Genomic DNA, 57,220 nt, shown 5'->3' with positions numbered 1-57,220 from the left:
CCGTTGGGCCCCAGGACGTGCACGCCGGTCTCCCGGGCGGCCGCGACGAGGTCGCGCTGGTGTGCGCGACCGTCCTCGGTCTCCCCGAACCCGGCGGTGAGGACGACGGCGCTCCGCGTGCCGGTCGCGGCGGCCTCCCGCACGATGTCCGCGATCGTCTCCCGCGGTGACATGACGTAGGCCAGGTCGACGGGCCGGCCGAGGTCGGTCAGGGACCGCACGGCCGGGACGCCGTGCACGGCGTCACGCGTCGGACTGACGCAGAACACCTCGACGTCAGGCGAGAGCCGCCGCAGGTTGGCGAAGGCGTTGACCGACCACATCGACCGCTCGGTCGCACCCACCAGGGCCACCGACCGCGGACGGAAGAGGCTGCGCAGATCCGGGTACGGCAGCGATCGGCCGGTCGTCGGGGCCGCGTTCCCCTGCCCGACCGCGCGGGCCAGTTCGGAGGTCGGCACGTCAGTTCGACCTGGGCAGGCCCAGGACCCGCTCGGCCACGATCCGGCGCTGGACCTCGCTGGTGCCGGCGAAGATGGTCTCCGCGCGACTGGCGAGCCAGGCCTTCTGCCAGCGGTCGACCCGATAGCCGTCGCCGTCGGGACGGACGAGCCCGTCGGCGCCCTCGACGTCCATGGCGATCTCGCCCAGCCGGCGGTGGTACTCGCTCCAGACCAGCTTGGTCAGCGACGCCTCGGCGCCCAGTTCGCCGCCCGAGGCCAGCTTCGCCAGGACCCGCTGCCCGGTCGCCTTCATGACGTGCACCTGGCTGTACGCCCACGCCAGCTGCTGGCGCAGCAGGGGATCGTCGGTCCGGCCGCGCTCGCGGGCCAGCTCGACGAGCGCCGTCCACTCGCGTTCGTACTGGAGGTGCTGGACGGCGGCGACCGCGCCACGCTCGCTGCCCAGGGTGGTCATCGCGCTGCGCCAGCCGTTGTTCAGGCCGCCGATGACGTTGAACAGCGGCGCCCGCGCGCCGTCGATGAACTCCTGGCAGAACGCGTCCTCCCCGGCCATGGTGACCAGCGGGCGGACCTCGATCCCGTTGTCCTGCATGGGGACCAGGACGTAGGAGATGCCCTTGTGCTTGGGCGCGGCCGGGTCGGTGCGGCACAGCAGGAAGAGCACGTTGGCGAGGTGACCGCGCGACGTCCAGATCTTCTGCCCGGAGATCACGATCTCGTCGCCCTCGACGACTCCGCGCGTCGAGACCGCTGCCAGGTCCGACCCGGCGCCGGGCTCGGAGAAGCCCTGGCAGTAGCGGTCCTCGCCGCTGACGATGCGCGGCAGGAAGTGCGCCTTCTGCTCGACCGTGCCGTGGGCCAGGATCGCCGGTCCGGCCAGCCGCTCCCCCATGCCCCGGGTCACCCGTGGCATGTCGACCCGGGCGAACTCCTCGGCGACGACAGCCATCTCGAGCTCGTCGAGGCCTCGTCCGCCGTACTCCTCCGGCCAGTGGGGGCACACGAGCCGAGCCTCCAGGGAGGCACGCTCCCAGGCCGTGTAGTCGTCGAAGAGCGGCGAGTCGGGGTTGCGCCAGGCGTCGTTCTCGACCTCGTACTCGGTTCGCCCGGCCAGCGAAGACTGCCGGTGCTCCTCCAGCCAGGCGCGAAGCTCGGCTCGCAACGATGCAGTCCGGGTCTCTGCCGCTTCGATGGTCACGATTCCTCCGTGGTCGTGGCGCCGACTAGGGGTGGGGCGCCGGAGCGGGCTGGTCGGTCTCGCCCACGTGCTCTCCGGCGGCACAGCTGGGACCGTACCGGCTAGTTGGTATGTTGTCGACAACCTCGCTGGCCTGAGCGTCCGAACCTCTGGGGAGCACCCGTGATCGCCATCCTCGCAGCATCCGCTTCCGCCGAGAACCCGCTCTCCGGCCTGGCCGTCTCCGACCGACCCGATCCCGACCCCGCCGACGGCTGGGTCCGGCTCGACGTCCGTGCGGCCGCGCTGAACCATCACGACATCTGGACCCTGCGTGGCGACGTCGTGCCCCGGGGAGGCCTGCCCTCGGTCCTCGGCACCGACGCGGCCGGCGTCGACGAGGAGGGCAACGATTACGTCGTCCATGGCGTTCTCGGGAACCCCGACCGTGGCCACGGCGACGAGACGCTGGACCCGGCCCGGTCGGTCCTCAGCGACGCGGGCCACGGGACGTTGGCCGAGCGGATCACCGTGCCCCGGCGGAACCTCGTACCCAAGCCACCGGAACTCAGCTGGGCCGAGGCCGCCTGCCTGCCGACGGCCTGGCTGACCGCGTACCGGATGCTCTTCACCAAGGCGAAGGCCGGGCCCGGCGACACCGTTCTCGTCCAGGGGGCCGGTGGCGGTGTGGCGACCGCTGCGGTGCAGCTGGCCGTCGCCGCCGGCCTCGCCGTCCGCGTGGTCACGCGCGACGAGGACCGTGCGGTTCGCGCCCGCGAGCTGGGGGCCCACGAGGTCTTCCTCGTCGGCGAGCGCCTGCCCGACGACTGCGACGTCGTCCTGGACACCGTGGGCCAGGCGACGTGGCGCGCGTCCCTCGCTGCCGTCCGGCCGGGCGGAACGGTCGTGCTGTGCGGAGCCACGTCCGGCTTCGACGCCCCCACGAACCTCGCGCGCCTGTTCTCCCGGCAGATCACCGTGCACGGCTCGACCATGGGCACGCTGACCGAGCTGCGGGAGCTGATCCGGTTCCTCGTGACCTCCGGGGTCCGGCCGCTCATCGACTCGGTCTGCCCGCTCGGCGCGGCACCGGACCAGTTCAGCCGGCTGCTGTCCGGCCGCGCGTTCGGAAAGCTGGTCGTCGAGCCATGAGCTACGTCCAGGTGACCCGGCGCGGGGCCGCCCTGTGGGCCCGGATCGACCGACCGGAGCGGGCCAACGCCCTCGGGCCGGAGGTGCGCGACGGCCTGGCCGCGTGGCTCGACGAGGCCGCCGGTGACGCCACCGTCCGCGCCCTCGTGCTCACCGGCACCGGGCGGGCGTTCTGCGCGGGCGCCGACGTGCGCGCATCGGCGGATCTCGGTGCCGCGCGGGATCGGCTCGCCTTCCTCGGCAGCATCCGGGACCTGGTCGACCGCATCGCGGACGCCCCCGTTCCGGTCGTGGCGGCAGTGAACGGCGCAGCGTTCGCCGGGGGCCTCGAGTTGGTCCTCGCGTGCGACCTGGTGGTGGCCGCCGAGGACGCCGAGTTCGGCGACCTGCACCTCCCGCACGGCCGCATCCCGGCCTGGGGAGGATCGGCACGGCTCGTGCGCGCCGTGGGTGCCGCGCGCGCCACTCGGATGCTCCTGCTCGGCGAGCGGTTCACGGCGGCACAGATGGCGGAGTTCGGACTGGTCAGCCACGTGGTGGCCGCCCAGGCGCTCGTCCCGACCGTCGACGAGGTGACCGCGACGCTCGAGGGCCACCCCCTCCCGGCGCTGCAGGACATGACCCGCCTGCTCCGCGCAGTCCGCGACGTGCCGACCGGCGCGGGCCTGGAACTCGAGTGGGAGGCGTTCGGCCGACACTTCCTCGGCCGCGGGGACCCCGGCAGCGTCACGATCCGCCCGTGACCCCCGGGGCCGTCCGGACGCCGCGCGCACGGGAGAGCAGCGCCATCCAGCCGGTCAGGGCGAGACAGATGACGGCCACCTGGCCCAGCGCCTGGCGGGGCCCCATCAGATCGGCCAGCCGACCGAACGCCGGCGAGCCGAACGGCGTCCAGACGAAGAACGCGATCACGTAGTAGCTCATCATCCGGCTCTGCAGCCGCACCGGGGACCGGAGCTGCAGCGCGGAGATCGCCATCGTGCCGTACAGCTGCATCATCGCGCCGGCGAGGAAGAGGCTCACCGCCATCAGCCAGCCGGCCGGCACGGTGGCGAAGACCAGGGTCACCGCCGTGAAACCGAGGGCCGCCAGCACGAGCAGCCGGTTCGTCGGTGCGGCACGCAGCGACGAGGCTGCCACCGCCCCGGTCACACCGCCGAGGCCGATGGCCGCCAGCAGGACGCCGAACGCCCCGCCGGCGGCACCCCCGTCCTCCGCCACGATCAGCGGGACGACGAGCTGGACGTTCGTGATGCCGATCCCCACGGCCAGGCCACCGAGGAGGGGAACCAGGTAGGGCGGCCGGCGCACGACGGTGAGCGCTCGCTGCGGCGGGCCGTCGTCCCTCTCGTCGACGTCCTCCTCGGCATCCGGGATGCGCCGGACGCGGGCGAGCGAGAGGCTCGCCGCCAGCGCGAAGGCGGCCACCACCGCGAACGCCAGGGCCGTGCCCCCCAGGGCGATGAGACCGCCGGCCAGCGCGGGGCCCACGACGCGGGCCAGCTGGAAGACACCGCCGTTCACCGCGACCGCCGGCGCGAGCAGCGCGCGCGGCACGAGCTGCCGGGGGAAGGACAGACGCACCGGGGCGTCCAGGGCTGCCGGGATCCCGAGCAGGACGGCGAAGGCATAGGCCGGCCCCAGCGTCACCAGGTCCCGGTGGACCAGGACGGCGAGCAGGGCGCTCGCGAGCAGCACGACGCCCTGGGTCAGGAGCAGCAGCCGCCGCTTGTCGAACCTGTCCCCGAGTGCCCCACCCCCGAGGCTCAACGGGATCATCGCGGCGTACTGGAGGGCGGTGACGACGCCGACCGCGACCGGGTCGCCGCCTGAAAGCTCGACCACGAGCCAGACGTTCGCGGTCCGGTGCATCCACATGCTGGCGTTGGCGAACACCTGCGCGAGGACGTACCGCCGGTAGTTCCCGACCCCCAGAGCCTGCAGTGCCTGCGGCAGGGCCGGCATCAGGCGCCGAGCCGGCGGCCCAGGGCCGGGACGACGTCGCGCCCCAGGTGCTGCACGAGCTCGTCGACGTCCAGACCGACGGCCGGGATCACCACCCCCTCGACCCCGCGCGCGGCGAGCCGGCACAGTCCGTCCACGACGTCGGCCGGTGAGCCTGCGACGGCGAACCGGTCGGCCAGCGCCTCGATCAGGCCCAGCCGTTCCACCAGATCGGCGTTGGGGTTGCCGTGGCGCCGGCCGTGCGCGGCGTAGTCGTACTGCTCGAGCAGCTCGACGACCCGGCACCGGACGTCGTCGGGCAGGGCGGCGAGCTCCGACGGGACGCGCAGCACGTGGTTCGCGCCCGACGCGAGCAAGGGCAGCAGCTGACGGGCGGCGGCGTGCCGGTCGTCCCCGAACGCCACCCGGGCCACGACCCAGAACGCGACGCCCTCTCCCGTCGACCGCACCGCCTGGCGCGCCCGCGCGACCGCGCCGTCGTCGACCCCTCCCCCGGACACGACGGCGTCGCCGACCTCGCCGCCGAGCGCCAGGGTGCGCGGCCCGTTCGCCGTGACGACCAGCTCCACCCGGCGTCCTCCCGGCGCCGCGTCCACGGTCTCCCGGACCGTCGCCAGTCCGGCCCGCAGCTCCTGGAGGGGCGCCCGCGTCACCCGTGAACCCGCCAGCGCGCTGTCACCGGCTCCGATGCCGGCGAAGATCCGGCCCGGTGCCAGCTCGTCCAGCGACAGCAGCGCGCGGGCGGTCACCTGCGGCGTGCGGGTGACGACGTTGGTCACCATCGGGCCCAGCCGCACGCGCTCGGTGACCTGTGCGGCGACCGCGAGGGCGACGTACGTGTCGTGGTACCCGGGTGAGTCACCGATGCCGACGGCGTCGACGCCGGCTGCCTCGAGGGCCTGCACCTGCCGGCGCAGCACGCCGAGGTCGGCCGGCGCCAGCGTGACCATGACCCGCATGCCTCAGCCCCCGTCCAGCGGCCGGCCCCAACGGTCCCCGAAGGCCACCTGGGCCACCGGTCTGCGTGGCGCGCGGCGGAAGTCCGTGCCGATCGTGTAGGCGACGGGCAGCAAGGCGCACTGGGTGACGTCGTCGGGGACGCCGAGGATCTCCGCGACGCCGTCCGGCTCGCGCAGGTGCAGGGTGGTGATGATCGATCCCAGGCCGCGGGACCGCAGCGCGAGCTGGAACGACCAGACGGCCGGGAACACCGAGCCGTACAGGGAGGCCGCGTTCGCCGGCGTCGGCCGGCCCCGCCCCGCGCAGGCGAGGACCAGCCAGGGCGCGCGCCCGATGTTCTCGGCGAGATGAGCGGCGCCCGAGTACACCCGCGCCCTGCGCAGGCGCGCGGCCTCCGCCCCGGGGGTCTCCTGCCCCTCGGCGGGACCCGTGGTGTCCAGGAGCCCGGGCAGCCGCGGACCGACGTGGGTGTCGAACACCCGCCGGTATTCCTTCCCCACGGCCTGCTTGACGTCCGGGTCACCGACGAGCACGAACCGCCAGTCCTCCGAGTCCGCCCCGGTGGGTGCCTGCAGTGCGAGATCGAGGCACTCCAGGACCACCTCCCGAGGCACGGCGCGATCGAAGTCGAGCCGGCGCCGGACCGCCCGGGTCGTCGTGAGCACCGTCTCGAAGTCGGTGATCGGCAGCGCCTGCTCGCGCGCGGTGTCCGAGCCGCTCACGCACTCGCTCCCTTCGGCTCCCACCAGATCCGCCGGTCCTGGACGGCCCGCGCGATGATGCCGAGCTGGATCTCCGACGTCCCTTCCACGACCGTCAGGCTCCGGGCGTCCCGGTGGAACCGCTCGACCACGTGCCCGGCGTCGGTCCCAGCGGCGCCGAACACCTGCGCAGCGAGCGCGGAGACCCGCACGGCGCACTCGGTCGCGGCGAGCTTGGCGAGCGCGAGCTGCCCGGCATAGGCCGGACCGCTGCGACCGGTGTCCACGAGCTCGGCCGCGCGGTAGGTGAGCAGCCGGGCGGCCTCCACGTCCAAGGCCGCCCTCGCGAGCTGCCACTGCAGGCCCTGCTGGTCGATGAGGGGGCTCCCGGCAACCGTGCGCTGCTCGGCGTATCCCACCGCCTCCATCAGCGCGCCCTGGGCCAGGCCCAGGCCCCGCGCCGCCACGACCGGGCGCATCGTCGCCAGCGATCCCAGCAGCGGCCCGAGACCCGTGATCCCGGGCAGGATCGCGGTGGACGGGACACGCACCCCGTCGAGGACGACGTCGCCCAGACTCACCCCTCGAACCGACGAGCGCTGGTGCAGTCGGACCGTCACGCCGGTCGCCGCACGGTCGACCACGAAGGCACGCAGCGCGCCGGCCCGGCGCTCGGCCGGGTCCCCGACCGTCGCGACGACGACGAACCAGTCCGCGCCCCCGGCGCCGGACACCCACGCCTTGTTCCCGGTGAGCCGCCAGCCGCCGCCGTCCGGCTCGGCCGTGGTGGCCAGACCGAGGACGTCGCTGCCGGCCTGGGGCTCCGACATGCAGAAGGCGCCCCGCGTCTCTCCCCGCCCGAGCGGCACGAGCAGCTCCCGCTGCTGGTCGGCCGTCCCGCCGAGAAGAATCGGCGCGGCGGGCAGCCGGGACAGCAGGAGCATCAGCCCGGCAGCACTGGAGTGCTGCGCCATCACCTCGGTGGCGCGGGTCAGCGCCGTCACCCCGGATGGTTCCCCGGGGCCCGGACCGCCCAGTTCGGCGGGCAACGTGAGCGAGAACAGACCTTCGGCCGCGAAGTGCGCCTGCAGATCGTCGGGGTAGGTGTCGGTGCGGTCGATCTCGCCGGCCCGGGGCCGCACGAGGTCGACGGCCAGGCCGTGCAGCCGGTCGAGGAACCGGTCGGGGTCAGGAATGATCATCGCCTCCTAGATACCGACTGGATGGTATGGTCCCGCAGCCGCAGCGGTCAACGCCCCGTTCCCGACGTGGGCAGCCCGCCCTGTCGAGAGGATCGGGATGGATCTTGAGCTTGCCGGCGCGCGCGCCATCGTCACCGGTGCCAGCGAGGGCATCGGTCGCGCGGTGGCCGAGGAGCTGGCCGCGGAGGGCGTCCGGCTCGTGCTGGTGGCCCGGCGGCGCGAGCGACTGGAGGAACTACGGGAGGCCCTGCTCACGGCCGGCCGCGAGGAGCCGATCCTCGTTCCCGTGGACGTCACCGAGGAGTCCGCTCCGGAGCGGATCCGGACCGAGGCCCTCCGGGCCTTCGGCGGCATCGACGTCCTCGTCAACAACGCCGGACGGTCCGACCCCCGCGGCGCGGTGCGCGACGAAGACCTGTGGCAACGGCAGATGGAGCTGAATTTCCACGCCAAGCGCCGGTTGGCCGAGGCGCTGCTCGGCGACCTCGCGTCCAGCGGGCGAGGCCGGATCATCAACCTGATCGGCTCCTTCGAGCCGCTGGGAGTGAGCACCGCGTTTCCGGCGGTCGCCGCCACGCGCGTGTGGGCCAAGGGGCTGTCGCGCACCGTGGCCGCCGAGGGCATCACCGTCAACTGCGTCTCGCCGGGCCGGGTGGACAGCGAGCAGGTGCGGCAGAACTACCCGCCCGCCGAGCGGGCGGCCGTGATCGCCGCCAACATCCCGGCCGGGCGCTTCGGCGAGCCACCCGAGGTCGCGGCCCTCATCGCCTTCCTCGCCTCCCCGCGAGCTTCCTACATCACCGGCGAGACGATCCACGTCGACGGCGGCCTGCACCGACACGCGTGATCGCAAAAAACCGACCGGTCGGTATTGCATTCTGCTCCTCCGGGTGTCATGCTCGAGGTACTACGACACACGTAGCGCGTGCTCCAGGGATGGGTGAAATTCCCTACCGGCGGTGACAGTCCGCGACCCGGCCGAGAGATCGGTCGGTTGATCTGGTGGAACTCCAGGACCGACGGTCAGAGTCCGGATGGGAGGCAGCACGCCCTCCCGGTGGAAGCGCTCGCGCTCTCCACCGGGGGCGATGGCCTCCTTGCTCTGGCACTCGCGCCCGGAACGGACGGAGCCGTCGGTGCAGGTGGACTCAGAGGCCTTCGGGTCGGCGCTCGCGGCGCCGGTCGGGCTGGACAGCGTCGAATTCGCGCTCGCCGAGATCGCGGCGGGCCGCCCCGTCGTGGTCGTGGACGACGCGGACCGGGAGAACGAGGGCGACCTGATCATGGCCGCGGACGCGGTGACGCCCGAGTGGATGGCGTTCATCGTGCGGCACACCTCGGGTCTCGTGTGCCTGCCCATGACCGGGCCGGCGCTGGATCGCCTCGGGATCCCGGCGATGGTGCACCAGAACGAGGACCGCATGCAGACGGCGTTCGCGGTCAGTGTCGACGCCCGCGACGGCGTCACGACCGGCATCTCGGCTCGGGACCGCGCGCGCACCGCTCGACTGCTCGCCGACCCGCAGACGCAGCCCGGTGACCTCACCCGGCCGGGCCATCTCCTCCCCCTGCGCGCCCGCGACGGCGGGGTGCTCGTCCGGGGCGGCCACACGGAGGCGGCCGTGGATCTCGCCCGTCTCGCCGGCCGGGAGCCGGCCGGGGTGATCGCCGAACTGGTGGCGGACGACGGCAGCATGCGTCGGGCGCCGAGCTGCCGCGACTTCGCCGACGAGCACCACCTGGCGATGATCTCGATCGCGGACCTGCAGGAGTACCGGCGCCACCAGGAACTGCTCGTCCGCCGGGTGGTCGAGACCCGGATGCCCACGCGGCACGGTCTGCTCACCGCCGTGGGCTACGCCGACCAGGCCGACGGCGAGGGACACGTCGCGCTCGTGGCCGGCCTCGGCCCGGACGGACGGCTCACCGACGGAGAGGACGTCCTGGTGCGCGTCCACTCCGAGTGCCTGACCGGTGAGGTGCTCGGCTCGAGCCGCTGCGACTGCGGTCCGCAACTGGACAGCTCGATCGAGCAGATCGCGGCGGCCGGCCGGGGTGTGGTCGTCTACCTGCGGGGCCACGAGGGCCGCGGCATCGGCCTGCTGTCCAAGCTGCAGGCCTACGCGCTGCAGGACGCCGGGCTCGACACCGTCGACGCGAACACCGCGCTCGGCCTTCCCGTCGACGCGCGGGAGTACGGGTCCGCCGCGGACATCCTCACCGAACTCGGCGTCCGGAGCGTCCGGCTGCTCACGAACAACCCGGACAAGGTGGCCGCGCTGGACGAACGGGGCATCAAGGTCACCGCGCGCGTCCCGCTCGTCGTGGGCACGCACCCCGAGAACATCCGGTACCTCGGCACCAAGCGCGACCGGCTGGGGCACCACCTGGTCGACGCCGTCCCGGGCCGGCTGACAGCCGTCGATCCGGTGCGGCCGGCAAGCACGACCGCGGTCGGTCAGCCGGCGCTGACGTGGGGCAGGGCAGTGACGCGGTGAGCACGGCCCGGTAGCGGCGGGCACGATCCGCGTACGGCTCCCGCCATCGCCGACACGACCGCACGGGTGTGCTGCCCCAGCGGGAGGGACCGTGCCCGCTCGAGGTCGTCCGCGGTGTCGACGTCCTGCCGGATCCCGGCGCACTCCGGCATGCACACCTCCAGGGCTCCGGCCCCGATGTGACGAGCCCGCGAGAGGGCGCCGTACCGCGGCCGGAACGGCGCCTGGCGACCGGCCGCGTACAGCGTCGTTCCGCTGCCCTGGGCGTCGGGCACGAACCAGGTCCCCGCCGGGTCCGGGTGGTCCAGCGCGAGCGTCAACTCGTCCGGGTGCAGCGCCGGGACGTCGGCGGTCAGCGCCGCGACCGCGCAGCCGGGCCGGGCGGACCGGCAGGCGGCAGCGCCCCGGCCGAGGGCGTCGTTCAGCGAGTCACCGGGCCGATCGGCGACGAAGCGCAGCCGCGGGACGCCGAGCAGCCGGTGCCAGCCGGGATCGGCGGTCACGACGACGATCTCCTCGACCTGATCGCAGGCCAGGACGGCGTCCCGGACGTCACGGGCCATGGCGAGGACGAGGGCGCGCCGCAGCGGCACCGGCACACGCAGCCGGGACTTCCCCCGGTGCAGTGGCTTGAGGGGGACGACGACGGACCAGCCGCCTGACGACGTCACGACGGCGTGATCGAGAGGGTGAGCCGGCGGCGGCCCTCGTCGGAGCGGGCGGTGGCGAGTCGTTCGGCTGACGGGGTGCCGTAGTCGGTGGTCCGCTGCCGGGCCGGGCGGCCGATGGCGGCGGCCATGGCCTCCAGTTCGGCGATGGTCTTCAGCGACCCGTTCTCGCTGCCGGCCATCCGGCTGATCGTCTCCTCCATCAGCGTGCCGCCCAGGTCGTTCGCCCCGCCCTGGAGCACCGCCTTGGTGCCGGCGTCGGCCAGCTTGACCCAGGAGGTCTGGATGTTGTCGATGCGGCCGTGCAGCAGCAGCCGGGCGACGGCGTGCACCGCCCGGTTCTCCCGCACCGTCGGGCCCGGCCGGGCGACCCCGGCCAGGTAGATCGGGGAGTTGTGGTGCACGAACGGCAGCAGCACGAACTCGGTGAACCCGCCGGTCTCGTCCTGCACCGCGGCCAGGGTGCGCAGGTGCGCCACCCAGTGCGCGGGGGCGTCGACGTGCCCGTACATCATCGTCGACGTCGTCGGGATCCCCACCTGATGCGCGGTGCGGATGATCTCCAGCCAGGTCGCGGTCGGCAGCTTGCCCTTGGTCAGCACCCAGCGGACGTCGTCGTCGAGGATCTCCGCCGCGGTGCCCGGGATCGAGTCCAGCCCCGCTTCCTTGGCGGCGGTGAGGAAGTCGCGGAACGACAGGCCGGTGCGGGCGGCGCCGTTGACGATCTCCATCGGGGAGAAGGCGTGCAGGTGGATGCCGGGCCGGCGGGCCTTCACCTCCCGCGCCAGGTCGAAGTAGGCGGTGCCCGACAGGTCGGGGTGGATGCCGCCCTGCATGCAGATCTCGGTCGCCCCCGCCGCCCACGCCTCGTCGACCCGGTCACCGACCTGGGTCATGGACAGGGTGTAGGCGTCGGCGTCGGTGCGCCGCTGGGCGAACGCGCAGAACCGGCAGCCGGTGTAGCAGACGTTGGTGAAGTTGATGTTCCGGTTCACCACGTAGGTGACGTCCTCGCCGTTGACGTCGGCCCGGACGGCATCGGCAAGGGCGCAGAGCGCCTCGAGGTCGGGGCCGTCCGCGCCCAGCAGCGCCAGGTACTCGGCGTCGGACAGCCCGGCCGGGTCGGCCTCGGCGTGCCGCAGGGCGGCCAGCACCTCCCGGTCACCGGCCGCGATCGCCGTGGTGTGCCCGTCCCGGGCGGAGACCGTCCGGTCGCGCAGCTCGGACCAGTCGCCGTACACGGCGTCGAAATCGCTGCGCCGGTCCGCCGTCCGCCCGACCGTGTCCACCTCCACGTGCAGGTCCACCCGGCCCGTCCCGGCGGCAGCCGTCCACGCCTCGTCCGGCTCCTGCCACGGCCGCCCGACCGGGTGCCGGCCCTCGACGGCGAGACCGTCCGGGCCGGCGAGGGCGTCGACGTGCGGGCGCACCCGCGGGTCCAGCCACGGCTCCGGTGCCAGCACGTACGGCGGCTGGGCCGCGAGGCGCTCGCGGACGGTGAAGCCGGCCTCGGCGGTCAGCGCCGCGAGCTTGTCGATATTGGGCCAGGGCCGCTCCGGGTTCACGTGGTCCGGCGTCAGGGGCGACACCCCGCCCCAGTCGTCGACCCCGGCGCGCAGCAGCAGCCCCAGCTCGGTGGAGTCCGACAGGTTCGGCGGTGCCTGCACCCGCGCCTTGGGTCCGAGCAGCAGCCGGGTCACCGCGACCGCGGCCACGTACTCCTGCAGCTCCAGGTCGTCGTGCGCGGCCATCGCCGTCCGCGGCTTGGCCCGGAAGTTCTGCACGATCACCTCCTGCACGTGCCCGTGCCGCTGCGCCGACGCCCGGATCGCACCGATCGCGTCGACCCGCTCGGCGTAGTCCTCCCCGATCCCGAGCAGCACGCCGGTGGTGAACGGCACGGCGGAGCGGCCGGCGTCCTCCAGCACCCGCAGCCGCACCGCCGGCTCCTTGTCCGGGGAGCCGAAGTGCGGGCCGCCCGGGGTCGACCACAACCGGGTCGCCGTCGTCTCCAGCATCATCCCCATCGACGCCGACACCGGCTTGAGCCGCTGGATCTCCTCCCAGCTGAGCACGCCCGGGTTGAGGTGCGGCAGCAGCCCGGTCTCCTCCAGCACCCGGATCGCCATCGCGCGCAGATAGCCCAGCGTCGAGTCGAAGCCGTGCGCCTCCAGCCACTGCGCGGCCACCGGCCAGCGGTCCTCCGGCCGGTCACCGAGGGTGAACAGGGCCTCCTTGCAGCCCATCGCGGCCCCGGCCCGCGCGACGTCGAGGACCTCGTCGGGGGAGAGGAACGGCGCCCTGCCCTGCGCCCGGAGCTGACCCGGCGTCGTGACGAACGTGCAGTAGTGGCAGCGGTCGCGGCACAGGTGCGTGAGCGGGATGAACACCTTGCGGCTGTAGGTCACCACCCCCGCCCGCCCGGCCGACGCCAGCCCGGCGTCGCGCACCCGGCCGGCCGCCGCCAGCAACCGGTCCAACGGCTCACCCTCGCCCAGCCCGCGGGCGTGCAGCAGGGTCTCGGCTTCCGTGGCGTCCAGCGTCACACCGCGCTCGGCGCGGGTGACCGCGCGGTGCAGCGTGGACACGGACGGGGCGGGCAACGGAGTCGTCATGTGTCTTGTCAGACGTCGGTGACCCGGATGCCGGCGTGCACCTTGTACCGGCGATTGATCGAGACCAGGTTGATCGTCAGCGCCTCGACCTGACGCGCGTTGCGGAGCCGTCCCGCGTAGATGCCGCGCATGCCCGGCAGCCGCCCGGCCAGGGCCTGCACGGTGTCGGTCGCCGAGCGGTCGTCACCGACCACGAGGACATCGCCGTCGATGGTGCGCGTGGACAGATCCTCGAGCAGCACCGCGGACAGATGGTGGAACGCCCCGACCACGTGCGCGTCGGGCAGCAGGGCGGCGGCCTGCTGGGCCACCGAACCCTCGGGCACGTCGAGGACGTACGCGCCCTGCTGGTCGAAGCCCATCGGGACGACGCAGTCCACGACGACCTTGCCGGCGAGCGGCGGAGCGAGGTCGGCCAGCGTGGCCGCGTGCCCGGGGAACGGGACCGCGACGATCACGAGGTCCGCGGCACCGGCGACGTCCACGTTGCCGCCGCCGCGCACCCAGACGTCTCCCCCGCCGTCGGCGATGCCGGCCGCGCGCTGGGCGATCTCGGTGGCCACCTGCGCGGCGCGGTCGGCCTCGCGCGAGCCGAGCAGCACCCGCTGGCCGGCCGCGGCCAGCCGAACGGCGAGGCCCCGGCCCTGCGGGCCGGTACCACCCAGCACCCCGACGGTGAGGCGGCTGACGTCGAGGGCCGGGGCGCTGGGGGCAGCGGCCGTGGTCGGTGAGGTTGCGGTCACGGGGATCTCCTCCGGAGAACTGAGAGAGTTCTGGTGGTCAGGTCAGGCGAGCAGGGGGGCCCAGCGCAATTCCGGCCGGTCGTCCTCCGGGGCCGGCCCGCGGCGCTCCACCCGGCCGAGCCGTTCCAGCCGCACCAGGTGGGCCATGGTCTCCGCCACGGCGGCCCGGACCATGGGCGGTCCGAACCGCTCCAGCGGCCGCGACCACCCGATCCGCTGGGTGACCTCCCAGCAGGAGAGGCCGGGCGCCGTCCGTACGACGGACTCGACCTCCTCCAGGCGGTCGCCGTGGTGGGCGGTCAGCGAACCGGTCCGCTCGCGCAGGCCGGTGAACCGGTTCTCGTGGCCCGGCAGGACGAGGTCGACGTCCAGTGCGGCCACCTTGTCCAGGGACGCGAGGAAGTCGCCCAGGGCGTCGGTCTCCTCCGCGGGGTGCACGCCCACGCCCGGCGTGATGCGCGGGAGCACGTGGTCGCCGGAGAACAGCAGGCGGTTGCCGACGTCGTGCAGGCACAGGTGGCCCTGGGTGTGACCGGGGGTCCACACCGCGCGCACCGACCAGCCGGGCAGGTCGAGGAGTTCGCCGTCGGCCACACCGGTGACGGGCGTGACCCAGGATGCCTCGGACGAGGGCGCGCTCTGGGCGAGCATGGATTCCACTTCCGGCGCGGGGACGCCCCAGCGCGGATACGTCTCCTGCAACGCATCGCGGAAGTGGAGCGGGGCGCTGGTCCCGCCGCGCAGCCGCGCGGCCTCGACGTCGCTGACCACGACCTCGGCGCCCGAGCGGCCCGCCAGCCGGTACGCGAGGCCGAGGTGGTCGGGGTGCGCGTGGGTCACCACGACGGTCCGGACGTCCTCCAGCGCGTGTCCGGTCCGCCGCAGCGCCCCGGCCATGCTCCGCCAGGACTCCTCGCTGTCCCAGCCGGCATCGACCAGCGCGATCCCGCCGCCGGACAACTCGAGGACGTACACGTTGACGGCCTTCAGGGACGGGATCGGGATCTCGACGGGCAGCGACCACAGCCCCGGGAGGACCTCGACCGGTTCGCTGTCCACAGCGGCCCGGGCCGCCGAGGCGAGATCAGCCGCGTCGGCCTGCCCGAGCCGGAGGGCGTCCCCGCTCACCGCGGCCCGCTCGCGACCACCGCGTCGCCGTCCACGAGCGCCAACAGCTCGGCCCGCTGCACCTTGCCGGCCTCGCTGCGGGGCAGGACGTCCAGGAAGGCCACCTTCCTGATCGCCTTGAAGTGCGCCAGCCGGTCGCGGCACCAGGCGATGAGCTCGGCCGGTTCGACGTTCTCTCGGGCCACGACGAACGCCATGGGGACCTCGCCCAGACGCTCGTCGGGAACGCCCACGACCGCGACGTCGGCCACGGCGCGGTGCTGCCGCAGGACGCCCTCGAGCTCGGCGGGCCAGACCTGGAAGCCCCCGGTCTTGATCAGCTCACGGGTCCGCCCGACGAGGAAGAGCACTCGGTCGTCGTCCAGGTAGCCGACGTCGCCGGAGCGCACCCAGCCGTCGACGATCAGCGAGGCCTCGGCGTCGGCGGCGTCGACGTAACCCTTCGTGCGGGTCGAGTGGACCCAGATCTCGCCCGTCTCCCCCACCGGCAGGGCGACCCGCTGTTCGTCGCGGATCTCGAGGTCGACGCCGTCGTAGACACGGCCCACCGACCCGGGCTTCCACCGGCCCTCGCGGACGTCGCGTGCGCTCCAGCCCGCGACGTGCCCCAGCTCGGCCGAGCCGTAGTTCGACATGACGATGACGCCGAAGCGGTTCTCGAAGGCGGACTTCAGCTCGGGATCGAGCCGCTGCCCCGCGACCAGGACCTTGCCGACCGAGGTCAGGTCGACGTCGTCGGCGGCGTAGGTGAGGTCGTACACCATGGTGGGCAGCAGGAAGAGGTTGTCCACCCGGTGCTCGGGCACCAGGCGGGCGATGCGCTCCACCGAGAACCGCTCGACCAGCAGCACGGCCCGCCCGACGTGCCAGGCGAACAACAGCGACTGGATGCCGCCTCCGTGGAACAGCGGGAGCAGCACGAGGTTGGGCGCGACGGACTCGTCGGTGATCGGGTACAGGCCGTCGACCCGTTCTCCGGCCCCCTTCTGCGCGCCCGCCAGCGTGGCCATCGACGCGTACGTCCCGGAATGGGTGACGGCGACGGCCTTCGGTGCACCGGTGGACCCGCCGGTGAACAGCACGAGTCCTTCCTCGTCCTCGGCGGGCTCGGGTGCCGGTACCGACGGCGCGTCCGCGCCCGGCCGGACGGCGGCCTCTCCGGCGGCCCGGAGCTCGGCCACGGTGAGAACGGGGATGTCCACTCCCAGCGTGTCCGGCGCTGCTGCCACGACGAGCGCCGGGCTGGTCTTGGCGATGCAGGCCCGCACCTCGTCGACGTTGTAGAGCCCGCTCATGGGAACGGGCACGAGGCCCGCCTTCCAGCACCCCGTCAGCGCGAGGACCAGCTCCGGCCCGTTGGCCAGGTGGACGCCGATCCGTGCTCCCCGGGGCAGCGCGTGGCGGGAGAGCAGTCCGGCCACCGCGGAGGCGGCCCGGTCGAGCTGCCCGTAGGTCCAGGTCCGCCCGTCCTCGTGGATCAGCGCCGTGCGGTCGCCGTTCCGGCGGGCCCGCGCCTCCAGGTCCTGCACGAGGTTGCGTGGCACCGCGCGCCTCCATCACTCAAGGGGTAGTACCGACCGGTCGGAATATAGGCTTCCGGCTGCCGTCCTGTCCACCATCGCCGGCGCTCAAGGCACCCATTCGGCCAGCACGTCGAGGGCCTCGACGCGGCCGCCGGACACCCACAGCGGGTTCACCTCGAGCGCCCGAAGCCGGGGGCCCAGCGCTCGGGCTGCACGCTCCACGGCGAGGACGGCCGCCGTCACAGCTGCCATGTCCGCCGGGGCCGCACCGCGGAAGCCGGCCAGCAGCCGCGAGACACGCAGCTCCGCGACGGCGTCGGCGACGTCCTGCTCCGCGAGGGGCGCGATCCTGACCGCGACGTCCCCCAGCAGCTCGGTGAGGACGCCGCCGGACCCGACCGTGACGACGGGTCCCCAGGTGGGGTCGTTGACCACGCTGACGAGGAGTTCCGCGCCGGGCGGGCGCATCGGGGCGACCAGGGCACCCTCGACCACCGCCGTCGGGACGGCGGCCCGCACCGCGCTCACCACCCGGTCGAACGCGGCACCCACCTGGTCGGCGTCGCGCAGGTCGAGGGCGACACCGCCCACGTCGGACTTGTGCGCGACCTGCTCGCTGGCGATCTTCAGCACGACCGGATAGCCCAGTTCGTCGGCGGCGCGCACGGCCTCGGTCGCAGACGTGACCAGCCGGACGGGCGGCATCGGGACACCGGACTCCCGCAGCACCCCCTCGATCGCCGCACCGTCGCCGGCGCCGGGATCCACCGCGACCGCCGGCACGGACGGCCTGCTGCGCAGCGCACGCTCCCGCAGCTGCGACCACCGTGCCGCCCGTTCGATCGCCTTGGTGCCCGCGGCGATCCCCGGCATGACGGTCAGTCCGTTGTCCGCGACCAGCTCGAGGGCGAACGGGCTCAGGGAGTAGGTCCCGCCGGTCTGGAGAACCACGGGCACGGAGCTCCGGCCGACGGCGTCCGCGAGCCGCCGGAACCGCTGCCGGACGGCGTCGGCGTCGGGGCCAGGACGTGCGGGAAGCACCACGGACTGCAGCACGAGCGCGTCGTAGTCCGCACGTCCGTGCGCCGACACCAGCTCCGTCGCGACGAAGGGCAGGTCGGCGTCCTTGACGACGAGCCCGGTGACGTCCAGCGGGTTCTGGACGTCGGCGGAGGCCGGCATCCGCTCGGCCAGCGCGGCGCGCAGCCGATCCGGGAACGCCGGCAGCTCGAGACCGAGCCCGTCGGCGGCGTCGGCGATCAGCTCGCAGGCGCCCCCCGAGGCGGCGACCACGGCGATCCGTCCCCCGGGAAGACCACGCGGATGCGCCCGGAGGAGCGACGCCGTGGCGACGAGGTCCTCCAGGGTGTCCACCATGACGACCCCCACGTCCTCGAGGGCCGCACGGGTCGTGGCGTGGTCGCCGACCAGGGCACCGGTGTGCGAGAGGGCGGCCGCCCGGCCCAGCGACGAGCTGCCGACATGCAGGGCCACGATGGGTTTGCCGGCCGCCGCCGCCCGCAGGGCCGCCGATCGGAAGGTCTCGGGCCGCCGCACGGACTCGAGGAACAGGGCGATGACGCGGGTGGCCTCGTCGTCCACGAGGTGATCGAGCACGTCCGTCGCCGTGATCACGGCCTCGTTGCCGGTCGTGACGAGCGAGCTCACCCCCACGCCCCAGCTGCGGCACAGGGACAGCACATGGGTCGCGAGCCCACCCGACTGCATGACCACCCCGACGTCGCCGGGTAGGAGGTCGTCCGGTACGGGCAGCCCGAACAGCCGGATCCCGTCGGCCACATTCAGGAAGCCGCTGACGTTGGGCCCGAGCAGCCGCGCCCTGTGGGCGCGACACGCGGCCACCAGCCGCTCGTGCGCGACCGCCGTTCCGGGCCCCGGCTCCGCGAGATCGGAGGACAGCACGACGAAGTCCCGGGTGCCCAGCGTCAGCGCGGACTCCACGACCCCGACGACCTGCCCGGGCCCGACCATCACGAACACCAGGTCGGGCGGTGCGGGCAGATCTGCCAGATCAGGCACGGTCCGACGCCCATGGACGACGGGGCGGTGCGGGTTGACCAGCGCGACCTCGTGCAGCCCCGGTGAGGCGTCGAGACCGGCCAGCACCAGCGCCGTCCAGCCCGAGCGTTCGCTCGCGCCGATGAGCGCCACCCGCCGCGGCGTCAGAAAGCCCCGCAGATCCGCGGGGCCCGCACCGAGCGCCCTCGGGGACGCACCCTCGACAGGCGTGGACTCTCGCTCGGCCGGTGCGGTACGGGTCGCGCTCATGCTGCGTCTCCTGTCTCGAGCCTGACCGGCTCGCGCGCAACGAACGGGCGGCGGAGCCGTGTTGACGCACCTTAGCCCAAAAGATACCGTCTAGTCGGAATGCTAGCCCGGGAGGTACGGATGACGGACATGACCGCCAGCGCGAAGCTCGACTCCGGGCTGTTCCGCTACGTCCTGGGCCACTACCCGACAGGCGTCACGGTCGTCACGATGATCAAGGACGGCCACCCCCTCGGGATGGTCGTCGGCTCCTTCACCTCGGTGTCCCTGGACCCGCCGCTGGTGGCATTCCTCCCGGACAAGAGCTCGTCGACCTATCGCAGCATGGGACGGCCGGACACCTTCGTCATCAACGTGCTGGGGGCCGACCAGGAACCCCTGTGCCGCACCTTCGCGTCCAAGACGGCGACGGAGAAGTGGGCCGGGGTGCCGTGGCACCCGGCCGCCTCCGGTGCGCCGATCCTCGACGCCGCGGTCGCCTGGATCGACTGTCGCCTGCACGCCGTCTACGACGGCGGTGACCACGACATCGTCGTCGGCCGGGTCGAGGCGCTCGACGTCAACAAGCCCACCCTGCCGCTGCTGTTCTTCCAGGGCGGATACGGCCGGTTCACCCCGTTGTCGCTCGTCGCCCCGATGGAAGCCGACCTCATGCAGCAGCTGCGGCTGGCCGACCTCGCGCGCAGCGAGATGGAACGGATCGCCGACGACCTCTCCCTGGAGTGCATCGCGCAGGTGCCGGTCGGTGGGGAGCTCGTGCACATCGCCAGCGCCGGGCCCACCCCCTCGTCGATCGTCAGCCGCGTGGGCACCCGGCTGCCCTGGGTACCTCCCTACGGCGCACTGCACGTCGCCTGGGCCCCCGACGAGGCGTTCGAGGCCTGGATGCAGGCCGCGGTGTCGCCCCCGAGCGCGGTGGACCGCGCCCGCTACGCCGAAGCCCTGGACCGCGTGCGTCGCCGAGGTTGGTCGCTGGCCCTTCTGACCCCGGTGCACCCGGAGGTCGAGCGAACGATGGCCACGTTCTCCAACGGCGGCCACGACGATGCCGCGACAGGGCTGCTGCTGCGGCGCCTGATGGAGCAGGTGGGCGAGCACTACGAGCCGGCCGACCTGCGGCCGGGACGGTCGTACCGGGTGCGTTCGATCGGTGCCCCGGTCTTCGGACCCGACGGCACGGCGGAGATGGGTCTGAAGCTGTTCGGCCTGCCGGACGTGCTGGCCTACGAGGAGATCAAGCGGCTCAGCGAGCGGCTCGTCGCCGGCGCGGATGCCGTGACGCGCGCGAGCGGAGGACGCCGGCCCGAGTGAGCGGGGGGCGGTCCGGCCGCCTGTGCCCGCCGGTGCCGGCTTCCGCCGGCACCCCCCGGGTACGCCGCTCAGCCGAGGTAGGCGGCCTCGAAGTCCGACGACGCACGCACCGTCGCCGGATCGCCCTGCATGACCACCTCACCGCGTCGCAGGACGTAGGCCGTGTCACAGATGCTCAGGGCGAGCTCGGCATTCTGCTCGACCAGCAGCACGGAGAGCCCCGCCCGGTGCACCTCGAGCACGGACTCGTACACGATGTCGGCAACGGACGGCGCCAGACCCATCGCGGGTTCGTCGAGCAGGAGCAGGGCCGGGTCGGTCATCAGTGCCCGGGCGATGGCGAGCATCTGCTGCTCGCCCCCGCTGAGCAGACCGGCGTGCTGGGACCTGCGGTCGGCCAGCCGTGGGAACAGCGAGTAGACCCGCTGCTGGAGGTCGCGCTGGACTCCACGTTCGGCGTACCGGCAGATCGCCAGGTTTTCCTCGACGGTGAGCGCGGCCGCGACGAAGCGACCTTCCGCGACGAGTGCCAGGCCGGCTCGCACGGCCCGAAAGGCGGCCAGTCGGGTGATGTCGCGTCCCTGATAGTGGATCTGCCCGCGCCAGGCCGCGTGGTGCCGCGCGATCGTGTTCAACAAGGTCGTCTTGCCGGCGCCGTTCGATCCGATGACAGCGACCAGGCTGCCCGGGCGGACGCTCAGGTCAACCTCGTGCAGGACCTCGATCCGGCCGTATCCCGACGTGAGCCCGCAGACGTTCAGCATCGACTCTGGTCCCAAAGTAGGCCTCCCGGACGTCATCTCGCTCCAGACACTCGCGCGGCGGCCCGCTGGCCAGCAGCCGGCCGAAATTCATCACGACCGCGGATCCGCAGTACTCCTGGACGACCTCCATGTTGTGCTCCACCAGCACCACGGTCATCCCCTCCGCGGCCAGGCCGGCGACGAGGTCACCCAGCTGCCGGGACTCCACGGAGTTCATGCCTGCGGTGGGCTCGTCCAGCAGCAGGATCCGCGGCTCGGCCGCGAGTGCACGCGCCAGTTCACACCTCCTCTGGTCGCCGTAGGACAGCATCTCGGCCTGACGGCCGGCGAGCTCGTCGCCCAGGCCGACCCTTCGCATGAGTTCTCGCGCCCGGTCGCGGCACGCCCGGCGCTCGCGCCGCTCCCGGGAGGACAGGACGACGGCGTGCAACGCGCCCGCGCGCCGGTGCCGGTACATGCCGGCGACCACGTTCTCCTCCACCGTGAGCCCGGGGAACAGACGCACGTTCTGGTAGGTGCGCGCCACCCCGGACTGTGCGGCTGCGCGGACGGCGCCGGGCGGCAGCGGTCCACCGAAGACCCGCACCTCTCCCCCGTCGGACCGGTAGAACCCGGAGACGACGTTGAGCAGGCTGGTCTTGCCGGCACCGTTGGGTCCGATCACACCGAAGACCGAGGCGGGGGCGACCCTGAACGAGATCGCGTCCAGCGCGGTCAGCCCGCCGAAGCGCTTGGTCACCTCCCGGAGCTCCAGCGCCGCGCCGCTCATGACGGCACTTCGATCGGCGGTGCGCTCGGCGAGGGCGACCCGGCCATCCGTCTCCTCCGCCGGCCCCGCCGCCGCGGATCGACGAGACCGTTCGGCAGGAAGAGGACGACGACGAGGAGCAGGAGCCCGTTGACCAGTTGCACACCGCGCGGCATCACGGTCTGTAGCGCCTCGGGGAGGACGGCGAAGAGGAAGCCGCCCACCATCGCGCCGGGCCAGTAGTACGCACCGCCGAGAACGACGCCGGCGAGCATGGTGAAGGCCAGGTTGACCGAGAACGTGTCCGGCGAGACGTACCGACTGAGGCCTGCGAACAGCACCCCGGCCACCCCGGCGACCGACCCGGCAAGAGCGAGGGCCTGCAGCCCGTGCCGGCGCAGCGGCACGCCGAGACCGGCTGCCACCTGGGGGTCGGACCGGATCGACTCGGCGGCCAGACCGAAGGAGGATCGGCGGATGCGGCCGAACACGAAGCAGGCCAGGCCCACGCTGAGGAACACGTGCCACGGCAGGACGCCGGCCGGCACGACCATCCCGGTCGTCCCGTGGGTGACGCCGTCGAGTCTGACCGCCAGCACCCGCACGATGATCACCAGCGCGACCGTGCCGAGAGCGAACCAGTGGCTGTCCAGGCGGATGAGGATGAGGCCGACGAGGAGTCCGCCCATCGCTCCTGCGGCTGCCCCGGCCACCATCGCGACCTCGAACGGCACACCCGTGCCGGCCACCAGGGTGACGGAGGTGTAGCCCGCGACCGCGGCCACCGGTGCACTGGCCAGGCTGAGGATGCCCCGCCACAGCGTCACGTGGCACGACAGGGCGAACAGCGCGGCGATGAGGCCGAACTGCAGAGTCGTGCCGTACATGTTCCACAGGTTCATGTCAGGCCCTCACCACGGCTTCACGCGTCCCGAGAATCCCCTGCGGCCGCAGGAGCAGGACCAGCAGCAGCAAGCCCATGCTGATCACGTCCCGGAAGTCGTTGGAGATGTACTGGGCGCCGAGAACCTCGGTCACCCCGATCAGGAGGCCGCCCAGAGCGGCCCCCCGGACGTCGCCGTACCCGCCGATGATCACTGCGACGAAACCTTTGAGGAACAAGCCCTGCCCCAGGGCCAGGGTCACATTGTTGCTGGCAAAACCGTCCAGGACGCCCGCCAGCCCGACCACAGCGCCGGCGATCAGGGTCGTCACCACGACGACCGACTGCGGGCGCACACCGACCAGCAGCGCCGAGCGCGGGCTGCCGCTGACCGCTCGGATCGCCATGCCGAACGTCGAGCGCTGGAGGAAGGCATAGAGGCCGGCGGTGACGGCGATTGCGCAGCCGATCGTGAGGATCTGGATCACCGGGAGGCTCACCGGGCCCACGGCCACCTGACCGGCAGGCAACTCATCCAGCGGATAGGAGACCGGCTGCGCGTCGGTGACGATGAAGACGAGGGCGTCGAGCGTGATCCACACGGCGATGCTCGAGATGATGGGCGTCAGACTCGATGCGTCGCCACGGCGGCGGAGCGGTTCGAACGCGACTCGATCGACGACCAGTGCGAGCACGCTGCCGGCGAGGCAGGCGGCCGCGACCCCGAGAGGCCACGGCACGCCCAGGTTGCCCATAGCCCAGTACGCAGCCAGCGCCCCTACCGTCGCGAACGACCCCATGGCGACGTTGAGCAGCCCCAGGTTGGCGAAGAGCAGCCCGAATCCGATGGAGAAGATTGCGTAGGCGGATCCGAGGGCGATCCCGTTGACCAGTTGCTGGAGGAACAGGTCCATCAGGCACCACTCGGCCGGTGCAGCATTCCCTCCAGTGTGCCGTCCCAGGCCACGAGTGACCCGCCGCCGGCCTTGTCCCACTGGACCAGCGCGAACGGGTCGGTCTTGCGCGGTTCGCGGGTGCCGCTGTAGTCGAGCTGCCCCATGGGGGTGTCGACCGTCTTCATCTCCGCCATCGCCCGGCCGACCGCGGCGCGGTCGGCCGTACCGGCCGCCTTGATCGCGCGCGCCAGCAGCCAGACGGACATGTAGCCGATCGCACCGACCTGGTCCGGCTCGCGGTCGGGGAAGGCCTTGTTCCACCGAGCGACGAAGTTCTTGCTGGCCTTCTCGTCGCTGTTGGGATCGAAGGCGACCGCCATCAGGGTGCCGACCAGTGCCTCACCCCCGACGCCCCACACGGCCGCGGCGGAGGCGACGGTGTCCGCGACGACCGTGCCCTGGTAGCCGCGGTCGCGGAGCTCCTTGACGGCCTGCCCGTTGGAGTTGCCGAGCAGGAGCACGATGACGAGATCCGGGTTCTCGGCAGCGATCTGGGTGGCCGGGCCGGCGTAGCTCGTGTCCGCGGTCTGGGCGCCGACCAACTGCGGGGTGATGCCGGCGCGCGACAGGACCCCGGAGATGTTGTCCTTCGCGTCGGTCATGCCCTCGTTGTCCTGCGTGTAGAGCACCGTCACCTTCTTGGGGCGCTGGGCCTTGAGGACGGCGTCCGCGACCTCGGTATCGCCGGCCTGGACGAGCGGGAATCCGCGGTAGACGTTCTCGCTCTGCACCAGGGCCGCGTTCACCGATCCGTTCAGCACCATCGGGACCCCGGCCGCCGGCAGCACAGGCTGCACGGCGACGGCTTCCTGGGTGAACACGCAGCAGGCGACGCCGAGGACCTTCGGGTCCTGGGCCCAGCGCGTCGCCGCGCCGATCGCCCGGGCCGGGTCACCGCCGGTGTCCTCGATGTCGAGGTCGAGGGTCGCGCCGTCGCCCAGGAACTTCGTGGAGTTGATCTCCGTGAGTGCCGTCCGCATCCCGGCTTCGCTCTGCTTGCCGACGGGCGCGAAGGAGCCGGAGAGGGCGGCCAGGCCGCCGATGTGGTAGGTCCGCGACGTGCTGTCGCTGCTGCCCGACGCCTCTCCGGTGGGCTGGGAGCACGCCACCAGGGAGCCGATTGCGATCGCTGCGATGAGAACTCGCTTCATGGAACGTCCTCTCCTGCCCATCCGTCGGTCGGTCCGGAGGTCTGCCCGACGGCGTCGGCGCGCGGATCCGGAGTCCGGTGCACGGTGTATACCAGCCGGTCGGTATGTATGGAATAGACGATCACGCGCACCGCGGTCGCGAAGCGACGAGGCCGGGTCTCGGCCAGCGACAGCCATAGAGGACCCCGCGACCGGGGGAGGTGATGTAGGCGGTCCGCCGATCGGTGCCGCCGAAACACAGGTTCGTCACGAGCGGATCGCCCGGCACCACGACCAGCTCGAGGAGCTCCCCTTCCGGGGACACCACGCTCACCCCGCGACCGAAGTACGTGGCGACGCAGACGTTGCCACCGGCTTCCATCGCCATGGAGTCGAACCGGTCGTTCCCCGGCGCCGCGTACAACAGGTCCCCGCCCCCGGCTCCGCGGTACGTCCGCTTCCCCGACGTCACCGTGCCGGGTGCGGTCACCTCCCACGACCACAGCCGACCGGTCGCCGTCTCGCTGACCACCAGCCGCCGGCCGTCAGGTGTCAACGCGCAGCCGTTGGGTCGGTCCAGGCCGCTGATGACCCTCGTGATGGCGGAGCCGTCGACCGCCGCGTAGTAGACCGATCCGCGGGTGATCGTCTCCGCGTGGACCCGCCCGAAGTCGGTGAACCAGAAGCCACCCTGGTCGTCGACCACGAGGTCGTTGGGCGCGATCAGTGGCCGGTCGTCGCAACGGTCGTAGAGGACGTCGACTCGTCCCGTCGCCGGGTCGATGCGCTGGATGCACCCCGTCGGACTGTCCGGCCCGTGGACGGTGGGCAGATACAGCGCTCCCCCCAGGTGCTCCCATTCCGCACCGCCGTTGTTGCACACCAGGACGCTCCCGTCCGGTGCCCACGCGGCGCCGTTCGGTCCTCCCCCGCAGTCCGCCACGGTGCGCACCACGCCGTCCTGCCCGAGGCGGGAGAGCAGTCCGGACCGGAGTTGCACGAAGAGCACCGAGCCGTCGTCGTCGACGATCGGCCCCTCCGGTACATCCAGTCCCTCGGCAAGGACCTCGACGTCGGCCACGACCTCCCGGCCACCCACCGTCAGGGCTCGCCCTCGCCGGAGCCCCGGTGGGAGTCCGCGGCCGCCAGGTGACGCAAGGCCGTCTTCAGGACCTTCCCGCTGGCGGTCCTCGGCAGCTCGTCGACCACGGCCACCGCGGCGGGCACCTTGAACCGGGCGAGCCGGTCCTTGCAGTGCTCGATCAGGTCTTGTCCCGACACCTCCGAGGCGCGCCGGAGGACGACGAACGCCTTCGGGACCTCGACCCAGCGCTCGTCGGGCACTGCTACTACTGCGGCCTCGACGACCGCCGGGTGGCCGTAGAGAACGTGCTCGATCTCGGCGGAGGAGATGTTCTCGCCGCCGCTGCGGATCATGTCCTTGAGTCGATCGGTGACACGTAGCGTTCCATCGGGCGCCAGCACCCCGACGTCGCCCGTGTGCACCCAGCCGTCGACGACGGTGGTGGACGAGGCGCCCTCGTCGCGCCAGTAGCCGGCGGTTACCTTCGCGCCACGGACGACGATCTCCCCCGGCACGCCCACCTCGGTCGGGCGACCCTCGCCGTCCACCGTCCGGACATCGACGAACGGCACCGGCCACCCGGCGGTCACGGCGACGTCATCGGGGGCCGATGCGACATCCGGAAGGTAGGTGACGCCGCCCATCGTCTCCGTCATGCCGTATCCGCGGATGAGGCGGACTCCGGGGAGGAGGCTCGAGATCTCGCGGCACACCTCCATCGGGAGAGCCCCGAAGAGAACCCAGCGCAGTGTTGGTCCGGGCCTGATGCGCCCGCCATCCGGCCGACGGAGCATGTGCAGCATCGTCTGGACCATGGTGGTGCCGGTGATCCGCTCGTCGACCAGGAGCCTCAGCGTCTCCTCGGGGTCGAATCGTGGCTGCAGCACGAGGGTCGCACCCTGCAGCCACGCACCGATGCCGGGGAGGTCCGCACCGCCGACATGGTGCAGGGGGGCGGACACGAGGATCCTGTCCCCCACTCGGACGTCGAGCGCCACGACCTGGGTGTAGGCGTTGGTGATCGCCATCGCATGGGTGACGACCACGCCCTTGGGTGCGTTCGTCGTCCCGGACGTGAACATGATCCGCTGCGGTTCCGAGCCCTCCAGATCCGCCAGGGAGTCGTCCCCGTCGCCGGCCGCGACGCCGGACCAGCGCGTCCAGCCGTCGGCGTCGTCCCCGTCCAGCCTTATCCGCAGCACGACCGCCGGGAGCGAGTCGGCGGCCTTCGCCACCGCCTCGAGGAACGGGCGCTCGCTCGCCACGACCGACGCACCACTGCGGGCCAGGAGGTCCCGCAGCTCATTGGCGGTGAGCCGGAAGTTGAGCGGGACCAGCACGGCTCCGATGCGGTAGACCGCCAGGGCGAGCAGCAGGTACTCCGGGCGGTTCGTCGCGACGACAGCGACCCGGTCACCCTGACCGACCCCCCGCATCCGCAAGCCGGCGGCGAGCCGCCGCACGTCCGAGGCCGCGGTGGCGAACGACCAGCGCGCCTCCGCGGCGACGAGGGCCTCGACCCCCGGTCGGACGGCCGCCTGGTGGTCGAGCAACGATGCGAAGTTCATGCCCACATCCCCCGCACCGTTCCGCGTGGTGCGTGGCGAGCGGCCGGCGGCCGCGGGCTCACGCAGGCCCCGAGCGGGCGAACCGGGGCATGACCTCCTTGGCGAACAGCTTCACGGACTCGACGGTCCGCTCGTGGGACATGCCCAGCCAGAACGGTCGCTGGATGATGTGGTTGACGCCCATGCCCTGGAGGCGCTCGATGCGCTGCGCCACGAAATCGGGGTCACCGACGATGAAGAGGTTCTCCCACATCCACTCGAACTTGTCCTTCTGGAACGAGAGCTGGGGGTACTCCGCGTAGTTGAAGTACTCCTTCTCCACGAACGGCCGGACGGTCTCGCGGGCCTCTTCGGTCGACGCCCCGGTGTAGACGTTGACGATCATCGGGTACTCGCGGCCCTCGCGGGACTTGCCTGCCTTCACCAGGGCGTCGTCGTGGTTCGCGATGGCCTTGACGTGCCAGTCCGGCTTGGGCGAGTTGCCGGGGATGATCCACGCGTCGCCGAGCTCGGCGGCCTTGCGGACCGAGATCTCGCCACCGGCGCCGATCCAGATCGGCGGCCCGCCCTGCTGCAGCGGCTTCACGCAGATGGTGTCGTGCACCGAGTGGAATTCGCCGTCGAAGTCGACGCGCTCGCCGGTCCACAGGTCCCGGATCAGCCGGATCTGCTCGTGCATCTTCCGGAAGCGGTTCGGCTTGTCGATGCCGAGCGCCGCGAACTCGTTGTTGCGGTACCCCGCCCCGACGCCGAGGACGAGGCGGCCGTCGGCCATGTGGTCGAGGGTGGCGAACTCCTCCGCGATGTGGACCGCGTGGAACGCCGGCAGGATCACCAGGCTCGTGCCCACGGTCATGTTCCCCGAGTGCCGGATCAGGTTCGCGACCACGGAGATCGTCTGCGGGGTCTGCAGGTTGGCCAGGAAGTGGTTGATCGCGAAGATGGCGTCGAAGCCGCTCTCCGCCGCCAGTTCGGTGAGGTCCCAGAGTTCTCCCAGGCGTTGTCGCAGATCGTCCTCGGGGAGGTACTGGTGCGACGCCAAGATGCCGAACTTCATCCCTGCTGCTCCTGTTCGTGGGTTCGCGTGGGCTGCGCTGAACGTGGCTGGGCCCGGAAGGCACGGACCTCGTCGGGCGACGGGAGGCTGACGAATTCGACCTGGATCCCGTCCGGGTCCTCGCACATGAACATCGTGATCGGCCCGTAGTTGTCGAGCACGCTCGTGGCGGGCGGGTGGTAGCACTCCACGCCCATCGCCACGAGCCGCGCGTACACCTCGTGCATCTCGTCGCGGGGCACCGGGAAGGACAACGAGAACACACCCGGGTCCCCGGCCCTCTTGGGCCGGCTGTCCTCCGGGACCGGGAGTTCCCACTGGATCAGCTCGAGCTGCCCGATGCGCGTCGGCCCCTGGAAGTACACCGCCCGGCCGGTCGCCCCGCGGGGAACCCGGATCCGCTCGTGCAGGGTCTCTCCCCCGACGCGCATGTCCAGCGTCATCCGCAGGCCGAGCCCGTCGCGATAGAAGGGGATCGACTTCTCCAGGTCCCGCACGCTGACCGCGACGTGGTGGATCTCTCCGACCATGGGTCGTCCTCCTCCGGGCGTCGCGTCAGCCGAGCTTGCCGCCGAGCCGGAACCGAGGGGCGACCGCGGCGTCGCGGTCCTTCAGCGCCTGCGCCAGGCCCTTGTCCCGGCGTTCCTTGACGAAGTTGTACTCACCCTCACCGAGGGACAGGTTCGTCGCCCAGGCGTGACCGATCCAGTTCCCGACCTCGCCGACACCCTTGCCGCGCGCCTCCATGGCGATCCGCATCATCGACTTGCCCATCATCAGGCCGTCCAGCGGCATGAACGAGATCGCCGTGACGTACTCGTCCACGGCTGCTTCGAGCTCCTCGCGCGGAACCACCTGGTTGACGAAGCCGATGCGTTCGGCCTCCTCGGCACCGAGCGGGCGCATCGTCAGCATGATCTCGCGCATCTTCTTGTAGCCGAGGTTCTCGACCCACAGCCACATGTCCTGGGGCGCGTTACCGAGGTAGCGGAACGCAGGGTGGGTGAACTGGGCGTCGGGCGAGGCGATGATCATGTCGGCGCCGAGCGCGATCTTCATGTGCCCGCCGTAGCAGTACCCGTGCACCTGGCAGATCGTGGCCTTCAGACAGTTCGTCACCTTGTTGGCGAGGGCCTCGGACAGCAGGTTGCGGTCGGGGAGAATTCTCTGGCGCTGGGCCGGCCGCCCGGTGCGCTCGCCCTTCTTGTTCTTCCCGTACCCGATGTAGTAGCCGAGCTCGGCGGCGTCGGCACCGGAACCGAACGCGTCGCCGTTGCCCTTGAAGACGATGGTCTTGACCTCGTCGTCCATCTCGGCCTCGCGGATCAGGTCACCCACCCGCTCGAAGGCCGCGACCGGGATTCCGTTCAGCTTCTCCGGGACGTTGAAGATGATGTACGCGACGGCCTTGTCCGCGTTCTTCTCGTAGAGCACGGAGTCCTCGATCGCCTTCTCGTCGATCGCCATGCCCTCCGCGTCCCACTGCGACGCAAGCAGTTCGTACTCGCTCTTTCTCACGAAAGTCTCCGGTTCTGTCGAGGGGGAAGGAGGTGCGGATCGGATCAGGCGGACTGCAGTTGCGGGATCACCTTCGCGGCGAAGGTCTCCATGGAATCGAGCACCCGCTTGCGGTCCATCGACGGGATGTGGAACCAGCCGATGTAATGGGTGATCCCCAGCTCGTCGCGCAGGCGGCTGATCGTGTCCACGACGCGGTCCACCGACCCGAAGTTGCCGCCGTGCGTCAGCGTCTTCTCGACCGTGAGCAGCGAGATGTTCCGCTTCACCCGCTCGTAGTAGTCGCGCTCGGACTCCATCGCCTCGGTCGACCCGGGAATGACCTTGCCGACGCCGCGGTAATAGGTCAGAGCAGCTTCCGCAGCCGCCTGCAGGCCGTCGTCACTCTCCCCCGCCCACACCTGCTGCATGAAAGGCAGGTCGAAACCGTCGACCGGATGACCCCCCTCTGACAGGGCGTCGCGGTAGGAGTCGTAGTGCTCCTTGAGGCGCGCCATCGGCGTGAAGTTCGAGGACACGATGATGTGGTCGCCGTTCAGACCGCGCTGACGGAACGTCTCCGGCGAGGACGTGCCGTGCAGGATGCGCGGCCCCCCGGGAGTGATCGGCCGGGGGAAGATCGACATGTCCTGGTACTGGAAGTGCTTGCCCTCGTAGGACCAGGTGTCCTTGGTCCAGGCCAGCTGGAGGATGTCGGCGATCTCGGCGTACGTCTCCTTGTTCGCCGAACGGTCCTTGTGGAACCCGTTGAACTCGCCCGGCTGGTATCCGCGCCCGATGCCGAGGACCAGGCGTCCTCCGGACAGGATGTCGAGGAGCGCGGCGTCCTCGGCGATGCGGATGGGGTCGTGGAGGGGGACGACGACGACCGCCGTCCCGATGGTGATGCGGTGCGTGCGCTGCGCGATGGCCGCGCCCAGCATCAGCGGGTTACCGAGGATCCCGTAGCGCGAGAAGTGGTGCTCGGCCACCCAGCAGGAGTCGAAGCCGAGCTGGTCGGCGATCTCGATCTCCTCGAGCGTCTCGTGGAGCACCTGGGCGTCATCCGCACCCTCAGCAGGGAAAAGGTTCATCACGCCGAACTTCATGCCAGGTCCTCCTCGAATACATTCCGACCGGTATGCACGGTACTGAGTGCAGGAGGAGCGGTCAAGCGGCAGAACGGAGACGGCGGAAGAATTGCTCGGCGCGGGAGCAGGCGGCGCGGGAGACCCGCTCGGAGGCGCTCGGTCAGGACGGCCGGGGCGGCCGCTCCCGCGAGAGGTCGGTCAGCGGACGGCGACGGCGTTGGCCGGCGAGCCACAGGCGCCGACCAAACGCAGCGGAGCCGACACGAGCAACGCGTCATGGCTCCCGGCACGAGCGCAGTCCTCGGCCAGCGGCCCGAGGTCCCAGAGTTCGCCGATCGGCATGCCGAGTCCGGCGAGCAGCCGGACGTGCAGCGGCTGCTCGCCGTCGCGGGCGCCGCTGCACAGCGGCCACGCCTCGAACGAGGGGTTGTCGGCCGCCGCCGCCGCCACCCGGTGGTCCCAGAACCAGGCGGCCGTGTCCGCGTCGGCCAGCAACCCGGGCGTGCGCATCGCCGTCTTGTCGGCGACGCGGGCACGGCCCTCCGCGTCGAGTTCCCGATACCAGTCGACCCAGCCGGTGCGGATCAGCACGATGTCACCGGGCCCGATCCGGCTGCCCTGCGCAGCACGGCAGGCGTCGAGGTCCTCGGCCGTGACGAGGTCGGCATCGGAGGGCTCGAGGGGCCGGCCCCGGGCGGCGCGGTACCGAGCGACGTCGAGGAGCACGGCGCGGCCCACCATCCCGTGCGCCGCCCAGACATCGACGCCGTGCTCGGCCCCCTGCAGACCCCCGTAGTAGCCCGACAGCGGGTCACGGATGTGGCGGAACCCGTCCCACTGGCTGGATGCCTGCGTGTTCCACCCGCTGACCAGGTCGTCCCGGCCGAGCGTGGTGTCGTCGCCGAGGATGGTGTGCCTGACAGCATCCCGACCGAACAGCGGTGGATCCAGCAGATCCATGGGCAGGTCGAGGGCGAAGGACCGCCCCGTGCGGACGCAGGCCGCGCCTCGCCGCGCGCTGTCGGGACCGAGCAGGTTCAGCGTCCCGAGCCGATCTCGGTCACCCCACAGACCCCAGGTCGCGGGCGCTCCTCCCCCGGGACGCGAGAGGTCCGCGTAGTCCGGCAGGGCGTCAGGCACGCTCGGCATCCGGACCGACGTCAGTCGCGGACGAGAAGGCCGCCCAGCACCAGGTCGCTGAGCTGCTCGGCCACCTCGGTGACGCTGAGCTTCCCGTGCGGGCGGTACCAGTTGTAGGCCAGCCCGAGCATCCCGAGGACGCCGAAGGACGCGATGCGCGGCTGGACGTCGCGACCGAAGACGCCCATCTCCACGCCCTGCCGGATGATCGACTCGTAGATCCCGTCGAGCTCGTCGCGCTTGTCCTTGATGGCGGCGAACCGCACCTCGGTCAGGAACCGGCGTTCCTGGGTGAACACGGCCACGTGCGGGCGGAAGCGCTCGATCCCCACGAGCGACTCGAGGATCAGCTGCTTGAGTCGATCCACGGGAGTGTCGAACTCCTCCAGGATCAGCTTGGCGTTCCGCAGCCGGTCGTCGATGTAGTCCTCCTGGATCTGATGGAGGATCTCCTCCTTGCCGGAGAAGTGGTGGTAGAGCGCGCCCTTGGTCACGCCGGCCTCGTTGACGATGTCCTCGACCGACGTGGCGTGGTACCCGCGTTCGTCGAACAGCCGCAGAGCACTCTCCAGGAGCGCCTTGCGCGTCTCCGCCGGTGCATAACTACCGCGAACGTGGGTCCGCGCTGCATTGCCAGCCATTATGGGCCCGTCTCTCCTTGATTCCCTCGCGACGCTGACTGACCATCAGGGCCGCCGTCCGGCGCTCGTCACACGGAGAGCGCCCGTTCGCCGGTCGACCCTTCTTCCCGCAGGACTCGCTTCAGCACCTTGCCGGAAGGATTGCGCGGCAACTCCCCGAGGAACACCACGGATTTCGGCGTCTTGAAGGACGCCAAGTGGTCGCGACAATACGCGATGAGCTGCCTTTCGGTCAGTGATGCCCCGGGCTTGAGGACGATATAGGCCCGCGGCACCTCCTGCCACCGCGGATCGGGAACCCCGACGACGGCGGCCTCCGCGACCAGCGGATGGCTGTAGATCACCCGCTCGATCTCCTGACTGGCGACGTTCTCCCCGCCGGAGCGGATCATGTCCTTCAGCCGATCGGTGATGTAGAGGAAGCCGTCCTCGTCCACCATCCCCACGTCGCCGGTGTGGAACCACCCCCCGCGCCAGGCCTCGGCCGTCAGTTCCTCGTCGTGCCAGTAGCCCGGCGTCACCTTGGGGCCCCGCAGCACGACCTCCCCGGCGACGCCAGGCCCGGCGTCGCGGTCCGACGGATCCACGACCCGGTACTCCACGAAGGGCACCGCCGTCCCCACCGAGCCGCGCTTGGAGACAGCGTGCGCCACATCCATGTACGCGATGCAGCTGCACGCCTCGGTCATCCCGTAGGCCTGCACCAGCCGCGTCGTGGGCAGCATCTCCTGGACCTCCCGGTACAGCTCCCCCGCCGCGGCACCGAAGATGATCCAGCGCAGCGAGGACAGGTCCCGGGAGCCGTCGGCCGCAGCCCGGAGGCCGTGGAGGATGGCCTGCACGAAGATCCCGCCGGTAACCCGGTGGTCCTCGATGAGCCGGAGCGCGAGGGGCGCGTCGAACCGCCGCATGATGACCAGCCGGCCGCCGTTGAACAGCACCCCGATTCCCGGGGAGTCCCAGGCGGCGACGTGGTAGAGCGGCGAGGACACCAGCGCCGTGTCCGACGACGTCAGTTCGAGCTCGCTGGTCTGTGCGAGAACGTTGAGCGTGGCCATGCCGTGCGTGATGACCACGCCCTTGGGACGACTCGTCGTCCCCGAGGTGTACATGATCCGCTGGGGGTCGTCGAAGGACACCGGGCACAACGGCACGCGGCTGCCCGAGTGATCGGCCATGACCTGGCTGAGCGGGAGCCACGTCGAGGTGGCGGAGCGGCCGTGCACGACCAGGCGGGTGCTGATGGACCGGTCGTCGCAGATCGGGTCGAGCACGTCGACGAACTCGGCGTCGGCCATGACCGCGACGGCACCGGAGTCCCGGACGAGGAATTCCAGCTCCTCGGCCTGCAAGCGGTAGTTCAGCGGGACGGCGACCGCACCCAGCCGGTAGACCGCCAGCACTGCCGCGACGTACTCGGCGGAGTTCATGCCCATCAGGGCGACGCGGTCACCCCTGCCGACCCCGCGCTCGGTGAGGAACGCCGCCGTGGCATGGACGGCGTCGGCGAGTCGCTCGTAGGTCCACTGCTCGCCCTCCTCCGTGATCAGCGCCGGCTCGGTTCCCCGCCGCACGCGCTGCACGTCGACCAGGCGTCCGAAGTTCATCGACGACATCAGACCCGCACCCCCTTGTCCGTGGTCTCCGTGGCGTCCGCCGGCGGTTCGGTCGGTCGCGCGACGGGGACGTCGCCGAGCGCGGGGATGACTTCCTCGCCCAGCAACCGGATGGAGCGCAGCACGTCCGCCTGCGGCATCCCCGTCCACTGCAGTCGCATGACGACGTCGGTGTAGCCGAGGGCCGCGTAGCGCGACAGCCGCTCGATGACGTCGTCGGGGGCTCCGATGACCGCCTGGCCGTCGATCAGTTCCTCGACGGAGGCGCCGTGCTTCCACCCCCGATAGTTCTCGTACTGCTCCGCCAGGAACGGCGCGGACGCCGCGACCGCCTCCTGCCGCGTCGGCGCGACGCACCCCTCCCGGAGCAGGGGGTAGTCGCGATCGAGCGAGCGGCCGTGGGTCCGCAGCGCCTCGCGGAACTGCGACATGCGTTCGCCGACCTCGGCCAGATCACCGTTGGGCGCGACGGCCCAGGACGCGTCCAGGCGGGCGATGCGTCGCATCCCCACCTCGCCGAAGGCGCCGAGCCACAGCGGCGGGCCACCCGGCTCGACGGGCCGCAGCAGTACCCGGGCGTCGTCGAGTTGGCCGAACGAGCCGGCGTGCGTGACCGGCCCCCCCGACCAGAGCGCGCGCATGACCCCCACGTACTCCTCGAGGCGCTTGAAGCGTTCCTCCTCCGGGACGCCGAACGCGCGGAACTCGACGCCGCGGTACCCGGTGCCCAGCCCGAGGATCAGCCTGCCCCCGGACAGGTGGTCGAGGGTGGCGAACTCCTCCGCCAGGGCCAGCGGGTTGTGCAGCGGCAGCAGGTACACGCCGAAGCCGAGCCGGATCCGCTCGGTGCGGGCCGCGAGGTAGGCCACCGTGGACAGCGGCTGCAGGAACTGCGATCGGGTGAGGTAGTGGTGTCCGAGCAGAACGGTGTCGAGACCGGCCTCCTCCGCGAGGGCCACCTGCTCCATCGTGTCCCGCAAGCCGGCGCGGACGTCGGCGCCGGGGCTGTAGTGCGCGGACAGCGACATCCCCACACGCAGTCGTCGGGTTCCTGTGGGCCCGGTCATGCACATACCTCCGGATGACGTCGGCCGGCGCGGCGGACGGGTCGTTGGCTCATACCGGCACCTGACCGGCAAATCGAGAGATGGCGGATTCCACGCCCATGGCGACCCGCCGGTCGAGCTCGAGACCCGCCATCCGGCGGACGAGCTGCTTGGTCACCTTCGCGGCACCGCCAGGATGTCCGGCCAGCCGACCGGCGAGCGCTGCGGCCTCAGCCGAGAGGTCGGCGGCCGGCACCACGTCGGTCACGAGGCCGTCGGCACGAGCACGGTCGGCACCGAACCGGTCCCCGCTGCTGGCCCAGTGCAGGACGGCACGCGGTGTCATGACCGACAGCAGCTCGGGCACCGCGGTGGCCGGTGGCATGCCGAGCGCGACTTCCGGGAGACCGAAGACGCAGTCGTCGGCGGCGAGGACGATGTCGCACCGGGTGAGCAGGGCGCACCCGAAGCCGAGGACCGCGCCGCCCGCCGCGGCGACGGTGACCTGTGGCAGCTCCCCGAGCGTGGTGAGCAGGGTGCGACCGTGCCGGAAGAAGTCGGCCAGCTCCGCGGGTGCGGCGCCGGCCAGACGGGGAAAGTCGGAGGTGTCCCAGCCGGCGCAGAACGGGGGCAGCGCCGAGGAGAGCACGACGACGTGGATCTCGGACTGCTCCGCGAGGTGCCGGAGGGTGGCGATGAGCTCGTCGCACACGTCCACGCCGATGGCGTTCCGCCGCTCCGGACGCGACCAGGTCACCGTCGCGACGCCGTCGCCGGCGACCACATCGACGAACCCGCCGGGCTGGCCGGTCACGCCGGGCGCCCCGCGGGCGCCGGCACCTGTTGAAAGTCGAACTCGGCGGCGAAGTGGCACAGCGAGCGACCGCCGTCGGAGACCGTGACCCAGGGGACGGTCGTGGTCCGGCAGATCTCCTCGGCGCGCGGGCACCTCGGCGCGAACCGGCAGCCGACCCAGTCTTCGGTGATCCGCGGCGCGGACCCCTCGATCGCCTTGATCTCGCCGCCGTCCCACCCGGGGATGGCCGCCAGGAGCGCCCTGGTGTACGGGTGCCGGGGCTCGGTCACGATGTCCGCGGCCGCGCCGGTCTCGACGATCTGGCCCGCGTACATGACCGCGATCTCGGTGCAGATCTCGCCTGCGAGACGCAGGTCGTGCGTCACGAACACCATGCCCATCCCGGAGTCCACCGTCAGGGAACGGAGCAGGTCGACGACCTCCGCCTGGGTGGTCACGTCCAGCGCCGACGTCGCCTCGTCGGCGATGAGGACCTCCGGCTCGGTGACCACCGCCAGCGCGATGGCGATCCGCTGCCGCATCCCACCGGACAACTGGTGCGGGAAGGAGCCGAGCACCCGGTCCACGTCGGTGAACCCCATCCGCCTGATCACGCCGGCGATGCGGTCGTCCCGCTCCTGCTTCGACAGCTCCGGCATGTGCGTGCCCACGACCTCGCGCAGCTGCCGCCGGACGGTCATCAGGGGGTCCAGCGACGACGACGCACCCTGGAAGACCATCCCGACGTGCCGTCCCCGAACCGTGTCGACATGCTGCTCACCCGGTGCCTGGACCGTCTTCCCGAGTACCGCGACGCGGCCTCCGACCACGGAGACGTTGCGGTCCAGCAGGCCGAGGATGCTGCGCACCGTCGTCGTCTTGCCGCTGCCGGACTCGCCGATGAGTCCGAGGATCTGCCCGCGGCCGATGGCCAGCCGGACGTCGTCGACCAGGACGTGTGGACCCCGGGAGGTCGCCGCCTCCACGGTGAGACCGTCGATCTCGAGCACTGGATTCATCAGAACCGCCGCTTCCGGGGGTCGAGCCAGGAGCGCATCGCGTCGCCCAGCAGGTTGACCAGGAGGACGACCACCGTGATGGCGAGTCCCGGGAATGCCGCGATCCACCAGGCCTGCGTGAGCTGGTCGCGGCCGTCGGCCAGCATCGCGCCCCAGCTGATCTGCGGGGCGACGACGCCGAGACCGAGGAAGCTCAACGCGCTCTCGGCGAGGATCACGGTGCCCATCTGCAGGGTGGTCAGCACCATCACCGTGCCGGCGAGATTGGGCAGCAGGTGGCCGAGCAGGATGCGTGGCGTCGAGACGCCGGCGCAGCGCAACCCGACGACGAACGGCCGCTCGCGCAACGAGAGCGTCTCGGCACGGATGACCCGCGCGTACTGCGCCCAGCCGATCATCGCCAGCACCACGACGAGCACCCCGATCGACCGCCCGTGGCCCGCGATGATCGCGATGGCGAGGAGGATGAAGGGCAGCGCGAGCTGCGCCTCGACCACGCGCGAGATCACGGTGTCGACGGCTCCGCGGTAGAAGCCGCTGACCAGTCCGAGCAGGGTTCCCGGGATGGCGCCGGCGAGCATGCCGCCGAGCGCGATGATGAACGTCAGCTGCCCGCCGTGGATGATCCGCGAGAGCATGTCGCGGCCGAGGTGGTCGGTGCCCAGCGGGTGCGACCAGGTGCCCCCGTGCATCCACGCGGGGGGCATGACGGCGTCGGACAGCACCTGGTGCGCGGGGTCGGGCAGCGGCAGCAGCGACGCGGCGAAGCACACCGCCGCGATCACGAGCAGCGGGATGCCGAGGACCGCAACACCCCGCGCCCCCCGCGCCCGGACGACGGTGGCCTTCTGCGTGATGCGAGGGGCCTTCTGCAGCATGGTCACGCGACACCGTCCCTGATCCGCGGGTCGAGCGCGCCGTAGAGCAGGTCGACCAGCAGGTTTATCACGACGAAGACCAGGGCGCCGAACACGACGATGGCCTGGATGAGCGAGAAGTCCCGGGTCTGGACGGCCTGCGTGGCCAACGTCCCGAGCCCCGGCCAGGCGAACACGAACTCGACGGTGATCGCGCCCGAGAGCAGCGTGCCCGCCTGGAGACCGATGATCGTGATGACCGGCAGCGACGCGTTCCGGAAGGCGTGCAGCAGGATGATCCGCCACCGTGCCAGGCCCCGGGCATGGGACGCGGACACGAAGGTCTCCCCCAGGACCTCGGTCATGCCTGACCGGGTCAGCCGGGCGATCTGGGCCATCGGCAGGGTGGAGAGGGTCACCGCGGGCAGGATCAGAGAGCTGAACCCGGTCGACTGCCCGGCCGGCAGCCACCCCAGGCCGACGGCGAAGAACAGGATCAGCATCAGCCCGAGCCAGAACAGCGGGATGGACTGCCCGGTGAGGGCGATCACCGAGGCGACGCGGTCGGCCAGCCGGCCCTCCTTGACCGCCGCCCAGATACCGAGTGGGACGCCGATGACCACCGCGATCAGCATGGCGGCCAGAGCGAGCTGGGCCGAGGACGGCAAGCGGCTGAGGATGAGGTCGAGGTTGCTCGAGTGGTAGCGGAGCGAATCCCCGAGGTTGAAGGTCACGAGGTCCTTCAGGAAGTTCAGGAACTGGATCGGTAGCGACCGATCGAGGCCGAGCTGGGCGCGCAGCGCCGCGACCTGCTCGTCGCTGGCCAGGTCGCCGAGCATCTCGCGCACCGGGTCACCGGTGCCCCGCGCGAGGAAGAAGGCGATCGTGACGGCGAGCAGCAGCGTCACCAGGCCGTGCCAGGCCTTGCCCAGGAGAAAGCGGATCACGGTGCCTCCTCAGCCGACCGTCGTCGAGAACGCCGCGGATGCCCGGGCGGCATCGTCCGGGGAGTGCCGGCCGGGGATGGCGTTCAGGAGCTTGCGCGTGTACTCCTGCTGCGGGTGGTCGAAGACGCTGGCCGTGGCCCCGTGCTCGACGACCTCACCGCGCAACATCACGTGGACCTCGTCGCACAGGGTCCGCACCACGGCGAGGTCGTGGCTGATGAACAGGATCGAGAGACCCTCGGTGTCGCGGAGGCTCCGGAGCAGGTGCAGGATCTGGGCCTGGACCGAGACGTCGAGCGCGGAGGTCGGCTCGTCCGCGAGCAGCAGGCTCGGGCGCAACAGCAGCGCCCGCGCGATGGCGACGCGCTGGGCCTGTCCCCCGCTGATCTGATGCGGCAGCCGGTCGAGCATGTCCGTCGAGAGGCCCACCTTCGCGAGCAACACGTCGTCCGTCGTCCAGGCGGTCCGCTTGGGGTGGATGCGCCGCAGTTCGCGCAGTCCGCGCCGCACGCTCTGCCGGGGGTCGAGCGAGGCGTGCGGGTCCTGGAGGACGACCTGGATCTCCGCCCGGGTGTCGCGCGACATGCGCGGCCCGAGCTTGCGCCCCGAGACGCTGATCTCGCCGGAGGTCACCCGCCCGACTCCGGCGACCGCCATGGCCAGCGATGTCTTGCCCGAACCGGACTCGCCGACGACACCGACGATCTGCCCGGCGCCCACCGTCAGCGACACGTCGGCCACGGCGGCCACGGCAGTGCCCCGGCGGCCGCGCGCGGGATGCACCACCGACAGGTTCTTGACGTCGAGCACGCTGTCGGGTTGCGTCACGTCAACCGTCCTTTCCGCGGGCTCGTCCGCTGGTCCACTTCTTCGGTATGGATAACGGACGGTCGGTATGTCGAAGATATGGTTCACAGGGGTACGGGTCAAGGTGTCGTCCTGTTCCTTCGTCGTCACTAGCGCGGTCCGCGCGCGACGAACCGGTACAAGGGATCGGTGCCGTCCGGCCGGCCGAACGGCAGCCTGTCGAGGGGCTTCCCGGCGGCGGTCCAGTAGGGCACGGTGACCGGGTCCACGCGGGACCAGTCGAAGACCAGGGTCCGCGCGGCGATCCCCCAGCGGCCGCCGATGCACGTGAAGCGGTCCAGGTACCGGCTGCCCACCAGCATCGTCACGTCGCCGTCCCCGAGGTCACCTGTCATCTCGACGAGGCAGTAGGACTCCGCAACCGCGGCGCCGGCGTCGAGGTCCAGATCGATCACCGTGTTGGAGACGAAGTGCCACATGGTCCGGATGGGCGATTGCTCGGTCCACGTGATCGGGGACTGCGCCAGGAAGTCCGTCGCCGAGCCGATGAAGCCGGCGTGGTCCTCGGTGGCTCCCTCGTGGTAACAGGACCGCGCCAGCTCGACGTCACGGCGATCGGCTGCGCGTGCGCGCCGGTAGATGAGTTCCTGGATGCTCTGCTTGGCCACCCACTCCGCCACGTCGCGGGAGGAAGCCGACGCCGCCTCCGGCCCCACCTGCGCGACGTCGTCGACGGTCTCCTGGCTCACGGCCTGATGCCTCCACTGCTCTGCGGGTACGGGTTTCGGCTGGCACGGGTGGCCATGCGGCGCGCGACGAGGTCGAGCACGCCGCGAGCTGGGGCGGGTCCGGGCTCCGCGATCGGAGCCCGGACCCGCCGGCTCACTTCAGCAGGGAGACCTTGTAGAGGTCCGGCACGGCGTCGAGCGCGGGCGCCAAGCCCTTGACCTTGTCGGACAGGCCGTAGGAGATGACCTGGTCGTACAGGATCGCGTTGCAGCGGTCCTCATCGAGGATCTTCTTCTCCAGCTGGGAGTACACCTTGTAGCTGGCGTCCTCGTCGGTCGCCGTCAGCGCCTGCGCCTGGAGGGCGTCGTAGCCGGCCGCATCGGGGCAGTACTTCACCGCGGCGCCACTGCCAGTGAAGAACCCGAAGAACGAGTCGGGGTGGGCGAACACCGGGAAGATCTGCACCATGTAGAGGGAGTAGTTGCCCGTGTTGCGCTGCTTGCGCAGTTCGGTGTTGTCCAGCGGCACCTGCTCGACGGTGAACCCAGCGGCCTCGAGCATCGCCGAGACGGCCTCACCGACCTGCTTGTCCTTCGGGTAGAAGCCGGTCGTGTACAGGAAGCGCAGGGTCGGCGAGCCACCCGCGGCCTTGACCAGCTCCCGGGCGTGGGCGAGGTCGAACTTGTGATAGCTGAGCTTCGGCGCGTTCGGCAGCACATCGCCGGTGAAGAACGCCGAGGGGCGCGCTCCGACACCACCGAAGAGGGTCTTCACCAGGGCGTCGTAGTCGATGGCCGACTGCACGGCCTCACGGAGCTTGACGTCGGACAGCGTCCCCTGGAGACCGTTCATCGTGAGCGCCATCTTGTACAGCGACGGCGCGTTCAGCACGCTCGTGTCGGGGGCCTTGTCGATCTGGTCGAGCAGTTCGCTCGGCAGATCCGCCACCACGTCCGCGCCACCGCTCTGGAGCAGGGCGGCACGAGTAGCTGCGTCGGCAGCCCACGTGTAGGTGATGCCCGCGAGCTTCGGCGCTCCCTGCCAGTAGTCCTTGTTGGCCACCAGCGACAGGCTCTGCCCCGACTGCACCGAGTCGAACTTGAACGGCCCGGTGCCGACCGGCGCGGCACTGAAGCCCTGCCCGCCGACCTCAGCGTAGTGCTTCGGCGGCACGCCCATGGCGGTGGTCAGCACCAGCGGCATCGCGATGTAGGGGCCGTTCGTCGTCACGAGCAGCGACGTCGGCGACTCGGCGGTGGCCGACACCACGCGCTTGTAGTACGGGGCGAAGCCGCTGGTGGGCTCGTCCCGGTACTTCTCGATCGTGAACGCCGCGGCAGCGGCGTCCCACGGCTCGCCGTTCTGGAACTTCACGCCTTCCCGCACGGTGAACCGCCACTCGGTGGGCGAGACCCGCTCCCACTTGGTGAGGAGACCCGAGTCGTTGGGCTCCAGCGTCTTCTTGTCGATGCCCACCAGCGGGTCGAACATCGGGCCGACGATGCGCAGCGTGCTGTACAGGGTGAGCACGGGGTTGAACGTGCTCGGCTCTGCCGCGAGCACGACACGCAGCGGCGCGGTGGACAACTCGGCGGCAGCCGGGGTGGCGTCCTTCCCGCCTCCCGAGTCGCCGGAGCCACAGGCGGTGGCCAGCATGGACAGCAGAGCCAAGAGTGCGACAGCGGCGAATCGCCGCGGTCGACGGCGTGGAAGCTTCATGACGCTCCAGAGGTGGGAGGGTGGAGAGCATCCGCACGGGGAAGGTGCGGTCGGCGTTAGGTTCCGACTGGTCGGGATGTTAGCGACGGAGATCACACGGTGTCAACGAACCCGACAGGGACTCGTAAATCCCGTCCGTGACGCCTGCCACTGGGGTTCCCGACGCGATCTCGGCGTCAGGGGGCGAGATCGTCGTCCGCGGGGACGCGGCGGGGTCAGCTTGCTGAAATCGTTCACGACGTCGCTCGCCACCGCCCCCGCGAGTTCAGCGGGCCGGTGACCAGCCGGCGCATGCCGGTCATGTCCAGCCCGGGGCTGGTCCCGACGCCGGCGGCCGAGTCCACGCCGCTCACCGCGCACCCTGCCCGCGCGGCCAGGGTCGGCGACCAGCGCATCGCGTCCCCGGACATCGACCAGTCACTCGTAGCTGCCGAACGTGACGACCCCGTCGCACGGGTCAGGGACGGGGGCCAGACCTGCAGCAGGCTGACCGACTCGGCCGAACCCAGGCGACCGGGCGACAGGCCCGCATCGGTGCCTGCGTCGAACAGAACGGTTCGGGAAGGTGAAGGCGCGGACACGGCCCCCTCGCTGGTGATCGACGGCGTCAGACACCTCCAGATCACCACACGGCCCGGGCGCGCCCTCGAACCCGCAACCCAGGCGCTCGTCTCACCGCTCTGCATCAGCCCTGGGGGATCTCGACCGGCGACACCCAGGCCATCGGTTCCCCGACGAGCACCGTCGCCGCTCCCCCCGTTCGCGCCTTGCGTTGGCCGAGGACGCAGGCCGAGCACCAGGGTGGCCTGGGGGCTCTTGTGCTGCCGACCGCGAGTCTCTAGCATACCGACCGGTTGGAATACAGGCCGCGCTGCAAGCCCGCGGGGGCGACGTGAAGTTCGGAGTCATGCACTTGTTTCCTGCAGACGGGGCCGATCGCGACGTGTTGCTCGACACGATCGACGATGTGGGCCCTTGCCGACGAGCTCGGATTCGACTCGGCCGGATGGCCGAGCACCACTTCTCCCGCGCCGGGCTCCTCGGCAACCCGCTGTTGCTGCGCTCGGTCCTCGCCGAGCGCACCAGGAATGTGACCGTGGGCAGCGCCGTGCTGGTGCTGCCGTGGGACGACCGAGTGCGACTGGCGGAGGAAGCGCAGTCCTCGACATCCCTCCCTCGCTCGACCCGATCCATGGAGCGCTTCGCTTCTGAGGTGACTCCCCAGCTGCGCGACAAGGAGCTGATCTCTTCGCGCTGAGCACCACCGTGCGGCTAGTGACGGGCTGCACCACCCATCGGACGATAGGCAGGCGATTCGCGCCTGCAGGACCCATCGGTTGAAAGGCAAAAATATGAAGAAGAACGTGTACGAACTGCTCAAGAACGTCTGGAACGACGAGAAGATGGAAACCGACCCAGCAGTCTTGGAGAAGGTCGTTACCTACGAGAAAGACCCCTCCATATCCGCGGCCTTCATCACCTTCAACGCTCCCGACAAGCTCAACGCCATCCCGGTCGCGGCCTTCGAACGGGTCGGTGACCTCGTCAGCGAGGCGGAGTACGACGACGAGGTCAAGACGATCGTGTTCCGCGCCAACGGCCCGGTCTTCGGCACCGGTGCGGACGCAGCCGAACTCGGTCACTACATCGGTTACCGCCGTCAGGAGTCCGGCGAGAAGAAGCAGACGCCCGCCCAGCGACAGCGGATTCTGCCCGACCGCAACCTTTTGTCGATGGCGTTCGGTGAGGCGATCTCCAACTCGCTCAAGGCCACGCTCGTCGCGGTGCGCGGCTACTGCTACGGCGGCCACCTCAAGGTCGCCCTCAACGCGGACATCGTGCTGGCCACCCCCAACGCCCAGTTCACGCATCCTGCCTTTCGCTACCTCGGGGGCGCTCCTCAGGACATGAACGCATGGATCGAGAACGTCGGCCTGAAGAAGATGAAGGAGATCATCTTGACGATGCGGCCGTTGGGTGCCGAGGAGGCGCGGGAGGCCGGCCTGGTCAACAAGGTTGTCCCCGACGACGAGCTCGACCAGTGGGTGCGTGACTACTGCCAGGCCATCTCGTTCATGCCGCTCGACGGCCTGATGATGGGCAAGTCGATGATGCGCCTTGCGCAGGAGGCGCGCGGCAAGGCGGTCGGTGAGATGACCGCGTGGGTGGGCCACGGATGGGCCACGAATCTCTCCCTCCAGGAGGGCGAGTTCAACTTCGTCAAGGAGCGCCGCGACAAGGGCCTCTCTCAGGCCCTGCGCGAGCGCGACGAGGCCGTCACTCCGTTCTTCCGGCTCGGCAATCGCCTGGGCGACGACAGCACAAGATGACGTTCGGCATCCTCGCGTCGGCCCAGTACCGGGCAGCGAAGCCTTCGACCATCTCCGGGAGAACAGGTTCCTCGTCGGCGATCCTGACCACACCGCCGCGCGCATCGGTCAGCTTCGCGACATCGGTTCAACCACTTCGTCCTCCGGCCCTTCTGGAGCCGCCTCGACCCGAAGCCGGCGCACCAGTCCCTGACCCTTTGTGCCGCAGAGACATTCCCCGTTTCCGTCAACCACTGGAGGCCTGACATGTCAGCGGTCGCCGAGATCCACCACGTCGCGATCAGCGTCCGAGACCTCGACGCGTCGGTGCACTTCTACGAGAGCGGGCTCGGGATGCGCAAGACGCTCGAGATGCCCGTAGGAAACGAGACCACCTGGCAAACCCTCGCCCTGCCTCACGGGACCACCGGCAGGTCCGTGTTCCTACAGGGTCCGACCCGCATCGGGCAGGTCGAGCTCATCCAGTGGGACCTGCCCGTGCCGGTCGACTCCCGACCCAAGCGTGCCGGGGATCCGGGTTTCCTCTCGTTGTCGTTCCACGTCGATGCCGAGACGGTGCACGAGATCTATGCGCGAATGCAGCTGATGGGCGTGCCGTGCAACTCCGAACCGAAGACGAACACGCTCGTCAACTACGGCGAGGTCGTCGTGTTCTTCTGCCAGGACCCGGACGGAAACCTGGTCGAGATCATCAAGTTGCCGACGTACGAGGAGACGAAGGCCTTCCGGGCAGAGCACGGCATCACGGCCTGAACGGCCGCCCCCCACTGCCAGACACCGAGGAGCGCAGATCACCGTGTACACGCACCAGGCACTCGCCGAGGGGGTACTGGCCCGCAGCAATACGCTCTTCGGTCTGATCGGCGACGCCAACCTCTACCTGGTCGACCACTTCCGGAAGCGGGGCGGACGTTACGTGTCCGCCGCCCACGAGGCGGGTGCTGTATTGATGGCCTTGGGATACGCCCAAGCCACGGGTCGCATCGGGATCTCCACCGTCACGCACGGTCCGGCGCTGACGAATACCGTCACCGCCCTCGCCGAAGGTGTGCGCGGGAGGATCCCGTTGGTGCTGATCGCCGGCGACACGCCCACGGCACGCAAGGAGCACCTGCAGGACATCGGCCAACGTGAGGTCGCGGCGGCCGCAGGAGCCGGCTTCGAACAGGTCCGTACCCCGAGCACAGCCGTGCAGGACCTGGACACGGCGTACCGGCGCGCCACCGCCGAACGGCGCCCCGTCGTCCTCAATGTGCCGATCGAGTTCCAGTGGCTGGAGGCGGTGGACGAGGTCCGTCCCTCGTCCCCCGCCGTGTCACATCGGGTGTCGCCCGACGCCGAGGCGGTCGAGGCCGCCGTCGGCCTGTTGGCGTCGAGCCGGCGTCCGCTGGTTCTGGCCGGTCGTGGGGCGATCGATCGGGCCTCCCGCGACGCTCTCGTGGCACTCGCCGAGAGGCTCGGTGCGCCCCTGGCGACCACGATCAAAGCCAAGGGCCTGTTCTCCGGCTGCCCCGGCGATGTGGGTGTCCTGGGCACGATGAGCACGCCTGCTGCCGCCGCCGTCATCGCCCGCGCCGACACTGTCATCGCGTTCGGTGCGAGCCTGAATCGCTTCACCACCGCGGAGGGCGCGGTGCTTGCGGGCAAGGTAGTGATCCAGGTCGATTCCGACCTCCAGGCGATCGCCCGCCACACCGATCCCTTCCTGGGAGTGGTGGGCGACGCGGCCGAGGCGGCGGGATCCGTCCATGCTCTGTTGGACGAAGCCGGGATTGCGCCGACGGGTTTCGCTGCGACCGTTCCCGTCGGCACCGCTCTCATGCCGGAGTCCCCACCCATCGAGCGAGACGATGCATTCGTCGACTTCGTCTCGGCTATCCAGTGCCTGGAGAAGGCCGTCCCCGACGATCGGGTGCTGGTGATGGACGGTGGCCGCTTCTGGCCCGAGTGCGTCAAGCGGCTGTCGGTCCCAGGCCCTCAGGACTTCGTGCACACCATCAACTTCGGGTCGATCGGCCTCGGCATGGCCGAGTCCATCGGCGTCGGCGTGGGGCGGCCGGACCGGCCCGTCCTGCTCGTCACGGGCGACGGCGGTTTCATGCTGGGCGGGTTGACCGAGCTCAACTCGGCCGTCCGGCATGGGGTGGACCTGATCGTCGCCGTCTTCAACGACCGTGCCTACGGTGCCGAGCACATCCAGTTCAGCCGCCGGGACATGGATCCCGATCTCTCGACCTTCGACTGGCCGGACCTCGCGCCGGTAGCCGCCGCGCTCGGCGCCACGGGAGTCACGGTGACCTCGCTCGCCGACTTCGACGCGGTCGCCAAGGCCATCGCCGATCGTGACCGCCCGGTTCTGATCGACATCCACCTGGATCCCGCAGACATTCCATTCGACACCTAGGACAGCCACTGTCCCGAGACCATCCACCGGTCCCGGGTCGACGACAGGCCTCGTCCCTCTCGCGAAGGAGCACCGTGAGCACCATCAACACCGGAGCGCTGGTCGACGTACAGCGACGTCGTCGGCCAGACGCCATGGCGCTCGTGTGCCAGGACGAATCGTGCACGTATGGCGAGCTGGCCGAGCGGGTGCACGCCTTCGCTGATCGCCTTCGTGAGGCTGGCCTGGGTCGTGGGGACAGGATCGCGTTCCTGGGGAGCAACTCGATCAACTACGTCGTGGCCCTGATGGCCGTCTACCGGGTGGGGGCCATTGCCGTCACGCTCAACGTCCGCCTCCAGGTCGACGAACTGGACTACCTGTTCCACGACTCGGGTGCGATTGCCGCCCTGGTCGACGCCGAGATGATCGGGGTCGCCGAGAAGGTGTGCGCGGGGCACGACCTGCGGCTCTCGGTCTGCCTCGACCGATCCGGCCTCGAGGGTTGGCCCGGACTCGATGACGTCGTGGAGGCGCACCGCGGCGCGGAGGTGCCTGTGGTCGACGTCGCGTTCGATGACCCTCAGCGGATCCTCTACACCTCGGGAACGACCAGCAGGCCGAAGGGCGTAGTGATCACACACGGCATGGTCTTGTGCAACATGCTGGGACAGACCAGCGAGCTCAAGCTCACCTCGGGCGACGTCGTCCTGGTGTCGTCGCCCCTCTTCCACGTGGCAGCGATCGACGCGCCGGGATTCACTGCGCTGTTCCTGGGCGGAACCCTCGTGCTGATGCGCAAGTTCGACGCCCGCTCGGCTCTGGAGCTCATCCAGGAGCACCGCGTGACGGGTGGCATCTTCGCGCAGTCGATCCTGCACGCTTTCCGCCAGGTCGACCACTCCGCGATGGACCTGAATTCGGTGCGGTGGGTCATCTTCGGTGCGGGCGCAGGTGAGCTCTACGCCGACATCCGTTCACTCTTTGGCGACGCTCGCCTCGTCCAGGCCTACGGCATGACCGAGGCCTGCAGCACGATCACGTGTGTGCCGGAGGAGAAGGCGCACGAGCACCTGGGGACCCTGGGCAAGGCGGTCGACTTCCTCGAGCTGCAGATCGTGGACCCTGCCGGCAATCCGGTCGGCACCTGCGTGGAGGGGGAGATCGTACTGCGCGGGCCGAAGGTGAGCCCACGCTACTGGGCCCCGCCCGAGAAGGCCCAACAGCCTCGGCAGGACGGCTGGCTCCACACCGGTGACGGCGGCTTCCTCGACGAGAACGGGAACCTGACCATCACCGATCGGCTCAAGGACATGATCCGCAGTGGTGGGGAGAACGTCGGGAGCATGGAGATCGAGCGAGTCATCTATGGGCACCCGGCCGTCCACGAGGCGGCGGTGGTCGGGATGCCCGATCCCAAGTGGCAAGAGGTGCCCAAGGCATACGTCGTGCTCAAGCCGGGTGCGAGTCTGTCCGAGGCGGAGTTGCTCGAGTACTGCCGAGGCAAGCTGGCCGGTTTCAAGACGCCGAAGGTCGTGGAGTTCATCCCCGAGTTGCCCCGGCATGGAACGGGCAAGGTTCTCAAACGCGCGCTCCGTGAGCGTGCCCGTGAGCAGACCTGAGTGCTCGAGGGTTGTTCGACAGGCGCCGACACGAACGTCGTCTCGGTCAGGGATTCACATTCCACACGGCCGATGAGGACGAGCCCAGGGGGCAATGCCGGGCACCTACGCTCCCGACGAGACCCGGCGGATGCCGATTGAAGCGCCCATGCGCCTCTTCGAGAAAACGGCTACCACGCCATGTGTGTCGAGGCGATCGCGTCCGCCGCAGGAGTCAGACCGCTTCCCGTCGTTGACCTGACGACGAAGGAAGCCGCACAGGTACTCCGAGTCGGCCGAACGACCATCCATGCCCTCATGAAGGCCGACCCGGTGCGCCGGGCGCACGTCGGCCGCAGCTCGACAATCGCCGTCAGTCATCCGCGGACCCGCCGCGGGTGAGCTGGCGGAACTCGCTGACCACGTCGTTGGCCACATTGCCCAGGGAGTTCAGCGCGCCGGTGACCAGCCGGCGCATGCCGGTCATGTCCAGGCCGAGGCCCGTCCCCACCCCGGAGGCCACCTCCACGCCCCGCAACTCGGCCGCGGCCGGGCCCCGCGCGGCCAGCTCGGGCGACCACCGCATCGCGTCGCCCGACATCGACCAGTCACCCGTGGCGCCGTCGATCGCGTCGGCTATCGGATTTTCCGAACTCGGCCTCACCGGAACCGTGTCGGTCATGACTCACCCCGCGTCGGAGTTCCACATGTCGATCGCCCACCGCCACCCACCGTCGGGCTGACGCCGGAAGACGGCGAGGTACTTGCCGCTGTCGAGGAGCTGCTCGCCGGAGCGCCGTCCGTACCGACCTTCCTCGACCGCGACGTCCCCGTACACGTCGATCCGCACCGTCTCCAGCACCCCACCGTCGGACCCGGCGTCGAACCGCCGCTTGAAGAAGTCCCGGATGGCGTCCTCCCCCGTGATGACGGGAGCACCGGGCGGCAGCAGCCGCGCGCCGGGCTCGTACAGCGAGGCGGCCATGCCGGCGTCCCCCTGCTCGAAGGCACGCACCAGGCTCGCCTTCAGCCCGGCGACGGTGCTGTCGTCGATCTCGCCCATCCCGATCCCCTCGGACCGATCAAGCGTCGCGAGCCCACCGCCGCGGGTCAAGCCCTCCGCTCACCCGGTGCGGGTCAGGACGAGCAGCGCGATGTCGTCGGCACGGTGCGCTCCGGTCAGGTCGCCGAGCAGCCGGTCGCACAGCTCGTCGGGATCGGTCGTGTCGGCTGCCTCCACGGCGGCCAGCAGGTGCGCGAGGCCCTCGTCGATGTCTGCCGACCGGCTCTCCACCAGCCCGTCGGTGTACAGCACGAGGGTCGCCCCCACCGGCAGGACGCCCGACCACTCCAGCGCGGGCGCCGGCGCCGGCGGGGCCCCGAGCATCCGGCTGGGCGTCACCGGCAGGAACTCCGCGTACCCGCCCGCGAGCAGCAGCGGGGCCAGGTGCCCGGCCGAGGCGATCCGCAGCTGACCGGTCGCCGGGTCCAACGTCGCGAACAGCGCGGTCGCCATGCGCTGGAGCCCGAGCAGCGACCACGACGCCTGCAACCGGTCGATCATCGCGCTGGGCGCCGGCCGGTCGACCAGCAGCGCCCGGTACACCGAGTTCAGCTGGCCCATCGTCGCGGCCGCGGTGATGTCGTGCCCGACGACGTCCCCGACCGCGAACGCGATCTGCTCGTCAGGCAGCCGGACGACGTCGTAGAAGTCGCCGCCGACCTCGACCCCGTGGGTGGCCGCGAGGTACCGCACCGCCAGGCGCAGCCCGGCGACCTCGGGCGGGTCCGGGGGCAGCAGGTTGGCCTGCAGGGTGTGCGAGGTGCGGACGTCGAGCTCGTAGCGCTGCGCCTTCGCGAGGACGAGCGCCACCTGCAGGCCCAGCTGCTCGGCGACCTCCACGTCGGCCGGCGTGAACCGGCCGCGCCGGGCGTCGGCCGCCAGCGTGATCGCCCCGAGCGGCCGCCCGTCCACGACGAAGGGCACCGCGATCATGCTGACCAGCTGCAGGTCGCGGACGATCCGCCGATGGCGGTCGTCGACGGTGATCTGCTCCAGCAGCTCGTCGTCGAGCGCCGGCACCCAGACCGTCCGCCGCTGCCGCATGGCCTGCTGCGCGGGGTGCGGCGACCGGCGCTGGTTGAGCTGGCGCAGCCGCAGCTCGTCGGCGACCGGCTGCAGGGCCGGGTCGCGGTGCCGCACCGCCGCGCGGCTGACCCCGCCCTCGGTGGTGAGGTCGATCGCGCAGACGTCGGCGAGCCGCTCCACCGCGAGGACGGCCAGCCGCTCCACCGTCTCCTGGACGTCCGCCGCGGAGGCGAGCAGGCGGGCGGCCTCCAGCAGGAACGCCGACCGCTCCGCATGTCGAGCCGTCTCCTCGTACAGCCGCGCGCGCTCCAGCGCCTGGCCGGCCTGCCGCCCCAGGGTCCAGAGCAGTTCGACGTCCGCCGGGCCCGTCGCCTGCACGGCGCCCGGCTCGTCGAGGCTGATCAGATCACCGCCGCCGACGGTCCCGAGGCCGAGCACCAGCACGCCCAGCCGCCGGCTGTCGGCGGCCACGGGCACCAGCACCAGGCTGCTCAGCCCGTCGGCGGTCAGGGCCGCCGCCACCTCCGGGCGCTCGGCGCGCAGCCGGTCGTCCAGGGTCACCGTCCGCACGCCCTGGGCGAGCTCGAGCGAGAGCTGCCCGAGCGCCGCGGCGCGCAACTCGCCGAGCAGCTCCTCGGAGAGGCCGGCCGAATGCTCGGTGCGCAGCCGCGGCACGTCGTCCGCCGCGCTCTCCTCGACCAGCACCAGCCCGGCCCCACAGGCGCCCAGCGCGTCCCGGCCGCGTTCCACGACGACCCGCGCGACGTCGGCCACGGTGGTCGCCGCTGCCAGGTCGGAGACGACCCGCTGCACCGTCCGCGACCGTGCTTCGGACTCCTCCGCGGCCCGTTGCGCGTTCAGCAGCTCCCGCTCGTAGCGGCGGCGCGCGGTGGCCTCGAACAGGGTCGCCCGCAACAGCAGCGGCGCCCCCTCGTCGTCGCGCACCTCCACGGCGTTCATCAGGCACGGCAGCACCGAGCCGTCGACGCGAACGACGTCCAGCGCGATCTCCCGCACCGCTCCCTGCATGCGCAGCAGCGGCAGCACGTGCGTCTCGTGGAACACCCGCCCGCCCATGGTCAGCAGGTCGTGGAACCGGATGCCGAGCAGCTCCTCGGGTGACCGCCCCGCCCATGCGCCGAACGTCCGGTTCACCTTGACGATGCGCCCGTCGGGCAGCGCCGACAGGTAGCCCATCGGGGCGTTCTCGTAGAGATCGGCCGGGTCGTCCTCGAGCAGCCGGCCCAGCTGGGTGCGCGGATCCCCGGGCGTGCCAGTCATGCCATCACCCGGCGAGGAACGACCGGATCGCCGCCGTCGTCTCCTCCGGCGCGCTCAGGTGCGGCACGTGGCCGACCGCGTCGAGCTGCGCGAACGTGCTGCCGGGGATGGCGCCGTGCACGTACCGGCCCACGACGTCGGGGGCGATGACGTCCTCGCTGCACTGCATGACCAGCGTCGGGACGGCGACCGCGGCCAGGTCGGCGCGGTTGTCGGAGAGGAACGTGACCCGGGCGAACTGCCGGGCGATGTCGGGGTCGGTGCGGCAGAAGCTGTTGGTCAGCTCCTCGGCCAGCTCGGGGTTCTCGGGGTGGTTGCCCATGATCACCGGGGCCATCTGGGCCGACCAGCCGAGGTGGTTGCTGTCGAGGGCGTCGAGCAGGTCGGCGATGTCGGCCCGGCTGAACCCGCCGACGTAGTCGCCGTCGTTCACGTATCGCGGGTTGGGGCCCACCATCACCAGCGCGCCGAACAGCTCCGGAGCCTCCCGCAGCGCCAGCACGCCGATCATCGCGCTCACCGAGTGGCCGACGAACACGACGTCGCTGAGACCGAGCTCGCGGCAGATCTCGACCACGTCGCTCGCGTACCCGCGCAGGGAGTTGTACTTCTCGGGGTCATACGCCGACAGGTCCGACCGTCCGGACCCGACGTGGTCGAACAGGACGACGCGGTGGTCGACCTCGAAGTCCGGCGCGACGAACCGCCACATCGCCTGGTCGCAGCCGAATCCGTGCGCGAAGACCATCGGGCGCCCCGACGGCACCCCGCTGACGGTCACGCAGTTCCGCGTGAGGACGGTGCCCACCGGTCGAGCCTAGTAGGACCGACGAGGCCCACCGGCGGTCTCACCCACCGTCACGGACGCCGCACGGACGGCCAGAACACCCGCGTCCGGCTCCCTCGACCGGCCGCAATCCCCTGTCGCAGCTCCCGCCGCGCCCCTACCCTGCCCGCATCCCACCCCCCGCACTCCTTCTCCGAGGTGCCCTCATGACCGTCACGGTCGGCTCGATCGGCACCATCCCGGTCCCCCGCTCCCCCCTGCCCGGTCCCGCGCTCCCGACCCTCTCCGCCGGCGCCTGCGTTCCCTCGACCTGCCGTGCGGTGGCCTACCAGCGGGTGCTGCACCAGCTCGTCCGCCGCGAGCTGCGGCTGCTCGGCGAGCTGGCCGGCTGGGCGCCCGCGGGTGAGGCGGAGCGCACCGCAACGCTCACCCACCACGCCGACCTGATCGGCCGCGTCCTGCTGCACCACCACGCGGTGGAGCGCGAGGCCGTCTGGCCGGCGCTGCTGCGCGCCGTCCCGGCCGACCGCGGCGCCGCCGCGCGCCGGCTCGTGGGCGACTGGACGGCACGCTGCGCCCGCATCGACCACATGCTGCGCGACGTGTCCACGGCCGCGCGCCAGTGGCAGGTCGCCGGCACCGCCCCGGCCCGCGACGCCTTCGCCCTCGCCTGCCTCGATCTCGCCGACACCGTCGACGCGCAGACCGCCGACGAGGAGGCGGTCCTGCTGCCGATGCTCGCGGAACACCTCTCGGCCGGCGACTGGGCGGCCATCGCCCGGTCCTTCCGCTGCCGCCTGTCCGCGCGAGAGCAGCTGCTCGTCCTCGGCCTCGCCCTCGAGGACTCCTGCGCCACCGACCGCGCCCGCCTGCTCAACGGGCTCTCACCCGCCGCGCGGCTGGCCTGGCGCCTGCACGGACGGCAGGACTACCGGTCGTTCGTCGTCCGCCTGCGGGGCGCTCCCCCCGCCGTGTGAGTTGCGATGAGTTCCGGTCGCCGCGGACGTCGGATCAGGTGTGACGTCGACCTTCGTGCTCGTCCCCGGCGCCGGCGGGGACACCTGGTTCTGGCACCGCCTGGCCCCCGAGCTGGAGCGGCGCGGCCATGCCGTCGTGCCCGTCGAGCTGCCCACCGGCGACGACTCGGCCGGTCTCGCCGCCTACGCGGACACGGTCGTCGCGGCGATCGGCGACTGCTCCCCCGTCGTCCTGGTCGCCCAGTCGATGGGCGGCCTGACCGCGCCACTGGTGTGCGACCGCGTGGACGTCGAGCTGCTGGTCCTGCTCAACGCGATGGTGCCGCGACCCGGGGAGACCGGCGGCGACTGGTGGGGCGCCACCGGACAGGCGGAGGCCCAGGCCGCGCACCTGGCGCGCCTGGGGCTGACCGGCAGTGACGACGACACCGTCTACTTCCACGACGTCCCGGCCGACGTCACCGCGGCCGCTCGACAGCAGGAGCTGACCCAGTCGATGCGGCCGTTCGAGGACCCGTGGCCGCTCGACGCCTGGCCGGACGTGCCGACCCGCGTGCTCGTCGGCCGGGACGACCGGCTGTTCCCCGCGGAGTTGCAGCGGCGGATCGCCGGGGAGCGGCTGGGCCTGGTGCCCGACGAGATCCCGGGCGGCCACCTGGTGGCCCTGAGCCGGCCGGCCGAGCTCGCCGACCGGCTGGAGGACTATCTCCGGTCGAGATAGACCACGCCGGCGTCGAGATCGATGCGGTTCGGCGGTGCGCCGTCCTCGACGTCGTCCCGGCGCAGTTCCCGCACCCGCTGCTGCTCGAGGTCGACCGCCTTACCGGGGAACAGGGCCGCCGAGAACACGTCGAGACCACCCGCCGACACCGCGTGCCGCGCCCGGTGGTGCAGGGGACTCGGCCGCCCGAGTCGCGACCAGGCATGCTCGAGGGCGGCCAGCACCACCAGCAGGACCACCAGGCCCGGCAGAGTGAGTGCGAACAGCACGCCGGCAGCCACGCCCCGAGGGTAGTGGCGCTGCACCCGATGGAGAGAGAACAGCTTGTCCTCAGCACGCCCCGCTCCCGACCACGACGCGGAGCTCGCCGCCGAGCAGGGTTACGTGACCGGCCTGCACCGGCGGCTCGACGACATCCGGGAGCAGGTGGTCGGCCGGCTCGACGACGCACTGGCCCTGGTCGCGCACAACCCGCAGGCCGTCGGTGAGCGCGAGGCGACCGTGCAGCTCTACACCGAGCGGCTGGTCGCGCTCGACGCCGCCGAGAGCGGCCTCTGCTTCGGCCGGCTCGACCGCCGCGACACCGACGTGCCGCGGTACGTCGGCCGGATCGGGCTGCAGTCGGAGGACGGCGCCGAGGAGCCGCTGCTGGTCGACTGGCGGGCCCCGGCGGCTCAACCGTTCTACACCGCCACGCCGCTGCACGACCTCGGCGTCCGCCGACGGCGGCACATCCGCACCCGCGGCCGCACCGTCGTCTCCATCGCCGACGAGGCCCTGGATCTGGACGAGGCAGCCCTGGACGACGGCCGAATCCCTCAGCGGTCGGGCCTGGCCGGGGAGTCGGTGCTGCTGGCCGCGCTGAACCAGACCCGCACCGGCCGGATGACCGACATCGTCCGCACCATCCAGGCCGAGCAGGACCGGATCATCCGCGCCGACCACCGCGGCGTGCTCGTCGTCCAGGGCGGTCCGGGCACCGGCAAGACGGCGGTCGCCCTGCACCGCGCCGCCTACCTGCTCTACACGCACCGCGAGCGGCTCGCCCGCAGCGGCCTGCTCATCGTCGGCCCCTCCCCCACGTTCCTCCGCTACATCGCCGAGGTGCTGCCCTCCCTCGGCGAGACCGGTGTCGTGCTCGCCGACCTGGGCACCCTGCGCCCCGGGCTCGACGCCCATGGGGCCGAGCGGCCCGAGGTCGCCGAGGTCAAGGGGCGACCGGCGATGGCGGACGTCATCGCCGCGGCGGTGCACGCGCGACAGGTCGTCCCGGACGGTCCGGTCGAGGTCACCATCGACGGGACGGCGCTGCGGTTCACCCCCAGCGACGCGACCCGCGCGCAGAGCCGGGCCCGCGCCGCCTCGCGGCTGCACAACGAGGCCCGGCCCGTCTTCGCCCGCCGGGTGATCGACCGGCTCACCCAGAAGTACGCCGACAAGCTCGGGGCCGACGTCCGCGGAGGCGCAAGCCTGCTCGACGCGGCCGACGTCGCGGCGCTCCGCCGGGAGGTCGCCGCGGAACCGGCCGTGCACGCCCTGATCGACCGGCTGTGGCCGCGACTCACCCCGGAGCGGCTGCTCCGGGACCTGTTCGCCTCACGAACCCGGCTGGTCGCCGCCACACCCGGCTGGGACGACGCCGATCGCGACCTGCTGCTGCGCTCTCCCTCCTCGCCGTGGACGCCGTCCGACGTCCCGCTGCTCGACGAGGCCGACGAACTGCTCGGCGTCGACGAGTCCGCGGAGCGGAACCGGGCCCGGCGCGAGGAGGAAGGCCGGCGGCGGGACGCGCAGGCCACGCTCGACCTGCTGCACGGCTCCCGCTCGCAGGACGCCGAGACCGAGGCCGAGTCCGAGGAGCTCGCTGCCTTCGACCTGCTCGACGCGGAGGGCCTCGCCGCGCGTCAGGAGGTGCGCGACGTCCGGACGACGGCCGAGCGGGCCGCCGCGGACCGCACCTGGACCTACGGCCACGTGATCGTCGACGAGGCGCAGGAGCTCTCGGCGATGGCGTGGCGACTGCTGCTGCGCCGGTGCCCCACCCGGTCGATGACCGTGGTCGGCGACGTCGCCCAGACCGGGTCACCGGCCGGGGCGACCAGCTGGGGCGAGGTGCTCACCGCGCACCTCGGCACGCACTGGCGGTTGGAGGAGCTGACGGTCAACTACCGCACCCCCGCCGAGATCATGGAGGTCGCCGCCGCGGTGCTCGCGGCCGGCGGGGCCGGCGCCTCGGCAGGCCGCTCGGTCCGCTCGACCGGCGTCCCGCCCTGGGTCCTGCGGGTGGCGGAGGACGACCTCTCCGCCGCGGTGGCGAAGGCCGCGGCGGAGTTCGAGGCCGAGGAGGGCACGCTGGCGGTCATCGCGCCGCCCAGCCGGGTCGACGCGCTGGTGGCGGCGCTGCCCGAGTCCTCCGACGACCTCACCGCGGGCCCGGTCGTCCTGACCCCGGCGGGCGCCAAGGGCCTGGAGTTCGACTCGGTGCTCGTCGTCGACCCAGCCGGCGTCGTGGCCGAGGGCGTGCGCGGGCACAACGACCTCTACGTCGCGCTCACCCGCG

Annotated in this window: 53 protein-coding genes and 1 riboswitch (2 of these 54 only partly in view); of the genes, 13 read left to right on the top strand and 40 right to left on the bottom strand. The window is 71.5% G+C overall.

All coding sequences use genetic code 11. From position 1 onward, the window contains the following. Positions 1-461 carry the 5' portion of an acetate--CoA ligase family protein gene (locus tag AC2H4J_RS20510; protein WP_487466760.1) on the bottom strand. It extends 1,771 nt beyond the left edge of the window, so the window shows 461 of its 2,232 coding nt (coding positions 1-461); its start codon is at positions 459-461; its stop codon lies off the left edge, out of view. Between the two features lies 1 nt (position 462). Beyond that, the gene (locus tag AC2H4J_RS20505; protein WP_487466759.1) at positions 463-1,662 is read right to left on the bottom strand and encodes an acyl-CoA dehydrogenase family protein; all 1,200 of its coding nucleotides are present in this window, start codon (positions 1,660-1,662) and stop codon (positions 463-465) included. Positions 1,663-1,824: 162 nt separating this feature from the next. On the opposite strand from AC2H4J_RS20505, the gene AC2H4J_RS20500 reads away from it, so the two are divergent. Then, on the top strand, positions 1,825-2,793 hold the full coding sequence (locus AC2H4J_RS20500) for a zinc-binding dehydrogenase (protein ID WP_487466758.1): 969 nt from the start codon (positions 1,825-1,827) through the stop codon (positions 2,791-2,793). Further along, positions 2,790-3,536, top strand: coding sequence for an enoyl-CoA hydratase/isomerase family protein (locus tag AC2H4J_RS20495; protein WP_487466757.1), 747 nt, complete (start codon positions 2,790-2,792; stop codon positions 3,534-3,536). Before AC2H4J_RS20500 ends, AC2H4J_RS20495 begins: the two co-directional genes overlap by 4 nt. Here the strand turns inward: AC2H4J_RS20495 and AC2H4J_RS20490 are convergent. Genes AC2H4J_RS20490 through AC2H4J_RS20475 form a run of 4 tightly spaced genes read right to left on the bottom strand, consistent with a single transcriptional unit; the run spans position 3,520 to position 7,621 of the window. After that, positions 3,520-4,758, bottom strand: a complete 1,239-nt coding sequence (locus AC2H4J_RS20490; protein ID WP_487466756.1) for an MFS transporter — start codon at positions 4,756-4,758, stop codon at positions 3,520-3,522. The two genes, AC2H4J_RS20495 and AC2H4J_RS20490, sit on opposite strands and share 17 nt — an antisense overlap. After that, the gene (locus tag AC2H4J_RS20485; RefSeq protein ID WP_487466755.1) at positions 4,758-5,717 is read right to left on the bottom strand and encodes an LLM class flavin-dependent oxidoreductase; all 960 of its coding nucleotides are present in this window, start codon (positions 5,715-5,717) and stop codon (positions 4,758-4,760) included. The genes AC2H4J_RS20490 and AC2H4J_RS20485 overlap by 1 nt, the downstream gene beginning before the upstream one ends. 3 nt (positions 5,718-5,720) lie before the next feature. After that, a complete protein-coding gene (locus AC2H4J_RS20480; protein WP_487466754.1) occupies positions 5,721-6,440 on the bottom strand; it encodes a nitroreductase family protein in 720 nt (239 codons plus the stop codon). Next, complete coding sequence (locus tag AC2H4J_RS20475) at positions 6,437-7,621, bottom strand: acyl-CoA dehydrogenase family protein (protein ID WP_487466753.1); 1,185 nt, start codon at positions 7,619-7,621, stop codon at positions 6,437-6,439. Before AC2H4J_RS20475 ends, AC2H4J_RS20480 begins: the two co-directional genes overlap by 4 nt. A gap of 97 nt (positions 7,622-7,718) precedes the next feature. Here AC2H4J_RS20475 and AC2H4J_RS20470 point away from each other — a divergent pair, with 97 nt between their 5' ends. Beyond that, entirely contained in the window at positions 7,719-8,468 is a 750-nt protein-coding gene (locus AC2H4J_RS20470; RefSeq protein WP_487466752.1) for an SDR family NAD(P)-dependent oxidoreductase, read from the top strand. Positions 8,469-8,543: 75 nt separating this feature from the next. Then, a riboswitch (FMN riboswitch) is annotated at positions 8,544-8,672 on the top strand. Positions 8,673-8,757: 85 nt separating this feature from the next. Beyond that, positions 8,758-10,119, top strand: a complete 1,362-nt coding sequence (locus AC2H4J_RS20465; RefSeq protein ID WP_487466751.1) for a bifunctional 3,4-dihydroxy-2-butanone-4-phosphate synthase/GTP cyclohydrolase II — start codon at positions 8,758-8,760, stop codon at positions 10,117-10,119. Here AC2H4J_RS20465 and cofC read toward each other — a convergent pair. From cofC to AC2H4J_RS20435, 6 genes are all read right to left on the bottom strand, one after another. After that, a complete protein-coding gene (cofC, locus tag AC2H4J_RS20460) occupies positions 10,080-10,790 on the bottom strand; it encodes a 2-phospho-L-lactate guanylyltransferase (RefSeq protein WP_487466750.1) in 711 nt (236 codons plus the stop codon). The genes AC2H4J_RS20465 and cofC overlap by 40 nt on opposite strands. Continuing rightward, a complete protein-coding gene (locus tag AC2H4J_RS20455) occupies positions 10,787-13,402 on the bottom strand; it encodes a bifunctional FO biosynthesis protein CofGH (protein WP_487466749.1) in 2,616 nt (871 codons plus the stop codon). The genes cofC and AC2H4J_RS20455 overlap by 4 nt, the downstream gene beginning before the upstream one ends. Positions 13,403-13,410: 8 nt before the next feature. Next, on the bottom strand, positions 13,411-14,145 hold the full coding sequence (gene npdG, locus AC2H4J_RS20450; RefSeq protein ID WP_487466748.1) for an NADPH-dependent F420 reductase: 735 nt from the start codon (positions 14,143-14,145) through the stop codon (positions 13,411-13,413). Positions 14,146-14,187: 42 nt separating this feature from the next. Next, the gene (locus AC2H4J_RS20445) at positions 14,188-15,273 is read right to left on the bottom strand and encodes an MBL fold metallo-hydrolase (RefSeq protein WP_487466747.1); all 1,086 of its coding nucleotides are present in this window, start codon (positions 15,271-15,273) and stop codon (positions 14,188-14,190) included. Further along, on the bottom strand, positions 15,270-16,817 hold the full coding sequence (locus tag AC2H4J_RS20440) for a class I adenylate-forming enzyme family protein (protein ID WP_487466746.1): 1,548 nt from the start codon (positions 16,815-16,817) through the stop codon (positions 15,270-15,272). Before AC2H4J_RS20440 ends, AC2H4J_RS20445 begins: the two co-directional genes overlap by 4 nt. Before the next feature lie 84 nt (positions 16,818-16,901). Next, the gene (locus tag AC2H4J_RS20435; RefSeq protein ID WP_487466745.1) at positions 16,902-19,085 is read right to left on the bottom strand and encodes an acetate--CoA ligase family protein; all 2,184 of its coding nucleotides are present in this window, start codon (positions 19,083-19,085) and stop codon (positions 16,902-16,904) included. A gap of 129 nt (positions 19,086-19,214) precedes the next feature. On the opposite strand from AC2H4J_RS20435, the gene AC2H4J_RS20430 reads away from it, so the two are divergent. After that, positions 19,215-20,396: a flavin reductase gene (locus tag AC2H4J_RS20430; RefSeq protein WP_487466744.1), complete on the top strand. Its 1,182-nt coding sequence runs from the start codon at positions 19,215-19,217 to the stop codon at positions 20,394-20,396. 68 nt (positions 20,397-20,464) lie between these two features. Here AC2H4J_RS20430 and AC2H4J_RS20425 read toward each other — a convergent pair whose 3' ends face one another. The 23 genes from AC2H4J_RS20425 to AC2H4J_RS20315 form a co-directional block, all read right to left on the bottom strand. After that, a complete protein-coding gene (locus AC2H4J_RS20425) occupies positions 20,465-21,160 on the bottom strand; it encodes an ABC transporter ATP-binding protein (RefSeq protein ID WP_487466743.1) in 696 nt (231 codons plus the stop codon). Continuing rightward, entirely contained in the window at positions 21,099-21,929 is an 831-nt protein-coding gene (locus tag AC2H4J_RS20420) for an ABC transporter ATP-binding protein (protein ID WP_487466742.1), read from the bottom strand. Before AC2H4J_RS20420 ends, AC2H4J_RS20425 begins: the two co-directional genes overlap by 62 nt. Beyond that, positions 21,926-22,795: a branched-chain amino acid ABC transporter permease gene (locus AC2H4J_RS20415; protein WP_487466741.1), complete on the bottom strand. Its 870-nt coding sequence runs from the start codon at positions 22,793-22,795 to the stop codon at positions 21,926-21,928. The genes AC2H4J_RS20420 and AC2H4J_RS20415 overlap by 4 nt, the downstream gene beginning before the upstream one ends. 16 nt (positions 22,796-22,811) lie before the next feature. Beyond that, positions 22,812-23,705 carry a branched-chain amino acid ABC transporter permease gene (locus AC2H4J_RS20410; protein WP_487466740.1) on the bottom strand — a complete coding sequence of 298 codons (894 nt, stop codon included), beginning with the start codon at positions 23,703-23,705 and terminating at the stop codon, positions 22,812-22,814. Further along, entirely contained in the window at positions 23,705-24,898 is a 1,194-nt protein-coding gene (locus tag AC2H4J_RS20405) for an ABC transporter substrate-binding protein (protein ID WP_487466739.1), read from the bottom strand. Before AC2H4J_RS20405 ends, AC2H4J_RS20410 begins: the two co-directional genes overlap by 1 nt. A 121-nt stretch (positions 24,899-25,019) precedes the next feature. Beyond that, positions 25,020-25,958 carry an SMP-30/gluconolactonase/LRE family protein gene (locus tag AC2H4J_RS20400; protein WP_487466738.1) on the bottom strand — a complete coding sequence of 313 codons (939 nt, stop codon included), beginning with the start codon at positions 25,956-25,958 and terminating at the stop codon, positions 25,020-25,022. A 20-nt stretch (positions 25,959-25,978) separates the two neighbouring features. Then, positions 25,979-27,529, bottom strand: a complete 1,551-nt coding sequence (locus AC2H4J_RS20395; protein ID WP_487466737.1) for an AMP-binding protein — start codon at positions 27,527-27,529, stop codon at positions 25,979-25,981. A 58-nt stretch (positions 27,530-27,587) separates the two neighbouring features. Continuing rightward, positions 27,588-28,586: an LLM class flavin-dependent oxidoreductase gene (locus AC2H4J_RS20390; RefSeq protein WP_487466736.1), complete on the bottom strand. Its 999-nt coding sequence runs from the start codon at positions 28,584-28,586 to the stop codon at positions 27,588-27,590. Beyond that, positions 28,583-29,116, bottom strand: coding sequence for a VOC family protein (locus AC2H4J_RS20385; protein ID WP_487466735.1), 534 nt, complete (start codon positions 29,114-29,116; stop codon positions 28,583-28,585). Before AC2H4J_RS20385 ends, AC2H4J_RS20390 begins: the two co-directional genes overlap by 4 nt. Before the next feature lie 25 nt (positions 29,117-29,141). Next, on the bottom strand, positions 29,142-30,104 hold the full coding sequence (locus AC2H4J_RS20380; protein ID WP_487466734.1) for an enoyl-CoA hydratase/isomerase family protein: 963 nt from the start codon (positions 30,102-30,104) through the stop codon (positions 29,142-29,144). Positions 30,105-30,148: 44 nt separating this feature from the next. Continuing rightward, positions 30,149-31,192 (bottom strand): LLM class flavin-dependent oxidoreductase, encoded by a 1,044-nt coding sequence (locus tag AC2H4J_RS20375; RefSeq protein WP_487466733.1) that lies wholly within the window; start codon positions 31,190-31,192, stop codon positions 30,149-30,151. Positions 31,193-31,372: 180 nt separating this feature from the next. Next, positions 31,373-32,314, bottom strand: a complete 942-nt coding sequence (locus tag AC2H4J_RS20370) for a cyclase family protein (protein WP_487466732.1) — start codon at positions 32,312-32,314, stop codon at positions 31,373-31,375. Positions 32,315-32,334: 20 nt separating this feature from the next. Beyond that, a complete protein-coding gene (locus AC2H4J_RS20365; RefSeq protein ID WP_487466731.1) occupies positions 32,335-32,955 on the bottom strand; it encodes a TetR-type transcription factor C-terminal domain-containing protein in 621 nt (206 codons plus the stop codon). Positions 32,956-33,023: 68 nt separating this feature from the next. Further along, positions 33,024-34,562, bottom strand: a complete 1,539-nt coding sequence (locus AC2H4J_RS20360) for a long-chain-fatty-acid--CoA ligase (RefSeq protein WP_487466730.1) — start codon at positions 34,560-34,562, stop codon at positions 33,024-33,026. A gap of 8 nt (positions 34,563-34,570) precedes the next feature. Then, positions 34,571-35,638, bottom strand: coding sequence for an LLM class flavin-dependent oxidoreductase (locus AC2H4J_RS20355; RefSeq protein ID WP_487466729.1), 1,068 nt, complete (start codon positions 35,636-35,638; stop codon positions 34,571-34,573). 49 nt (positions 35,639-35,687) lie between these two features. Continuing rightward, positions 35,688-36,431, bottom strand: a complete 744-nt coding sequence (locus AC2H4J_RS20350; protein WP_487466728.1) for an enoyl-CoA hydratase/isomerase family protein — start codon at positions 36,429-36,431, stop codon at positions 35,688-35,690. Then, positions 36,428-37,432 (bottom strand): ABC transporter ATP-binding protein, encoded by a 1,005-nt coding sequence (locus AC2H4J_RS20345; RefSeq protein WP_487466727.1) that lies wholly within the window; start codon positions 37,430-37,432, stop codon positions 36,428-36,430. The genes AC2H4J_RS20350 and AC2H4J_RS20345 overlap by 4 nt, the downstream gene beginning before the upstream one ends. Continuing rightward, the gene (locus AC2H4J_RS20340) at positions 37,432-38,310 is read right to left on the bottom strand and encodes an ABC transporter permease (RefSeq protein WP_487466840.1); all 879 of its coding nucleotides are present in this window, start codon (positions 38,308-38,310) and stop codon (positions 37,432-37,434) included. The genes AC2H4J_RS20345 and AC2H4J_RS20340 overlap by 1 nt, the downstream gene beginning before the upstream one ends. 2 nt (positions 38,311-38,312) lie before the next feature. Continuing rightward, entirely contained in the window at positions 38,313-39,236 is a 924-nt protein-coding gene (locus AC2H4J_RS20335; protein WP_487466726.1) for an ABC transporter permease, read from the bottom strand. A 9-nt stretch (positions 39,237-39,245) separates the two neighbouring features. Further along, positions 39,246-40,064, bottom strand: coding sequence for an ABC transporter ATP-binding protein (locus AC2H4J_RS20330; protein ID WP_487466725.1), 819 nt, complete (start codon positions 40,062-40,064; stop codon positions 39,246-39,248). A gap of 128 nt (positions 40,065-40,192) precedes the next feature. Then, positions 40,193-40,792 (bottom strand): nuclear transport factor 2 family protein, encoded by a 600-nt coding sequence (locus tag AC2H4J_RS20325; protein WP_487466724.1) that lies wholly within the window; start codon positions 40,790-40,792, stop codon positions 40,193-40,195. Positions 40,793-40,925: 133 nt separating this feature from the next. After that, positions 40,926-42,443 carry an ABC transporter substrate-binding protein gene (locus AC2H4J_RS20320; protein ID WP_487466723.1) on the bottom strand — a complete coding sequence of 506 codons (1,518 nt, stop codon included), beginning with the start codon at positions 42,441-42,443 and terminating at the stop codon, positions 40,926-40,928. A 281-nt stretch (positions 42,444-42,724) separates the two neighbouring features. After that, positions 42,725-42,901: a hypothetical protein gene (locus AC2H4J_RS20315; protein ID WP_487466722.1), complete on the bottom strand. Its 177-nt coding sequence runs from the start codon at positions 42,899-42,901 to the stop codon at positions 42,725-42,727. A 596-nt stretch (positions 42,902-43,497) separates the two neighbouring features. On the opposite strand from AC2H4J_RS20315, the gene AC2H4J_RS20310 reads away from it, so the two are divergent. The 5 genes from AC2H4J_RS20310 to AC2H4J_RS20290 all read left to right on the top strand — a co-directional run bounded on the left by AC2H4J_RS20310 (position 43,498) and on the right by AC2H4J_RS20290 (position 48,826). Next, entirely contained in the window at positions 43,498-43,749 is a 252-nt protein-coding gene (locus AC2H4J_RS20310) for an LLM class flavin-dependent oxidoreductase (protein ID WP_487466721.1), read from the top strand. A 94-nt stretch (positions 43,750-43,843) separates the two neighbouring features. After that, on the top strand, positions 43,844-44,821 hold the full coding sequence (locus AC2H4J_RS20305; protein WP_487466720.1) for an enoyl-CoA hydratase/isomerase family protein: 978 nt from the start codon (positions 43,844-43,846) through the stop codon (positions 44,819-44,821). A 246-nt stretch (positions 44,822-45,067) separates the two neighbouring features. Continuing rightward, entirely contained in the window at positions 45,068-45,574 is a 507-nt protein-coding gene (locus AC2H4J_RS20300) for a VOC family protein (RefSeq protein WP_487466719.1), read from the top strand. A gap of 43 nt (positions 45,575-45,617) precedes the next feature. Continuing rightward, complete coding sequence (locus AC2H4J_RS20295) at positions 45,618-47,225, top strand: thiamine pyrophosphate-binding protein (RefSeq protein WP_487466718.1); 1,608 nt, start codon at positions 45,618-45,620, stop codon at positions 47,223-47,225. A gap of 74 nt (positions 47,226-47,299) precedes the next feature. Beyond that, the gene (locus AC2H4J_RS20290; RefSeq protein WP_487466717.1) at positions 47,300-48,826 is read left to right on the top strand and encodes a class I adenylate-forming enzyme family protein; all 1,527 of its coding nucleotides are present in this window, start codon (positions 47,300-47,302) and stop codon (positions 48,824-48,826) included. A gap of 352 nt (positions 48,827-49,178) precedes the next feature. On the opposite strand, the gene AC2H4J_RS20285 is transcribed toward AC2H4J_RS20290, so the two are convergent. The 4 genes from AC2H4J_RS20285 to AC2H4J_RS20270 are packed head-to-tail and all read right to left on the bottom strand — an operon-like array spanning position 49,179 to position 52,983. After that, a complete protein-coding gene (locus AC2H4J_RS20285) occupies positions 49,179-49,487 on the bottom strand; it encodes a hypothetical protein (protein ID WP_487466716.1) in 309 nt (102 codons plus the stop codon). A 3-nt stretch (positions 49,488-49,490) separates the two neighbouring features. Next, positions 49,491-49,868 (bottom strand): YybH family protein, encoded by a 378-nt coding sequence (locus tag AC2H4J_RS20280; protein WP_487466715.1) that lies wholly within the window; start codon positions 49,866-49,868, stop codon positions 49,491-49,493. Between the two features lie 60 nt (positions 49,869-49,928). Continuing rightward, positions 49,929-52,175 carry a SpoIIE family protein phosphatase gene (locus AC2H4J_RS20275; protein ID WP_487466714.1) on the bottom strand — a complete coding sequence of 749 codons (2,247 nt, stop codon included), beginning with the start codon at positions 52,173-52,175 and terminating at the stop codon, positions 49,929-49,931. Positions 52,176-52,179: 4 nt separating this feature from the next. Continuing rightward, positions 52,180-52,983, bottom strand: a complete 804-nt coding sequence (locus AC2H4J_RS20270; protein ID WP_487466713.1) for an alpha/beta fold hydrolase — start codon at positions 52,981-52,983, stop codon at positions 52,180-52,182. Between the two features lie 185 nt (positions 52,984-53,168). Between AC2H4J_RS20270 and AC2H4J_RS20265 the strand changes: the two genes are divergently transcribed. After that, on the top strand, positions 53,169-53,939 hold the full coding sequence (locus AC2H4J_RS20265) for a hemerythrin domain-containing protein (protein ID WP_487466712.1): 771 nt from the start codon (positions 53,169-53,171) through the stop codon (positions 53,937-53,939). Positions 53,940-53,979: 40 nt separating this feature from the next. Next, positions 53,980-54,660: an alpha/beta fold hydrolase gene (locus AC2H4J_RS20260; protein ID WP_487466711.1), complete on the top strand. Its 681-nt coding sequence runs from the start codon at positions 53,980-53,982 to the stop codon at positions 54,658-54,660. On the opposite strand, the gene AC2H4J_RS20255 is transcribed toward AC2H4J_RS20260, so the two are convergent. Next, complete coding sequence (locus AC2H4J_RS20255; RefSeq protein WP_487466710.1) at positions 54,642-54,941, bottom strand: DUF6191 domain-containing protein; 300 nt, start codon at positions 54,939-54,941, stop codon at positions 54,642-54,644. The genes AC2H4J_RS20260 and AC2H4J_RS20255 overlap by 19 nt on opposite strands. 43 nt (positions 54,942-54,984) lie before the next feature. Between AC2H4J_RS20255 and AC2H4J_RS20250 the strand changes: the two genes are divergently transcribed. Beyond that, positions 54,985-57,220: the 5' portion of a HelD family protein gene (locus tag AC2H4J_RS20250; RefSeq protein ID WP_487466709.1), read on the top strand. It continues 71 nt past the right edge of the window; only the first 2,236 of its 2,307 coding nucleotides appear in the window; the start codon lies at positions 54,985-54,987; its stop codon lies beyond the right edge, outside the window.

Source organism: Blastococcus sp. OS1-29 (genome assembly GCF_057628075.1).
This window is presented reverse-complemented; position numbering and strand designations above follow the sequence as displayed.

Bases quoted from the DNA above. Each gene is read 5' to 3' on its own strand.
- AC2H4J_RS20495 (WP_487466757.1), top strand. From the start codon at position 2,790: ATGAGCTACGTCCAGGTGACCCGGCGCGGGGCCGCCCTGTGGGCCCGG.
- AC2H4J_RS20490 (WP_487466756.1), bottom strand. From the start codon at position 4,758: ATGCCGGCCCTGCCGCAGGCACTGCAGGCTCTGGGGGTCGGGAACTAC.
- AC2H4J_RS20485 (WP_487466755.1), bottom strand. From the start codon at position 5,717: ATGCGGGTCATGGTCACGCTGGCGCCGGCCGACCTCGGCGTGCTGCGC.
- AC2H4J_RS20475 (WP_487466753.1), bottom strand. From the start codon at position 7,621: ATGATCATTCCTGACCCCGACCGGTTCCTCGACCGGCTGCACGGCCTG.
- AC2H4J_RS20470 (WP_487466752.1), top strand. From the start codon at position 7,719: ATGGATCTTGAGCTTGCCGGCGCGCGCGCCATCGTCACCGGTGCCAGC.
- AC2H4J_RS20455 (WP_487466749.1), bottom strand. From the start codon at position 13,402: ATGACGACTCCGTTGCCCGCCCCGTCCGTGTCCACGCTGCACCGCGCG.
- AC2H4J_RS20435 (WP_487466745.1), bottom strand. From the start codon at position 19,085: ATGAGCGCGACCCGTACCGCACCGGCCGAGCGAGAGTCCACGCCTGTC.
- AC2H4J_RS20430 (WP_487466744.1), top strand. From the start codon at position 19,215: ATGACCGCCAGCGCGAAGCTCGACTCCGGGCTGTTCCGCTACGTCCTG.
- AC2H4J_RS20425 (WP_487466743.1), bottom strand. From the start codon at position 21,160: ATGCTGAACGTCTGCGGGCTCACGTCGGGATACGGCCGGATCGAGGTC.
- AC2H4J_RS20420 (WP_487466742.1), bottom strand. From the start codon at position 21,929: ATGAGCGGCGCGGCGCTGGAGCTCCGGGAGGTGACCAAGCGCTTCGGC.
- AC2H4J_RS20415 (WP_487466741.1), bottom strand. From the start codon at position 22,795: ATGTACGGCACGACTCTGCAGTTCGGCCTCATCGCCGCGCTGTTCGCC.
- AC2H4J_RS20410 (WP_487466740.1), bottom strand. From the start codon at position 23,705: ATGGACCTGTTCCTCCAGCAACTGGTCAACGGGATCGCCCTCGGATCC.
- AC2H4J_RS20405 (WP_487466739.1), bottom strand. From the start codon at position 24,898: ATGAAGCGAGTTCTCATCGCAGCGATCGCAATCGGCTCCCTGGTGGCG.
- AC2H4J_RS20395 (WP_487466737.1), bottom strand. From the start codon at position 27,529: ATGAACTTCGCATCGTTGCTCGACCACCAGGCGGCCGTCCGACCGGGG.
- AC2H4J_RS20390 (WP_487466736.1), bottom strand. From the start codon at position 28,586: ATGAAGTTCGGCATCTTGGCGTCGCACCAGTACCTCCCCGAGGACGAT.
- AC2H4J_RS20385 (WP_487466735.1), bottom strand. From the start codon at position 29,116: ATGGTCGGAGAGATCCACCACGTCGCGGTCAGCGTGCGGGACCTGGAG.
- AC2H4J_RS20375 (WP_487466733.1), bottom strand. From the start codon at position 31,192: ATGAAGTTCGGCGTGATGAACCTTTTCCCTGCTGAGGGTGCGGATGAC.
- AC2H4J_RS20365 (WP_487466731.1), bottom strand. From the start codon at position 32,955: ATGGCTGGCAATGCAGCGCGGACCCACGTTCGCGGTAGTTATGCACCG.
- AC2H4J_RS20360 (WP_487466730.1), bottom strand. From the start codon at position 34,562: ATGAACTTCGGACGCCTGGTCGACGTGCAGCGCGTGCGGCGGGGAACC.
- AC2H4J_RS20355 (WP_487466729.1), bottom strand. From the start codon at position 35,638: ATGACCGGGCCCACAGGAACCCGACGACTGCGTGTGGGGATGTCGCTG.
- AC2H4J_RS20345 (WP_487466727.1), bottom strand. From the start codon at position 37,432: ATGAATCCAGTGCTCGAGATCGACGGTCTCACCGTGGAGGCGGCGACC.
- AC2H4J_RS20340 (WP_487466840.1), bottom strand. From the start codon at position 38,310: ATGCTGCAGAAGGCCCCTCGCATCACGCAGAAGGCCACCGTCGTCCGG.
- AC2H4J_RS20315 (WP_487466722.1), bottom strand. From the start codon at position 42,901: ATGTCCGGGGACGCGATGCGCTGGTCGCCGACCCTGGCCGCGCGGGCA.
- AC2H4J_RS20310 (WP_487466721.1), top strand. From the start codon at position 43,498: ATGGCCGAGCACCACTTCTCCCGCGCCGGGCTCCTCGGCAACCCGCTG.
- AC2H4J_RS20305 (WP_487466720.1), top strand. From the start codon at position 43,844: ATGAAGAAGAACGTGTACGAACTGCTCAAGAACGTCTGGAACGACGAG.
- AC2H4J_RS20300 (WP_487466719.1), top strand. From the start codon at position 45,068: ATGTCAGCGGTCGCCGAGATCCACCACGTCGCGATCAGCGTCCGAGAC.
- AC2H4J_RS20285 (WP_487466716.1), bottom strand. From the start codon at position 49,487: ATGACCGACACGGTTCCGGTGAGGCCGAGTTCGGAAAATCCGATAGCC.
- AC2H4J_RS20280 (WP_487466715.1), bottom strand. From the start codon at position 49,868: ATGGGCGAGATCGACGACAGCACCGTCGCCGGGCTGAAGGCGAGCCTG.
- AC2H4J_RS20275 (WP_487466714.1), bottom strand. From the start codon at position 52,175: ATGACTGGCACGCCCGGGGATCCGCGCACCCAGCTGGGCCGGCTGCTC.
- AC2H4J_RS20265 (WP_487466712.1), top strand. From the start codon at position 53,169: ATGACCGTCACGGTCGGCTCGATCGGCACCATCCCGGTCCCCCGCTCC.